Raw genomic sequence first — 57,405 nt, forward strand, 5'->3', positions numbered from 1 at the left:
CCCGAGGCCGGCTCGCACTGGGCATGCTCGCCGCAGCGGGGGTGCTGGTCGTGGTGGCACTGATGCTGACGCGCGGCCTGTCCGACCCGCGGCCGCCCGTGGGCGAGGCCTCGGTCGCGGTGATGCCCTTCCGCAGCCTCAGCGCCGATCGCGGCGACCGCTACTTCGCCGAGGGCCTTGCGGTCGAGATGCACGGCGCGCTGGCGGGCGTGCCGGGCCTGAAGGTGGCCGCGCTGGTCCCGGGCCGCGACGACGACACCCCCGGCGACCCCCGCGAGCTCGGCAAGCGACTCGGCGTCGCCCACGTGCTCGACGCCAGTGTCCGGCGCGAGGGGCCGCGCGTGCGCATCAGCGCCCGCCTCACCGACACGCGAAGCGGCTTCGTGCTCTGGAGCCAGACCTACGACCGCCAGAACAGCGACATCTTCAGCACCCAGGCCGAGATCGCCAGCAAGGTGGTCGAGGCGCTGATGGGCGTGCTGCCGCCCGATCCACCGGCACTGGCCCGGCGCCTGCACCCGACTTCGAGGCTTTCGGCCTACGAGCCCTACCTCAAGGGCCTGCAACTGCTGCAGGGCACGGCCTCCACCGAACAGCTGGCCGAGGCCGTCGGCCACTTCGAACAGGCCCTGCAGCAGGACCCCGCGTTCGCCCGCGCCCAGGCCGGCATCTGCCGGGCGCGGATCCGCGCATTCGAGCTGACCCGCGACGCCGGGATCTACGCGCGCGCCCAGGCCGCTTGCCTGCAGGCCGCGCGCCTGGACCCACGGCTGGGCGAAGTGCACCTGGCAATGGGCGACCTGCATCGCGCGCGCAATGAACTCGACGCGGCGCGCGAGTCGTATACCCAGGCGCTGCAGGACGTGTCCCTGCGGCCGGCGGCTTACATCGGGCTGGGCCGGATCGAGGGCGAGCAGGGCCACGACGCCCTGGCGCTGGACTACTTCGACCGCGCCCGCCAATTGCGGCCGGGCGATGCGGTGGTCCATCGCGAGATCGGCTACCAGCACTACCTGGACGACCGCGTCGCCGAGGCGATCGAGTCCTACCGCGTCGCCACGACCCTGGAGCCCGACGATGCCGGCCTGTGGAGCAGCCTCGGCGGCCTGTATCTCGCCGATGGGCAGCGGTCGGACGCGGAAGCGGCCTTCGAGCGCTCGCTGTCGATCAAGCCCGGCTTCGGCGCGCTCAGCAACCTGGGCACGCTGCGCTTCGAGCAGGGCGACTATCCGCGCGCAGCCGAGCTCTACGCGCGCGCCGCCGCGATGAGTCCCGGCGACTACCGGCCGGTGGGCAACACCGCCGACGCGCTGGCCGCGATCCCCGGGGCGGCGGGCAATGCGCGCAGTACCTACGCCCGCGCCGCGGACATGGCCGAGCGCTACGTCGCGATCAAGTCCGGCGATGCCGAAGCCATGGCCTGGCTGGCCTGGTACCGCGCCAACCTGGGCGAGGCGGCTGCCGCCCGTGATTGGCTGGACCGGGCGCGCGCCGCGGGCACCGCGCAGTCGGAGGTGGCCTTCCTGTCGGCCCAGGTCCACGCGCGCCTGGGCGAGGTCGACCTCGCGCGGGCGGCGCTGGCCGACGCGCGCGCGCTGGAGGTGGCCGAAAGCAGGATCCGGGCCTCGCCGGTGCTGAAGTCGTTGTCAGGGGGATCGGAAGTGGCATCGCAGGGAGGCTCCTGAGCCGTTCGACCCGCCCCGTCGTGGGCACAGATGAGGAGGTCCCATGCACATGTCGCCATCCGGGCTGCTGGTCGTGCCCGTCCTGCTGTCGTTCGCCGCGTGCCAACCGGTCTTTCGTGGTACCGGCACCGATCCCGACGGGCCTGCCTGCCAGGCCTCCCTCGCCCAGGGCGGCGTCGTCCATGTCGACGTCGCCTACGCGCCCGACGGCATGCCATCGGCCAGTCCCGACACCTGCAAGGTGGCGAGCGGCACGCGGATCGTGTTCAGGACGCCCCCGGGCGAGGCCCGGACCTTCTCGATCGAGTTCAGCGGCCCCCCGCCGGGCGCTCGTGCCGCCGGGCGGCTGCCCTCGGTCGCGCGCGGCAGCCAGCGGGTCGTCGAACTGCTCGCCGACGGTGCCCCGGGGAGCTACAAGTACGACATCCATGCCAACGGCCGGACCCTGGACCCGGTCATCATCATCGATCGCTGAGCCTCAGGCCGGGGCCAGGGCCTGAAGTGCGCGGTGTACCGGTGCGAAGCTGCGCCGGTGCGCCGCGCAGGGGCCGTGCAGCGCAAGCGCGGCCAGGTGGTCCGGGGTGGGATAGCCCTTGTGGGCATCGAAGCCGTACTGCGGGAAGCGCGCGTGCAGCTCCAGCATCCAGCGATCGCGCGCGACCTTGGCGAGGATGGACGCGGCCATGATCGCGGGGTCCAGGGCATCGCCGCCGACCAGGGCTTCCCCCGGGCAGGGCAGCCCCGGCGGTACCTTGTTGCCGTCGATCCGGGCGAGGCCCGCGCAAGGCCGCAGGGCCGCGACCGCCCGGGCCATCCCCTGCAAGGTGGCCTGCAGGATGTTGATGCGGTCGATCTCGCTGGCATCGACGAGCTCGACGTGCCAGGCCAGGGCACGCGACTGGATCAGCGGGAACAGGGCGACGCGGCGCTTCTCGCTCAGCTTCTTGGAATCGTCGAGCCCTTCGATCGGACGGGCTGGGTCGAGGATCACCGCCGCCACCGCGACCGGGCCAGCCAACGGCCCGCGGCCGGCCTCGTCGACGCCGGCGACATGGCGTGCGTCGCCGACCACCGCGAACAGGTCGCCGCCCTGCCTCATGGCCTGGCTGCGTCCGGCGCGGCATGCACCAGTTCGGCGATCGCGGCTGCCGCCTCGCGGGACGCGTCGCGGCGAAGCGTCTCGTGGATCTCGCGGAAGCGCTGCGAGAGCCCCTCGTTCGCGGCCCCTTCGCGCAAGGCGAGCACGGTCGCCGCCGAAAGCGCTTCGACGGTGCAGTCGTCCTGCATGAGCTCCGGCACGACCGCCTCGCCGGCAAGGACGTTCGGCAAGGCGTAGTGGTCGACCTTGAGCAGGCCCAGCCCCTTCACGATGCGATAGGTCAGTGGCGCCACCTTGTAGCCCACCACCATCGGCCGCTTCGCCAGGAGCGCCTCGAGGGTGGCGGTCCCGGACGCCAGCAGGACCGCATCACTGGCGATCATGGCCCGGCGCGCCTGGCCATCGATCAGGCGTGCCGCCGGAAAGCCGGCGAGCATGGGTTCGAGTGCGGCGCGGCAGGCCGCGTTCGCCGCCGGTACGATCACCTGCAGCCCGGCGACGGCGTCCGTCACCGCGCGTGCCGCTTCGATGAAGGTCGGGCCCAGCCTCGCGATCTCGCCCAGGCGCGAGCCCGGCAGGACGGCCAGCGCCGGACGATCGTTTGCCAGCCCGAGTCGCTCACGCGCGGCGTCGCGGTCGGGCTCCAGTGGCATCTCGTCGGCGAGCGGGTGGCCGACGAAGCGCGCGTCGACGCCATGGCGCGCGTAGATCGGCGGCTCCATCGGGAACAGGCACAGCACGCGGTCGGCGGATTGGCCGATCCTGGCGGCCCGTCCCTCGCGCCAGGCCCACACCGAAGGACTGACGTAGTGGACGGTGCGCAGCTTGCCGTCGCGGGCGCGCCGCTGTTTCAGCCAGCGCTCGACCGGGAGGTTGAAGTCCGGCGCGTCGATGCCGACGTACACGTCCGGGCGCCAGTCGAGCAGGCGCCGCCGCAACGCGCGCCGCAGGGCCAGCAAGCGTGGCAGGTGGCGCAGCACTTCGGCCAGGCCCATCACGGCCAGTTCGTCGGAGTCGTGCCAGGCATCCAGGCCCGCCGCGCGCATCCGCGGCCCCCCGATGCCTGCGAACTCGGCGTGCGGGAACCGTTCGCGAAGTGCGTCCACTAGGCCGGCACCGAGCAGGTCGCCGGAAGCCTCGCCGGCCACCAGGGCGAAGCGCACCGGTCGGTGGTCGGCGGATTGTCCAGTCGGTGCGTTCAAGGCAAGGCGGCCAACGAAGGAAGGTGCCAGTGTGCCCGATCGCGCCTGGCGTCGCAGGCGCCGGGGCGGGCGGGGGTCAGCGCAGCAGCGGCCGCTCGCCGCTGTCGATGAAGTCGAGCAGTGCCCGCACATCCTCGCTCTCGCCGGCCATCTCAAGCAGCTTCGCGCGTGCATCGTCCAGCGACCCGCCGGCGACGTACAGCGCCCGGTAGGCACGCTTGATCGCGCTGATGCGCCCGCTGTCGAAACCGCGGCGCTTCAGGCCCTCGCTGTTGATGCCGCGAGGCCGGCCGTACCCGTCCTGGGCGACCATCACGAACGGAGGCACGTCGCCGTTGACGAAGGCACCCATGCCGATGAACGCGTGCGCGCCGATCCGGCAGAACTGGTGGACGCCAGCGAAGCCGCTGAGGATCACGTGGTCGCCGACGCTGACGTGGCCGGCGAGGGTGGCATTGTTGGAGAACACACAGTGGTCGCCGACGGTGCAGTCGTGGGCGACGTGGGTATAGGCGAGCAGCCAGTTGTCGTTGCCCACGCGGGTGATGCCGCCACCGGTGCCCGTGCCGCGATTAATCGTGACGAACTCGCGGAACGTGTTGCGGTCGCCGATGACCAGCTCGACGCGCTCGCCGGCGAACTTCTTGTCCTGCGGCTCGCCGCCGATCGCGCAATGCCCGATGAAACGGTTGTCGGTGCCGATCGTCGTCGGACCCGCGACCGAGCAGTGCGGTCCGAACTCGCAGCCGTCGCCGACCACCACGTCGTCGCCGATGTGGCAGAACGCGCCGATCCGCACCCCCTTGCCCAGGCGGGCGCCGGCTTCGACGACGGCGGTGGGGTGGATCACGGCGTCCATGCTCAGGACTTGACCTCGGCGCAGAGGATGTCGGCGCAGGCGGCCTGCTCGCCGTCGACGCGTGCGACGCCACAGTACAGGGCCATGTTGCGGATGGTCCGCTTCAGCGTCACTTCCAGTTCCAGCCGGTCGCCCGGCACGACCATGCGGGAGAACTTCGCGTTGTCGATCTTGACCAGGTAGAACAGCTTGCCGTCGGTGTTGCCGTTGTTGGACAGCTGGGTCAGCAACCCGCCGGCCTGGGCCAGGGCCTCGATCACCAGCACGCCCGGCATGACCGGGTGGTTGGGGAAATGCCCGTTGAAGAAGTGCTCGTTGATGGTCACGTTCTTGTAGGCGAGCACGCGCTTGTGCGGATCCAGCTCCGTCACCCGGTCGACCAGCAGGAAGGGGTAGCGGTGCGGGATCAGCGCCTGGATGGCGGTGACGTCGATCGGCAGTTGTACGGTCGAACTCATCGATGTTTCCTTGCAGGGTGAGGCCCGCCATGCCGTCCCGGGGGACGGTGCATGCCGGTGGGTGCGTCAGGACTCCGCGCGCGGGACGCGGCGGGCGAGCGCATCGAGTTGCTTGAAGCGGGCGGCATTCTTGCGCCAGCTCCGATTGTCCATCAACGGGGTGCCGGATGAATACTCGCCCGGTTCGCGTATCGAGGCCGTGACCAGGCTCATGGCGGTCACCACGACGCGGTCGCAGATCTCGATGTGCCCCACGATCCCGGCCCCCCCGCCGATCAGGCAGTAGCGTCCGATCCGCGCGCTCCCCGCCACGGCCACGCAACCGGCCATCGCCGTATGGGCGCCGACCACGACGTTGTGGCCGACCTGTATCTGGTTGTCGAGGCGGACATCCTCGCCCAGGACAGTGTCCTCGATGGCGCCGCGGTCGATGCAGGTGTTGGCGCCGATCTCGCAGTCATCGCCGACCACGACCCCGCCCAGCTGCGGCACGTTGAGCCAGCGGCCCTCGTCCATCGCAAGGCCGAAGCCGTCGGCGCCGAGCACCGCGCCGGGGTGCACGCGCACGCGCTCGCCCAGGCGGACGCGGGTGACCAGGGTGACGCGCGCGACCAGCTCGCTGCCGGCGCCGACGACGCAGTCCTCGCCGATCACGCAGCCCGGGCCGATCGAGGCACCGGCTTCGACGCGGCTGCGCGCGCCAATGCTGACGAACGCGCCGACATGCGCATCGTCCGCCACCCATGCGCCGGGATCGATCGACGCGGAGGGATGGATGCCGGGCGCCCGCTCCGGGCGCGGGGCGAACAGCGCGGCGATCCGCGCGAACGCCGAATACGGGTCGCGGGCGACCAGCGCATCGCCCTCGAAGCCCTCGGCGTCGGACTCGCGCATGACCACCAGACCCGCGCGGGTCGTGGCCAGTTGGCCGCGATAGCGCGGGTTGGCGAGGAAGGCCAGCTGGTCCGGCCCGGCCGAGGCGAGGGTGCCGACCCCCGCGATGCGGGCGTCGGCACGACCATGGACCCGGAGCCCGAAGCGCTCGGCCAGCTCGTTCGCCGTATGCGAGGTCGCACTCATGCCCGCCAAGGCTCCGGTGTCGTGTCGGACGGCGTCAGAACGCGCCGCCGAAGGTGAACTGCAGGCGCTCGATCTCGTCGCCGTCTTCCTTCTTGAAGGGGTAGGCGTAGCTGATCGAGATCGGCCCCATCGGCGAACGCCACAACAGCGCGACGCCCGCCGACGCGCGCAACTCGCCGGCGTCGAAGGCGTCGACGTCGCGGAAGACGTTGCCGAAGTCGACGAAGGAGGAGACGCGCGCGCCCGGGCTGTCGAACAGCGTCGGGAAGATCATCTCGAACGAACCCACCGTCTTGAACGCACCACCCACCGGCTGGTCGTAGGAGCTGCCCTCGAACGGCGTCTCGCGCGGGCCCAGGGTGTTGTCGCGGAAGCCGCGGACCGAGCGCACGCCGCCGGCGTAGAAGTTCTCGAAGAACGGCAGGCCGTCGGCGGTGAGGGTTTCGACGTAGTCGGGCGAGTTGGTCTCGCAGGGCTCGGTCGGGTCCGGACCGGGCACGAAGGTGTCCAGCCTGCCGTCGCCATCGCTGTCGATGTACGTGCCTGCGGTGAAACAGACGTTGCGGACCACCGCGTCCTGGTAGCTGTCGCCGTAGCCCAGCTCGGCGCGGGTGTTGAGCACCAGCCAGCGCGAGACCGGCCAGTACTTGGAGATGTTGTAGTTGATCTTGAAGTACTCGACCGTCGAGCCGGGCAGGGTCGCTTCCAGCCACAGGCGCTGGGTGGTGCCGCGGGTCGGGGTGAGGGCATTGTTGAGCGTGTTGCGGGCCCAGCCGATCTCGCCGCGCCAGGCGTGGAAGGTGCGCTGGCCGATCGCGTCGATGTAGTCGACGATCGATTCGGGGGTCTGGCCGCGGAACGCGGTGATGGTGTTCTTGTCGATGCCGAACAGGCCGGTGATGGAGCCGGTCTCCGTGATCGGGATCCCGAAGACCGCCTGCGCCGCGCCGTTCTCGCTGTTGTACTGCGCGGTGTTGTACTCGCCGTAGTCGTAATCGCGGAACCACAGGTTGTAGCCCAGCGAGACGCCGCTGTCGGTGAAGTAGGGATTGACGTAGGAGAAGTCGTAGCGGTTGTAGTAGTCGCTGCGCTGCGCCTGCACGGTCATCCGGTTGCCGGTGCCCAGGAAGTTGTTCTGCGACAGCTGCACCTGCGCGCTCAGGCCGCCCAGCTGCGAGTAGCCCAGGCCGAACACGAAGCTGCCGGAGGTGGTTTCCTTGAGGTTGTAGACCACGTCGACCTGGTCGTCGCTGCCGGGCACGGGCTGCGTCTCGACGTCGACGGTCTCGAAGAAGCCCAGGCCCTGGAGGCGGATCTTGGAACGGTCGATCGCCGCCTGCGAGTACCAGGCGCCCTCGAACTGGCGCATCTCGCGGCGCAGGACCTCGTCGCCGGTCCGGGTGTTGCCCTTGAAGACCACGTGGCGCACGTTCACGCGCGGGCCCGGCACGACCTGGAGGTTGATGCCGACGGTCTTTTCTTCGCGATTGATGTCCGGGATGGTGTTGACCTGGGCGAAGGCGTAGCCGACGTTGCCCAGGGTGGCGGTGATCGAGTCGGAGCTGACCTCGAGCAGGCGGCGCGAGAAGGTCTGCTCGGGCTGCACCAGCACCATCCGCTCGATCTGCTCCTTCGGCAGGACGGTGTCGCCGGTGACCTCGACGCTGGACACCGTGTACTTCTCGCCCTCGGTGAGGCCGGCGGTGATGAACATGTCCTGGCGGTCGCCGCTGATCGCCACCTGCGGCGTGTCGATGCTGACGTCGACGTAACCGCGGTCCAGGTACCAGGAGTTGAGCTTCTCCAGGTCGCCGGAGAATTTCTCGCGCGAATACTGGTCGTCGCGGCGGTACCAGCTGAGCCAGTTGCTCTCGCGCGACTCCCACGACTCCAGGATGTCCTTCTGCTCGAAGCTGTCGTTGCCGATCAGGTTGACGTGGCGGATCTTCGCCGCCTTGCCTTCCTTGATGTCGATGGTCAGGTCGACGCGGTTGCGGTCGAGGGTGGCCACCGAGGGCGTGATCTCGACGTTGTACTTGCCGCGGTTGTTGTACTGGCGGGTCAGTTCCTGGGTGACGCGGTCCAGCGCCAGACGGTCGAAGGTATTGCCCTCCGACAGGCCGATGTCATTGAGGCCGGCCATCAACTGCTCGGTCTCGATGTCCTTGTTGCCCTTGAGTTCGAGCTTGTTGATCGCCGGGCGTTCGCGCACGGTGACCACGAGGATGTCGCCCTGGCGCGAGAGGCTGATGTCCTCGAAGAAGCCGGTCTTGTACAGCGCGCGGATCGCCTCGCCGGCCTTGGCCTGGTCGAGGGTGTCGCCGCGCTCGACCGGCAGGTAGGTGAACACCGTGCCGGCGGCGATGCGCTGCAGGCCATCGACGCGGATGTCGCTGACGCGGAAGGCGGTCGCGCCCGGCATTGCCGCGGGGGCGGGGGATGCTTCGGGCGTGGCGTAGTCCGGCGAGAACGGACTGGGCAGGGCCTGTCCGGCCGACTGCGCCATTGCGGGAAGCACCACGGCGGGATACAGGGCAGTGGTCAGGGCAAGGGCAAGCAGGCGGCGATTGGGTGTTCGCGTCATCATCACGTCCGGTTGGGATTCACTGCACGCCCGGCATTGCGGGCGCCACGGGGTCGAAGGCGGTGGCCGTCATCAGCGCACCAGGTTGTTCACGATGTCGTTGTAGAACGCCAGGCCCATCAGCCCGGCGATCAATGCAAGGCCGACGTATTGCCCGGCGGCCATGACGCGCTCGCTCACCGGGCTGCCCTTGACCAACTCGATAAGGTAATACAGCAGGTGCCCGCCGTCCAAGATCGGGATCGGCAGCAGGTTCAGGATGCCCAGGCTGAGCGACAGCAGCGCCAGGATCGACAGGTACCAGGCCGCGCCCTGGCCGGCGAAGGCGTTGGTGGCGCGGGCGATGGTGATCGGCCCGGCGACGGTGTTCTCGACCGAGACGCGGCCGGTGAAGGCGCGGCCGATCATCGCGAACAGCTCCCGGGCCTGGTGGGTGGCCTCGGTGAATGCCGCCGGCACGGCCTGCACGGGCCCGTAGCGCAGCAGGGCATCGTGTTGGGGGTCGCTGCGGCCGGTCGACTGCACGCCCAGTGCCCAGTAGGCCTCGCCTGTCTCCATCTCGGCTCGCCGGGGTTCGATCTCCAGGGCCAGGCGCTCGCCATCGCGTTCGACCTCGATCATCGCCGGTCCGCCGTGTTCGCCCAGGGCCTGCACGAGGGGGCCGATGTCTCGCCAGTCCCGCACCGGTTCGCCGTCGATCGCCGTGATCCGGTCACCCTCGGCCAGCACGCCCCAGGCCGCGGTGTCGGGGGCGACCCGGCCCACGATGGCGGGGACCCGCGCATGGCGCGGCATCAATCCGATCACCCCAATGGCGTTGCGCTCGTCGAAGTGTTCCGGAAGGCGGCTCAGGGGCAGGCGGACGGTACGGTCCGCACCGTCGGTCCCGGCGACCTGGAGGTCGATGTCGGCACGGTCCAGTGCGGCCGGAAGCAAGGCCATCTGCACCTCGCTCCAGGTCGGCGTGGCCCGGTCGCCCACCGCGCGCACGGTGTCGCCCTCGCGCAGGCCGGCCTGCTGGGCGATGCGCCCCACCTGGCCGACCACGGGCGCGAAGTCCGGGCGCCCGATCACGAACATGCCCCAGAACAGCGCCACGCACAGCAACAGGTTGGCAACCGGACCGGCGGCGACGATCGCGATGCGTTTCCAGACCGACTTGCGATTGAAGGCCTGGCCGACCTGCTCGGCGGCCACATCGCCTTCGCGCTCGTCGAGCATCTTCACGTACCCGCCCAGGGGCAATGCGGCGATGGCGTACTCGGTGCCGTCGCGTCCGCGCTTCATCCACAGCGGGCGTCCGAAGCCGATCGAGAAGCGCAGCACTTTCACGCCGCAGCGTCGGGCCACCCAGAAGTGCCCGTATTCATGGATCGTGACGAGTACGCCGAGGCTGACGATCAGCCACCAGATCGAGCCGATGAACTCACCCATGGCGGCTACCCGTGTCGTGCGGCGTCATCTGCGTGCTCAGGAGGGGGGCGGCGTGCTCCCAGTCTAACCGGGATCGCGGTCGCGTCCGGAACGGGACGTTCATGCGAAACGGGCCAGGGCGGCGGTGGCATGGCGCCGCGCGGCGGCGTCGGCCTCGGCCAGTGCATCGAGCGTGCGGGCTGGAGCCGGGGGCAGGGCCGTCATGGCATCTTCGATCAGGCGGGGGATGCTCAGGAAACCCACCTGCCCCTGAAGAAAGGCTGAAACCGCGATTTCGTTGGCCGCGTTGAGCACGGCCGGGGCGGTGCCGCCGGCGGCGAGGGCGTCGAAGGCCAGGCGCAGGCAGGGGAAGGCCTCCAGGTCGGGCGGCTCGAATTCCAGGCGGCCGCCCTCGGCCAGCAGGTCGAGCCCGGCCACGCCGGATGCAATCCGCTCAGGCCACGCCAGGCCAACGGCGAGCGCGGTGCGCATGTCGGGCAGGCCCAGTTGGGCGAGGGTGGAGCCGTCGACGAACTCGACCAGCGAGTGGACCAGGCTCTGCGGATGCACCAGCACGTCGATCCGCTCGCCGGGGACGGCGAACAGGTGGTGCGCCTCGATGACCTCCAGGCCCTTGTTCATCAGGGTCGCGGAGTCGACCGAGATCTTCGGGCCCATCGACCACTTGGGATGGGCGATCGCCTGGGCGGGCGTCACGTCGGCGAGCGAGGCGCGGCTGCGGCCGCGGAACGGCCCGCCGGACGCGGTCAGTACCAGGCGTCGCAGGCCGGCGTGCGCGTGCCGGTCCGGCAGGCACTGGAAGATCGCGTTGTGTTCGCTGTCGATCGGCACGATGGTCGCGCCGCCTTCGCGGGCGGCGGCCATGAGCAACGCGCCGGCGAGCACCAGGGATTCCTTGTTGGCCAGCAGCAGGCGCTTGCCGGCGCGGGCGGCGGCCAGGGTGGAGGGCAGTCCGGCGGCGCCGACGATCGCGGCGACCACGGTGTCGCAGGCATCGCCCGCGACCAGGGCGTCGAGCGCGTCGCCGGGGTGGGCGGTCGTCTCGAGCCCGGCCTCGCGCAGGCCATCGCGCAGCGCCGGGAACGCCGACGCGTCGGCGATCACCGCGTGACGGGGGCGGTGCCGCCGGCACAGGTCGAGCAGCGCTTCGACGTTGCTGCCGGCAGCCAGCAGGCCTACCTTCAACCGCCCGGGGTGGCGGGCGATGACATCGAGCGCCGAGGTGCCGATCGAGCCCGTCGCGCCAAGGACGGCGATGTCGCGTGCCGGGGCCATGCTCAGAATCCGAGGACGGCCTTGGCGACGGCGAAGGCCGGCAGCGCGGCGAGGACGCCGTCGAGGCGATCGAGGATGCCGCCGTGTCCGGGGATCAGGTGCCCGGAGTCCTTCACGCCGGCGTGGCGCTTGAGCAGGCTCTCGAACAGGTCGCCGACCACCGAGAACAGCACGGCGAACACGATCGCCAGCGCGATCCATGGCAGCTGTGCCAGGCTGGCGCCTGCGAACAGGCTCAGGCCGAGGCCGGCGACCAGGCCCGCGAGGACGCCGCCGACCAGCCCTTCGATGGTCTTGTTGGGGCTGATGCGGGGCGCCAGCTTGTGCTTGCCGAGCGTGCGGCCGGCGAAGTAGGCCCCGGAGTCGGCGGCCCAGACGATGCCCAGGGCCACGAACACCCAGCGAGGGCTGTTGGGGTCCGCGCCGCCGTGGATCCACGCCAGCGCGCACCAGGCTGGTACCAGGCTCATGGTGCCGGCGGCGAGCTTGATCGCCCGGGCATGGGAATCCGGGTCGCTGGCGAAGTCGTAGCGCCCAAGCCACAGCAGCGCGAGCAGCCACCAGGCCACGCCGAGCACCGAGACCAGTTGCAGGAGGACGAAGCTGAAACCCGCTGCCGAGCGCGAGGCCCAGACCAGCGCCACCATCAGCGCCAGGTTCGCGGCCAGCAGGACGGCACGGGCCAGGTTGTCGCTGACGTCCGCCAGGTCGAACCACTCCCAGAGCCCCCCCAGGAAGACCACCGCGGCCAGTGCCATGAACCATGGGGTCGGCAGCAGCAGGATGGCGGCGATGGCGAGCGGGGCCATCACCAGGGCGGCGATCAGGCGGGTACGGGTCATGCGGAGGTCTCGGTTCGGGGCGCGGCCACCTGGGCGCCGGTCAGGCCGAAACGGCGCTGGCGGCGGGCGTAGTCGTCCAGGGCGGACTGCAGGGTGGCGGTGTCGAGCTCGGGCCACAATGCCTCGGTGAACCACAACTCGGTGTAGGCCAGCTGCCAGAGCAGGAAATTGCTGATGCGCAGGTCGCCGCCGGTGCGGATGAACAGGTCCGGCGGCGGCAGTTCGGCCAGGCAGGTGCGCGCATGCAGGGCATGCTCGTCGATCGCGTCCGGCGACAATCGGCCGGCGGCCACGTCCTCGGCGAGCGCTCGCGCGGCCTGGGCGATGTCCCAGCGCCCGCCGTAGCTGGCGGCGATGCTCAGGTGCAGCCGGTCGTTGCCCGCGGTCACCGCCTCGGCCTCGTCCATGCGCTGGCGGATCGCCTCGCTGAAGCGGGTGCGCTCGCCGATGAAGCGTACGCGGACGCCGCGGCGGTCCAGTTCCTCGACTTCGCGCTCGAGCGCGTTCATGAACAGTTTCATGAGCGCGCCGACCTCGTCCTCCGGACGCCCCCAGTTCTCGCTGGAGAACGCGAACAGGGTCAGGGCCTGGATGCCGCGCTCCAGGCAGAAATCGATGCACACGTTGACCGCGCGCGCGCCGGCGCGGTGGCCGATCATGCGGGGCCGGCGCCGGCGCTCGGCCCAGCGGCCATTGCCGTCCATGATGACGGCCAGGTGGCGCGGGATGCCGGTGCCGGGGCCGTTGGCGGGCTCGGGGGACATGCTGTCGACGGACGTTGCCGTCAAACCGCCATCAGTTCCTGTTCCTTGGCCTTGACCACTTCATCGACGTCCTTGATGGCACTGTCGGTGAGCTTCTGGATGTCGTCCTCGGCGCGGCGCACGTCGTCCTCGGTGATCTCCTTTTCCTTGAGGAGCTCCTTGATCTGGTGGTTGGCGTCGCGGCGGATGTTGCGGATGGCGACCTTGGCGTCCTCGCCGGTGGCGTGGACCACCTTGGACAGCTCGCGGCGGCGCTCCTCGGTCAGCGCCGGCAGGTTGATGCGGATCACGGTGCCGGCGGTGTTGGGGGTCAGGCCCAGGTCGGAATTGATGATCGCCTTCTCCACCGCGGCCACCATGGGCTTCTCCCACGGGGTGATGGTCAGCGACCGGGCGTCGGTCACGGCGACGCTGGCCACCTGGGTCAGCGGCATGTCCGAGCCGTAATAGTTGACCTTGAGCCCGTCGACGAGCGCGGTCGAGGCCCGGCCGGTCCGCACCTTGGTGAGGTCCTGCCGGAGCGCTTCCACGCTCTTGTTCATGCGGGTCTTGGCGTCTTGGTTGATCTCGTTGAGCATCGCCGGCTCCGGTCCTGTGTCGGTAACCGCCGGATTATATGCGATGCGGGGCCGAAGGCCGCGAGCTCGCCCGCCCGACCTGCCGCCGGGTTCAGTCGGCCGGGTGCCCGTGCGGTGCCCGGACATGCTGGTCGTGTTCGCATTCGCGCCCATGCTCGACCTGCAGCGTCGGGTGGTTGATGCCGAAACGCGCGTCGAGCTCGCGGTTGAGGCGGTCGATGAAGCCATCGTGGTCGGCGTCCGGCGGTCGCACCAGGTGCGCGGTCATCGCGATCTCGCCCGCGCCCAGCGACCAGATGTGCAGGTGGTGGACCGCACCGACCCCGGGTTGCTGCTGCAGGAATCGCTGGACCTCGGCCTGGTCGATGCCGGCGGGCACCGCGTCCATCGCGGCGTTGAAGCTCTCCCGCAGCAGGCCGAAGGCGCTGAAGGCGACGACCGCGCCGATCAGCAGGGCAGTGGCGGGGTCCAGCCAGGCCCAGCCCTGCCATGCCATCCCCAGACCGGCCAGGACCGCGGCCACCGACACCGCGGCGTCCGCCAGCAGGTGCAGGAACGCGCCTCGCCGGTTGAGGTCGTGGTCGTGCCCGTCACGGACGAGCCACGCTCCGCCCAGGTTCACGACGATGCCGATCGCCGCGACCACGATCACGGTCGTCGCGGGGATCTCGGGCGGCTGGGTGAAGCGACGCACGGCTTCCCAGGCGAGTGCCCCGGAAAAGGCGACCAGCAACAGGGAGTTGGCGAGTGGCGACAGCAAGGTGGCGCGGCGCCACCCGTAGGTGTGGCGCTCGGTCGGTGCTCGCCGGGCCAGCACCGCCGCGCCCCAGGCCAGGCCCAGCCCCAGCACGTCGCCGAGGTTGTGCAGTGCGTCCGAGAGCAGCGCCAGCGAGTTGATCGCGAAGCCATAGCCGGCCTCGAGCGCGGTATAGGCCAGGTTGATCAGGGTGACCGCGGCGAAGGCGCGCGTGCCGTCATGGTGATGGTGGTGTCCGTGCATGGGGGGATCGTCCCATGCCCGCGACGGGGACACTATTACAGGCCACTACAGGTAGGGGCGAGCACAGGCGCCGCCGGTACCGACCCCGCCCGGGGCGCAGGCTCAGCCGCGGCCGCTGACCAGGGTGCCGATGTGCTCGCCCTGCAGGATCCGCAGCAGCATGCCGGGTTGGCTCATGTCGAAGATGCGCAGCGGCAGGCCGCTGTCGCGGCACAACGCGAAGGCCGCGGTGTCCATGACCTGGAGATCGCGCTGGATGACCTGGTCGTAGGTCAGGGTGTCGTAGCGGACCGCGTCGGGATGCTTCTTGGGGTCCTTGTCGTATACGCCGTCGACCTTGGTCGCCTTCAGCAGCAGGTCCGCGCCGATCTCGATCGCGCGCAGCGCCGCGCCCGAGTCGGTGGTGAAGAACGGGTTGCCGGTGCCGGCGGCGAAGATCACCAGGCGGCCCTTCTCCAGATGGCGGATCGCACGACGGCGGATGTAGTCCTCGCAGACGTCGTTGATCTTCAGCGCGCTCATCACCCGCGCCTTGCCGCCGAGCTTCTCCAGCGCGTCCTGCATGGCAAGCGCGTTGATGACCGTGGCCAGCATGCCCATGTGGTCGCCGGTGACGCGTTCCATGCCCGAGGCCGCCAGGCCCGCGCCGCGGAAGATGTTGCCGCCGCCAATCACCAGGGCGACCTCGGCCCCGGCCTGCTGCGCTTCGATCACTTCGCGCGCCAGGCGGCCGATCATCTTCGGATCGATGCCATAGTCCTCGTCTCCCATCAGGGCCTCGCCGGAGAGTTTCAACAGGACGCGGCGGTGGGCGAGTGCGGACATTGAGGTCTCGATGGTGGGTGAACGCGACGATTCTAGCCGAGGTAGGGGGGCGGGCACGAGATGCGTTGTCGTGGGTGTGCAGTGCGGTTCGCGCCGCTGCGGCCCGTTCCCGCCGGGGCGGCCCGTCGTGCGGGCGCCACCGCGCTGGACGGGCGGCCGCCGGCCGTGGCGACGGGCTATCCTGCGGGGGCCGGGCGCCGGCAAGGCGTTTCCAGGAGGCGGGACCACGCATGATCCACTTCGACAGGGCTTGCAGCGGGCGGTGGACCGGGCCGGCCGCGGGGCGATCGGCTTGAGCGATCGGCCCGTGGGCCAGGACGGGGCGGGCACGCCCGGGCCGGGACGCGAGTCCGACGGCTTCGACGCGTTCGTCCGCGACCAGCGCAAGGTGCTGGTGGGTTACCTGTGCCGCCGGCTGCCTGAGGAGGACGCCAAGGACGTGGCCCAGGAAGCCCTGGTCCGGCTGATGCGCTATCGCGGGCTGCCGGACGACCAGCTGCGCCGCCTGATGTACCGGATAGCGACCAATGCACTGCTCGACAGGGGGCGAAGGATGGCGACAAGCGTGGACGCCCAGGCGCAGGTGAGCCTGTCCGAACAACACGACTGGCTGCCCTCGGGCGAGCCCAGTCACGAACAACGCGTGGACACGCAACAGCAGTTGGCGCGCATGCGCGAACTGATCCTGCTACTGCCGGATCGCTGTCGCGAGGTCTACCTGCTGAACAGAATGGAAGGCATGAGCTACACCCAGATCGCGGAACGCTGCGGCATTTCCGTCAAAGCCGTCGAGAAGCACGTCAGCCGTGCCCTGAAGGGCCTGCGCGAAGGCATGCTGCCGGACGAGGCTGCCTTGTCGCAGGGAGGGAACCGATGAACGTCGTGGCGATGGCGCATCATGAAATGGCGGCCGACTGGCTCGCGCGCCTTGAATCCCCCGAATGCACGCCTGCCGAGCGGGCTGCGTTCGAGGACTGGCTTGCCGAGTCCGTGCAACACGTGGACGCCTTCCTGGAGGCCGAGCGGTTGCATGCGATGGCAGCGAGCCTGCGGGCGGATCCGGCGCTGCGCGCAGCATTGCCGGGGGCGCCGGTATCGGCCCTGCGTCCGCCTCGCCGCGGGCGCCCGGCTTCGCGACGCTGGCCGATGGCGCTGGCCGCCAGCCTGGTGATGGCGATCGGCGTGCTGGGCTGGATGCGCCTGCAGCCCGGCCCGGTCGCGACGGCGGAATACGCCACCGCGGTCGGCGAGATGCGACAGGTGGTGCTCGAGGACGGCACCCGCATGACGCTGGACACCGGCACCGTCGTCGCAACTGCCTTCGACCGTGACGCGCGCGAGGTCGAGCTGGTCCAGGGGCGCGTGCGCTTCGAAGTCGGCGAGGATCCCGAGCGCCCGTTCCGCGTGCGGGCGGCCGCCAGCACCATCCGCGACATCGGCACCACGTTCCAGGTCACCCGGCGCGGAGACGATGTCGACGTCGGTCTGGTGGAAGGGATCGTGGACGTGGGTCGCAAGGACGGTGCAGCCTCGGTGCGGCTGGCACCGGGTGAGCGCGTCCGGGTCGACGCGCAGGGCCGCTTTTCCAGCGTCGAGGCGCTCGACCTGCCGATGGCCGAAGGCTGGCCGCGGGGCGAGCTGGTGTTCCGCGATCGCCGCCTGGAGGACCTGGTCCTCGAAATGAACCGGTATTCGGCCAAGCCGCTGCGCCTGGGCGATCCCTCGCTGGCGGGTCTCTCGGTCAGTGGCGTGTTCCGCGCCAATGCCCAGGGCGAGCTGGTCGCCGCCCTGCAGGAAGGCTGGGGCCTGGGCGTCGAAGAGGAAGGCGACGCCATCGTGTTGAGAGCAGCGCCACGCTGAACAGCAGGGAGGGTCCGAGGTGGCGCGGGCCCCCGGGCGGAGGTCGTTCGTGGGGACCGGTGCGTTGCGCCGCAAGGGCTGCGCCGCTTAATGTTAACGGATGGTGACGGCTCCCTCCGCGTGGCGACGGTCAAGTCTGGTCCTCGCGATGAGCGGGCTGCTGGCGCTGCCGCCATGGGGTTGGGCCGCCGAGCCGCAGGCCGCGCGCATGCTGGACCTGCCTGCGGGCACCCTCGACGAGGCCTTGAAGCGACTCGCGCTGCAGGAGGGACTTCAGGTGCTGTACGCGCCGTCCGTGGTCCGTGGCCGCCAGGCGCGCGCGCTGCATGGCCGGATGGACGTCGAGCAGGCCCTGCGCCACCTGCTCGAGGGCAGCGGTTTGAGGGCGATCAGGAGCGCGCCCGGCACCTACGTCCTGCGTGAGGTCGCGCAGGCGCCTGCACCGGCGCCCGCCGCGGCCCGCGAGCCCGATCCGCCGCCGCGCCAGCGGACGGTCGACATGGCCCGTCTGGAAGTGATCGGCTCGCGCATCCCGAGGGTCGACATCGACGCGGTGACCACCTCGCCGATGACCTTGATCGGGCGCGACGAGATCGAAGCCAGCGGCTACCAGACGCTGTTCGAGCTGCTGCGTTTCCAGCCGGGCATGACCGGCCACCATCCCGTCGCCGTGGCCGCCGACGGCGGACCCAATTTCCAGCAACCCTTCAATATCGCCGCGACCACCAGCCTCAACGCACTGGGACCGCGCGCCACGTTGTTCCTCGTCGATGGCCGGCGCGTCGCCAACTATGGGCTCACATCCTCGGAGCTGGGCGGCCTGACCGACCTCGACGTGATTCCGCTGAGCATGGTCGAGCGGGTCGAGATCCTCCGCGGCGGCGCCTCGGCGATCTATGGCGCCGACGCGATGGCCGGGGTCGTCAACATCATCCTGCGCAAGCAGCAGGATGGCGGCGAACTGATCGTGCGCCACGGCCAGTCGGGCGAGGGCGACGCACAGGAGCAGCGGGTGTCGCTCAGCCACGGCTTCGCGACCCCGCGCGGCGGCAACGGCCTGGTGGCGCTGGACTGGTTCGACCGCGACGCCCTGGCCGGCGACAGCCGCGACTGGCACACCTACGACCACAGCCGCCATGGGCTCCCGGACTGGCGGATCCCGCTGGGGTATCGCGATGCCAACCTGCGCCTGGTGCGCCTGCAGTGCGGCAATGCGCCGCCCGCCATCGCCGCGACCTGCCTGTTCGATCCGGCACGCTACATCAGCCTGCAACCCGAAAGCCGGCGCACGTCGGTCTACGGCGCGCTTGCCGAACCCTTGTGGGAAGGCACCACGTTCGAGCTCGACCTGCGTTACAGCGAAGCCCGCCAGGCCCTGCAGAACCCGCCGTTCCGCGCCCGGGTGAACCTGCCGGCGGGCCATCCCGACAGCCTCCCGGGCGGCTCGCTCGACTATGCGTACTTCGAGGTGGGGCCCGTCCGAAACCGCAATCGCAACCACAGCTTCGACGGGACCGCGTCGGTGACGGGCTGGCTGGGCGACTGGACCTGGGAGGCCGCCCTGTCTCACCACGCCAATGTCGTCGAGAGCCGCATCGACGGACTGGTGAGCACCCGGGGCGTGGAACAGTCGGTGTTCGTCGACCGCTATCGCTTCGATGGCACGCCCAACCCGGCATCGCTGCTGGGCATGGTGTCGCCGACGTTTGCCTTGGACGGCCGCGCGCAGGTAGCCCAGGTTTCGCTGGGCTTCGAAGGGCCGCTGTTCTCGCTGCCGGGTGGCCCCGCGCGCCTGGCCACCGGCGTGGAAGGAACGCGCAACCGCCTGGTCCACGAACCCGACGCCCGCCTGCAGCAGGATGACCTCGCCCTGGGCACGCCCAAGCGCGCGCTCGACAGCCGGCGCGACGGTGGTGCGGTCTACGCCGAGATGGTGTTGCCGCTACGCAAGGGGCTGGAGGCCGAGCTGGCGGTCCGTTACGACCGCCAGCAGGGGTACGACAGCCGGTACTCGCCGAGGTTCGGCCTGAAATGGTCGCCCTGGCAGTCGCTGACACTGCGCGCGACGGCGGCGACGGGTTACCGCGCGCCCTCGCTGTTCGAGCTGCGGCGCCCGAACGTGTTCGAAAGCCAGACCTTCGTGCGCAAGGTGCCGGTGGTCGGCGACTGCGCCGTGGAGCTCGAGATTTCCCGAGACCTGGCCTATTGCCTGGTGGACGTGGGCGCCTTCGAGAATCCCGACCTCGAGCCGGAGACCTCGCGCAGCCACACGCTCGGCTTCGTGTGGGCACCGTCGGCCGACTTCAGCCTGAGCTTCGACCATTTCCGCATCCGCCGCGACAACGAGATCCTGGCCGGCAACGCATTCGACGACGTCGATGCCTTCCCCGATTCATTGCGCCGCGATGCTCTGGGGCGCCTGGTCGCGATCGACAGCTACTTCGAGAACACCGGCCGCACCGACGTGCGCGGGTGGGAAGCGGAGATGCGCACGCAGCTCGACGCCGGCGACGCGGGGCGCTTCTCGCTACTGGTGTCGGCCCACCACACCTCCAGCATCGAACGGCAGAGCTGGCCGAGCGCACCGCGGGTGGACAGCGCCGGTTACGACGCGCCCAACACCCAGTTGCTCGCATCGGTGCAGTGGCTGAAGGGCCACTGGACGAGCACGCTGGGCCTGCGTGCCCGCGGCCCCTTCCACGTCACCGGCGGCGACAGCGCACTCGCGTGCCCCGGGTACAACGGCAATCGCTGCGAGACGCCCGGGCGTGGCGTCGTCGACTTCGACCTGGCCTACACCGGCTTCCCGAACCTGCGCCTGAGCCTGAACGTGCGCGACCTCGCCGATCGCGACCCGGTCAACTACGACACGCGGCAGGATGGCTACAACGTCGCGTTCGATGATCCGCGTGGGCGATTCTTCCTGCTGAGCGCGCGTTACCGCTTCTGAAGTCGCGGCCGACATGGTCGCGCCCGGCGCATGCCTTGCCCCGCCCCGTGCCTGCGCCCGGTCCTGCCGCCAGGCGATCGGGGTAGGGGGCGCCACGCCAACTGCGTTGACACTCCTGCCGCCCACGACGGGCCGGTGCAGGTACACGGTCGCGGCACGGGTGCACGCGCGGCCGCGACGACCTGCCTTTCCATCTGAAGGGGAGTACGGGTTTGAAGCAGTACAGCAGGGATTTCGCGAGCACCGGGCGTGGCCAGGTGCGTTCGGTGCTTTCGTCGGCGATCGTCGTCGCGTTGTTGCTCGGCAGTGCGGGCAACGCGCTCGCGCAGGACGCCGCCGATTACCAGGAAGAAGGCCGCGTCGGCGACGCCGACAGCTGGCACAGCGACGAATTCAAGGCCGACTGGGGCCTTGCGGCGATCGGTGCCGACCACGCCTACGCACGAGGCCTCACCGGCCGAGGCATTCGCCTGGGCGTGTTCGACAGCGGCGCGGACCAGCGCCACGGCGACTTCGCCGGCAAGGACCACCGCTCGATCCGCATGGCCGACCCCGACTGCACCACCGAGGCAGTGCTCGCCGGCCCCGACGCCTGCTTCAGCAGCGACGGCGACCGTGCGCAGATCGAAGTCCTGTTGTACACCGAGGCCGATCGCGAGCTGGTCGACCTGCTGATCCAGTTCGGCTGGCTGGTGCCGGATGCGAACGAGATCCTCGAGGGCCTGGCCGGCGTGTCCTACAACACGCACGGGACCCACGTCGCCGGCACCATGCTGGCCAACCGCAACGGCAGCGGCACCCATGGCGTGGCCTTCGGTTCGGACCTGACCACGGCCCGCCTGTTCGGCAACAGCTACCAGGACGTGACCTCGCTGCTGTCGGACATCTTCGGCATCGATTTTGGCGGCACCCGCCTGGGCATCGGTCCGGGTGGCGACGCGGTCAATGCCATGTACGAGCAGATGGCCGCGCAGGGCGTGCGCGCGATCAACCACAGCTGGGGCCTGGCCACCGAGCCGACCACGGTCGAGGACATGGACGCGCTCTATGGCTCCGAGGGCGCGGCCGAGTACCTGTCCACCTACACCAATGCTTCGCTGCGTGACGGCATGCTGCAGGTCTGGGCGGCGGGCAACGGGTCGGGCGACATCGCCGGGCTCTATGCCAGCCTGCCGCGCTGGGTTCCCGAGGCGGAGAAATACTGGTTGAGCGTGGTCAACATCAACCAGGGCGGCGGCATCGACGGCAGTTCGAGCATCTGCGGCCAGACGATGGACTGGTGCGTCGCGGCGCCGGGTACCGACATCACTTCGACGGTCATCGGCGGCGATGTCGAGATCGAGCTGATGCATGACGCCGACGGCAACGTGATCGGCTTCCAGCCCAACGCGGAGAACCCGCAGTTCGGCTACGGCGACCTGACCGGCACCTCGATGGCGACCCCGCATGTCACCGGCGCACTGGCGCTGCTGATGGAGCGCTTCCCGTACCTGGACAACCCACAGGTCCGCGACGTGCTGCTGACCACCGCGACCGACCTGGGCGCGAAGGGCATCGACGAGATCTACGGCTGGGGCCTGATCGACCTCAAGAAGGCGATCGACGGCCCGGGCATGCTGCGCGTCGACACCCGAGTCGAGATGAACGTGTTCGCCGGCGGCCAGAAGGTCTGGGACGGCCCGGCATGGGACGACTGGCGCAACGACATCAGCGGTCCGGGTCGCCTGACCAAGTCCGGCATTGGCTGGCTGCGCCTCAGCGGCGACAACAGCTTCGCCGGGCTGAGCGTCGAGGAGGGCGTGCTCGAACTCGATGGCGACAATGCATTGGCTGGCGCGGCCGAGGTCAACGGCGGCTTCTTCGTCCTCAACGGCACCCTGCGCGACACCGACCTGACGGTCAACGACGGCCTGGCCAGCATCCAGGGCACGGTCAGCGGCGGCCTGACCACCGTCGGCGTCGATGGACGCCTGCATGGCACCGGCGTGCTCGGCGACACCCGCGTGGCCGGAACGATCGCCCCGGGCAACTCGGTCGGCACGCTGCGCGTGGATGGCGACTACACCCAGCTGGCCGGCTCGGTGTTCGAGGTGGAGTTCGAGGCGCCTGGCGCGGTCGATCTGATCGACGTCAGCGGCAGTGCCGACCTGCAGGGTGGCACGGTCAAGCTGCTGCGCGGCGCCGATGCCTACCTGCTCGGCCGCCAGTACAACATCCTCAGCGCCAGCGGCGGCGTCACCGGCGCCTTCGACGGGCTCGATGCCAGTGCGATCTCGCCGTTCCTCTCGTTCTCGTTCTCGTACCTGGACGACCGCGTGGCGCTCGACGTCCTGCGCGGCCAGTTGCTCGCCGACGCGGCCGGCACCCGCAACCAGCGGGCCGTGGGCGCGGCGGTCGACGGCCTGGCCTTCGACCAGGCGCTCGCGCAGCGCCTGACCCAGCTGTTCCCGGCGCAGGCGATGGATGCGTTGGACCAGTTGAGCGGTGAGCTGCACGCAAGCGCACGTTCGGTGATGGCCGAAGGCCAGCGCCAGCTTCGCGACAGCGCGCTCGCGCGTGCCGCCGCCGGACAGGGCGGGTTCGCGCACCAGGACGAGGCCGGGTCCTCGGCCTGGGTCCAGGCATCCCGCGACGGCGGCACGCTGGAGGGCGACGGCAACGCGGCCCGCGTCGAGTACAGCGGCAACACCACGCTGGTGGGCTACGACTACCGCTTCGACAATGGCCTGCGGCTGGGCGTGATGGGCGGCACCGGTCGCAGCGACCTCAATGCCCGCGACCGCGCAAGCAAGGGCGACCTGACCGGCTATCGGGTGGGCCTCTACGCAGGCAAGGCCTGGGGCGGCCTGGGCGTCCGCGGCGGCGTCACCCACGACAGCAGCGAGGTCGACGTGCGCCGCAACATCGCGTTCCCGGGCCTCATCGATGCCACCTGGGCGGAGTACGACGCGACCAGCACCCAGGCCTTCATCGAGGCCGGCTACCGGTTTGGCCGCGGTGCCTGGGAAATCGAGCCCTACCTGCAGTACGCCCATGTCACCGTCGATACGGACGGCTTCGAGGAGGCGGGAGGGATCACCGCGCTGCATGGCGATGCAGCCGATGGGGACGTCAACCTCGCGACCGCCGGCCTGCGCTTCAACGCCAACCTCAAGGCCGCGCACCAGGCCGAGAGCTGGCTGAGCCTGCGCGGTGGCATCGGCTATCGCGATGCCAGTGGCGACCTGCAGCCGACCACGCGCGTGGCCTGGGACAGTGGCGATGCGTTCGTGGTGGCCGGTGCGCCGCTGGCCGAGGACGCGACCGTCGCCGAGCTGGGCCTGGCCGCCCGCCTGGGCGAGAACAGCCTGCTGGAGTTCGGCTACAGCGGCCAGTTTGGCGACGCCGCCGATGCCCACGGGCTGAACGCGCGCTACTCGTTGCAGTTCTGACCGTCGAAGCCGACGGACGCCGGGCACATGCCCGTGCCCGGCGTCTTTCTGCACAGGGTCGGCGTTCGCCCTTCGTCGTGGCCACGAGCCGAGGTGGGTATCGACTTCGGCTCGACCCACCCTACGGCGCCGGACTCAAACCGGGACACCGGGTGCGCTTCGCTTGCGAGGGCTGCGCGGGTGGCCGGTCACTACGCCGTCATCCCAGCGAACGCTGGGATCCAGCCTTTGACAAGGCCCGGGAGTTCTCCCCGGCCCAGCGCAGCGCGCTGGGCGTTCGGCCAGACCGCGCGGCAGTGCCGCGCAACCGGTCCACCTCACCCCAGCGTTCGCTGGGATGACGAGGGGTGGTGGCGCAGGGTCGCATGGTGGGTCGAGCCGGAGGCGATACCCACCGCTTGCTTCGGACCACTCATCCTGCGGTGCTGGACCGGAAGTCACGACAAGGTCAAAGGCTTTCGCCCGCTGCGCGTGCGAGTCCCTTTTGTCTTGTCAAAAGGAACCAAAACCGCGGGCTCCATCGGCCGCCGGTCCGGCTTCGCCGCACCGGTGCCCTGTGCTCCTCGGCCATGGCGGCACGGCGCCCAAACTCGCTTTGCTCAGACAAGGGCGCCTCTTCGGCCGCCACGCCCTCCGGTGCTCGGCGGCCTCAAAGTCGCGAAGGTCAAGATCAAGATCAAGTTCAACGGCAACGGCAACGGCAACGGCAACACGACGCGTAGCCTCGTAGGGTGGGTCGAGCCGAAGGCGATACCCACCATCGCTGCCGGCTGCGACGCACGATCGGTCTTGCTTGGCGCAGCGCGCAGCCCCGGTAAGCGAAGCGCACCCGGGCCCCGGTTTGAGGGTTGCGGCTCGAAGCGAGCCCGTCGATTGACTGTCATCGCGCGCGGCGGCGGGACCTTGCGCGGTGCAATGCGCTGCGCTTATTGCACCCTGCGGATCTCGCCAAATGCCGCGGGGCGAGGGTTGGACGCAAAAGCTGGATCCCCGCTTGCGCGGGGATGACGATGCGAGCGAGCGGAGGGACAAGAGGCGATGAACCAAGCGCATCGCTCCAAGCCTCCTGCCGGCGCCGCCCCTGGTCGCCCCAGCGTGTCGCCCTGGGCATCCGCAGGCGGTCCGGGCCAGCCGTGCGCCTTTCTCCGGTCAGCTGGAAGAGGAGCCAAAGAAAAAGCCGCGGATCGCTCCGCGGCTTTTCGTGTCCGGCGAGGGACGGGCAGGGTCAGGCGAGGCCGGCCTGCTTCATCACTTCGGCGGCGTAGTCCTCGACCACCTTCTCGATGCCTTCGCCGACGGCCAGGCGCTCGAACTTCACCACCTCGGCGCCGGCGGCCTTCAGCACGGCCTCGACGTTCTGGTTGGTGTCCAGCACGTAGGGCTGGCCGTACAGGGTGACTTCGTTGACGATCTTGGCGATCTTGCCGCCGATGATCTTCTCCAGGATGTCGGCCGGCTTGGACTTGTCCTTCTCGGACATCTTGGCCAGCTCGATTTCCTTTTCCTTCTCGATGAAGTCGGCCGGCACGTCGGACGCCTTGACGTGCGGGGGGTTCATCGCGGCGATGTGCATCGCCAGGCCGCGCGCCAGGTCGGTGTCGCCGCCCTGCAGCTCGACCAGGACGCCGATGCGGCCGCCGTGCACGTAGGCCGCGACGGTGTTGTCGGTGTCGATGCGGACCATGCGGCGCAGCTGCACGTTCTCGCCGACCTTGGCGATCAGGGCGGCACGGATTTCCTCGACGGTCTTGCCGTCGATGCTGGTGCCCTTCAGCGCCTCGATGTCGCTGGCGCCCAGTGCGGCGTTGGCGACCAGGTCGGTGAAGGCGACGAAGTTCTCGTCCTTGGCGACGAAGTCGGTCTCGGAGTTGATCTCGACCAGCACGGCCTTGCCGTCGGCCTGGGCCATCGCGACGCGGCCTTCGGCGGCGACGCGGCCGGCCTTCTTGTCGGCCTTGGCCAGGCCCGACTTGCGCAGGTGCTCGGCGGCGGCGTCGATGTCGCCTTTGGTCTCGGTCAGCGCCTTCTTGCACTCCATCATGCCGGCGCCGGTGCGCTCGCGCAGTTCCTTGACGAGGGATGCGGTGATTTCAGCCATGGGGGTACCTCAAAAATGGGGTTGGGTCGCGGTGCGACTTGCGGGCGATGCCCGGCCGTTCAGGCGCGGGCATGCGCGGTGTATCCATCCCGCCGGTCGCGGCGGGAGCGCGCAGCCACGCAGTATCGCGTGGCTGCGTGACGGCAGCCTTACTCGGCGGCCGGCGCCTCGGAGGCGTCCTCGGCCTTGGCGGCGGCCTTCTTGGCCGGGGCCTTGCGGGCCGGCTTCTTGGCCTCGCCTTCGCCCTCGGCGGCGAAGTCTTCCTCGCGGACCGACGCCGGGGTCGGCGCGGCGGCCTTGCCTTCCAGCACGGCGTCGGCGGCGGCACGGGCGTACAGCTGCACGGCGCGGATGGCGTCGTCGTTGCCCGGGATGGCGTAGTCGACCAGCTCCGGGTTGTAGTTGGTGTCGACCACCGCGATCACCGGGATGCCGAGCTTCTTGGCTTCCTTGATCGCGATGTCCTCGTGGCCGATGTCGATCACGAAGATCGCGTCGGGCAGGCGGTTCATGTCCTTGATGCCGCCCAGCGATGCCTCGAGCTTGTCGCGCTCGCGGCGCAGGCCCAGCACTTCATGCTTGACCAGCTTCTCGAAGGTGCCGTCGGTCTCGGCGGACTCCAGCTCCTTCAGGCGGGAGACGGACTGCTTGACGGTGCGGAAGTTGGTCAGGGTGCCGCCCAGCCAGCGCTGGGTCATGTACGGCATGCCGCAACGCTCGGCCTCTTCCTTGATCGACTCGCGCGCGGAGCGCTTGGTGCCGAGGAACAGGATCATGCCGCGCTTCTGGGCGATGCCCGAGATGAAGTTCATCGCGTCGTTGAACAGCGGAACCGTCTTCTCGAGGTTGATGATGTGGATCTTGCCGCGGGCACCGAAGATGTACGGGCCCATCTTGGGGTTCCAGTAGCGGGTCTGGTGGCCGAAATGGACGCCGGCTTCCAGCATCTGGCGCATGGTGATCTGGGGCATTGCAGGTAACTCCAAGGCAGTGGAACCCGGCCGCCGGAAGGGTTGGGGCGGCTGCCGCGCCGGCTGGCGTGGCATGGGTTCCGGGGTTGGGCCTCCCCGCTGCTTCCGTGGCCGAACCCGTCCTGCCTGGCCGGGGCGCGAGGCTCCAGGCGGCGATCGGGGCACCCCGGCACGGTGCGTGGCAGCGGGTGTGTATTCGCCTGCGACCGGGCCTGGGGCCCCGTGCTTGCCGCCCGGCGTGGGCGCCTGTGCCGGGAAAGGGTCCCCGGACAGCCGACGGAGTATAGCCGCCGGCCGGCCTGTGGACAAGTTCCCGCCGCCCCGGGGCCCGAATGCGCAATAATGGGCCATGGCCATCACCCTCAAGACCCCAGAAGACATCGAGAAGATGCGCGTCGCCGGCCGCCTGGCCGCCGAAGTGCTCCAGGTCGTCGCCCCGCACGTGAAGCCGGGCGTCAGCACCGAGGAGCTGGACCGCATCTGCCACGACCACATCGTCAACGTACAGAAGGCGATCCCGGCCAACGTCGGCTACAAGGGCTTCCCCAAGACCGTGTGCACCTCGGTGAACAACGTGATCTGCCACGGGATCCCCAGCGAAGCCAAGATCCTGAAGGAAGGCGACATCGTCAACATCGACGTCACCGTCATCAAGGACGGCTGGCACGGCGACACCAGCCGCATGTACATCGCCGGCAAGCCCTCGGTGATGGCCCAGCGCCTGGTGGACGTCACCCGCGAAGCCATGTTCCGCGGCATCCGCGCGGTCAGGCCGGGGGCGACCCTGGGCGACATCGGGCATGCGATCCAGGCGTACGCGGAGTCCGAGCGCTTCTCGGTGGTGCGCGAGTACTGCGGCCACGGCATCGGCAAGGTCTACCACGACGAGCCGCAGGTCCTGCACTACGGCCGCCCCAGCACGGGGGTGGTCCTCCAGCCGGGTATGACCTTCACCATCGAGCCGATGATCAACGAGGGCGGGCGGCACACGCGCCTGCTGCCCGATGGCTGGACCGTGGTGACCAAGGACCGCAAGCTCTCGGCGCAGTGGGAGCATACGGTCGCGGTGACCGACGATGGCGTCGAGATCCTGACCCGCCTGCCGGGCGACGACAACGACCTATGAGCCCGCCGCATGCCGGCGAGGCGCCCGCGGCCGGCTCCGACGCGGAGTGGGCCGCGACCGCGCGCGAAGCCCTGGGCCGGCATGCCGAGGCACTGGCCGAGCGTTTCGACGCGGCGGTGGACGTCGACCGCCTGGTCGCCGAGCGCGCCCGGGTCGTCGACCGCCACGTGACGGAAGCCTGGCAGCGCTGCATCGCGGACGACGGTCCCCTGGCCCTGTTCGCGGTCGGCGGCTACGGCCGCGGCGAACTCTTCCCCCATTCCGACATCGACCTGCTGGTGCTGGCCGAGCCCGACGCCCAGCGCCAGCACGAGGACGCGCTGGCGCGCTTCTTCAGCCTGCTGTGGGACGCCGGCCTGCCGCTCGGGCACGCCGTGCGTTCGGCGAGCCAGTGCACCGAGGCGGCCGGGGCCGACATCACCGTGATGACGGCCATCCTCGAGTCGCGCCCGCTGGCGGCGCCGTTGCCGGTGCGACAGGCCCTGGAGGCGGCGATCGCGCCGTCCCTGGTGTGGCCGGCACGGGCGTTCTTCCAGGCCAAGCGCCAGGAACTGCGTGAGCGCCACGCCCGCCACGGCGACACCTCCGACAACCTCGAACCCAACCTCAAGGACGGCCCCGGCGGCCTGCGCGACGTCCAGACCCTGCACTGGATGGCCCTGCGCATCATCGGGACTTCCGACCTCGAATCGCTGATCGCGGTCGGCCAGCTCGGCGCCGACGAAGTAGCCTCGCTCGAGCGCGAGCGCCGCTTCCTGTCGCGCCTGCGTTTCGGCCTCCACCTGCTCGCCCGCAAGCACGAGGAGCGCCTGCGCTTCGACTACCAGAAGATCCTCGCCGAACGCCTGGGCTACACCGACAGCGATGGCGTGCTCGCGGTCGAGAAGATGATGCAGGGCTTCTATCGCAGCGCTTCGCTGGTGCAGCGCATCGGCGAGCGTCTGTTGCAGCGTTTCGAGGAGCAGATCGAGGGCGAGCCGGTCGCCGAGCCGATCGATGCCGATTTCGAGCTTCGCCGTGGCTACCTCGCCGCCCGCGACGAGCAGTGGCCCGAGAGCCCGGACGACGTGCTGGCGCTGTTCTCCACCTGGGCCTCGCGCAGCGACGTCCGTGGCCTGCACTCGCAGACAGCGCGTGCGCTGGCCGAAGCCTTGTCGGCGTTCCCCGACTATGCCTCGGCGCCGCCCGCGCTGCATGCACGCTTCATGCAGTTGCTGCGGGGACCGCAGCCTGTCGCCACGCTCACGCGGATGGCGCGGCTGGGCGTGCTCGGCCGCTGGATCCCCGCGTTCGCGCGGGTGTCGGGGCGGATGCAGTTCGACCTGTTCCACGTCTACACCGTCGACCAGCACACGCTGGCGGTGCTGAAGAACCTGGCCTCGTTCGCGTCCGAGGAGCACGACGAGCGCTTCACCCTGGCGCACGAGGTCTGGCCGCGCCTGCGCAAGCCGGAACTGCTGCTGCTCGCAGGCCTGTTCCACGACATCGGCAAGGGGCGGGGCGGCGACCACTCCGAACTCGGCGGCGACGACGCGCGCCTGTTCTGCGACACGATCGGCCTCAACCCCGCCGAGGGCTCGCTGGTCGAATGGCTGGTGCGCAAGCACCTGCTGATGTCGACCACCGCACAGAAGCAGGACATCACCGATCCGGAGGTGATCCACCGCTTCGCCACCCAGGTCGCCGACCGCGACCGCCTGGACCATCTCTACCTGCTGACCTGCGCCGACATCGCGGGCACTTCGCCCAAGCTGTGGAACGCGTGGAAGGACCGGCTGATGGCCGATCTCTACACCGCGACCCGGCTGGCCTTGCGCCGTGGCCTGGAACACCCGCTGGCGGCGACCGAGCGCGCGTCGGAGAACCGCGAGGCGGCGCGGGCGATGCTGGCCGCCTTCGGCACCGAGGACGATGAGATCGAAGCGCTGTTCGCGCGGATGCCCGACATCGGCTTCCAGCGCGGACGCCCGGACCACCTGGCTTGGCAGGCGGTGTCGCTGCGCGGCGTCCGTCCCGGCGACGTCCGCGTCCGCGTGCGACCGGTGGCCGCCCATGCCAGCGCGATGGAAGTGTTCGTGCATTCGCCCGACCGCGACGGCCTGTTCGATGCGATCGTCGCCACCCTCGACCGCCTGGGCCTGGCGATCCAGCAGGCCCGCGTCCACGACGGTCCCGACGGCACGATCTTCGACAGCTTCGAAGTGATCCCGGCCGACAGCCGGCACATCCCCGCCGGACAGGACGTCGAGCAGAAGCTCGAATCCACCCTGTCGGGCACGCTGGAGGACGTGCGGCCGCCGCGTCGCACGCAACCCCGCCACCTGCGCCACTTCCGCATCGCGCCGCAGATCGGCTTCGACGATACCCGCGGCGGCCGCACCCAGCTCAGCCTGGTCTGCACCGACCGGCCAGGACTGCTCGCCGACGTCACCCGCACGCTGCGCACCCAGTCGCTGCGCGTGCACGATGCCCGGATCGCGACCTTCGGCGCGCGCGCCGAGGACCTGTTCCAGGTCACCGCCGTCGATGCGGACGGCAACGACCAACCCCTTGATGAAACCCGGCGGCAGGCCCTGAGGGATGCACTGCTCGCCTGCCTGGAAGGAGATGCCCGATGACCCCCAAGTCCCTCAAGGACGCCCCCGGAACCGCCCGCCTGGACGGTGCCGATGAACTCAGGTTCGTGATCGAAAGTGCCTTCGAGCGCCGCGCCGCGCTGACCGGCGACGAGATCGACGGCTCCACGCGTCCGGCGGTGGAACGCGTGATCGACGGCCTGGAAAGCGGCGAGTTCCGCGTCGCCGAGCCCGACGGCGCGGGCGGCTGGAAGGTCAACGAATGGTTGAAGAAGGCGGTGCTGCTGTACTTCCGCACCCAGGAGATGGAAGTCGTCGACGCCGATCCGGCGCCGTTCTGGGACAAGATCCCGGCGCGGTTCGAAGGCTACGACGAGGCCGCGTTCCGCCAGCTCGGCGCGCGCGTGGTGCCGGGCGCGATCGCGCGCCGCGGCGCCCACATCGGCAAGGACGTGGTGCTGATGCCGAGCTTCGTCAATATCGGCGCCCATGTCGGCGAAGGGACCATGGTCGACACTTGGGCGACCGTCGGCTCCTGCGCACAGGTCGGCGCGCACTGCCACCTGTCCGGCGGCGCCGGCATCGGCGGCGTCCTCGAGCCCCTGCAGGCCACGCCGACCATCATCGAGGACCACTGCTTCATCGGCGCGCGCTCGGAGGTCGTCGAGGGCTTCGTCGTCGGCCACCACAGCGTGATCGGCATGGGCGTGTTCCTGGGCCAGAGCACCCGCGTGTACAACCGCGCCACCGGCGAGATCAGCTACGGCTCGGTACCGCCCTACAGCGTGGTCGTGTCCGGCCAGCTGCCCGCCGCCGACGGCAGCCACTCGCTCTACTGCGCGGTGATCGTCAAGCAGGTGGACGCCAAGACGCGCTCGAAGACCAGCATCAACGATCTCCTGCGCGGTCTGGCGGATTGAACATGGCCACGCTCTACGGACTGAAGAACTGCGATACCTGCCGCAAGGCGCGCAAGTGGCTCGATCGCTTCGGCATCGAGCATGCGTTCATCGACTACCGCGAGGCGCCACGCAGCCCCGAGACCCTGGTCGAGTGGAAGGATGCGCTCGGCGGCTGGGACGCAATGGTCAACAAGTCCTCGACCACCTGGCGCCAGCTGCCGGAGCAGCGCAAGTCGCCCGGCTCGGACGCGGAGTGGAAGCTGCTGTTGCGCGAGCATCCGCAACTGGTGCGGCGTCCGGTCGTGGTGACCGCCGACGGCGCGATCAGCCAGGGCTTCAGCGACAACGGCTTCAAGAAGCGCTTCGGCGCCTGAGTGGCATGGAAACGCGCATGAGCGAGGTTCTCGAACTGGCCTGCGAGCTGATCTCGCGGCCGTCGGTGACGCCGGACGATGCCGGTTGCCAGGCCCTGCTCGCCGCGCGCTTGCAGGCCGCCGGCTTCGCCTGCGAGCACCTGCGCCTGGGCGAGGTCGACAACCTGTGGGCGACGCATGGCGCGGGCGACGGCCCGACCCTGGTCCTGCTGGGCCACACCGACGTGGTGCCGCCGGGACCGCGCGAGGCCTGGCACAGCGATCCGTTCGTGCCGACGCTGCGCGACGGCCTGCTCCATGGTCGTGGCGCGGCCGACATGAAGGGCAGCGTCGCGGCGTTCGTCGTCGCGGCCGAGCGCTTCGTCGCCGCCCATCCGGCGCACCGGGGCCGGCTTGCGGTGCTGCTGACCTCGGACGAAGAGGGCGACGCGATCGATGGCGTGCGCCGCGTCGCCGACCTTTTCCGCGAGCGCGGCGAGCGCATTGACTGGTGCATCACCGGCGAGCCCTCCTCGAAGACGCGGCTGGGCGACCTGCTGCGCGTGGGCCGGCGCGGGAGCCTGTCGGCGCGCCTGGTCGTCCACGGCGTCCAGGGTCACGTGGCGTATCCGGACAAGGCGCGCAACCCGATCCACCTCGCGCTGGGCGCGCTCGACGGGTTGGCGTCGCGGCGCTGGGACGAGGGCTACGAAAGTTTCCCGCCGACCAGCCTGCAGATCAGCAACATCCATGCCGGCACCGGCGCGAACAACGTGATCCCGGGCGAGCTCGAGGTGCTGTTCAACCTGCGCTACAACCCGCACTGGAACGCGGACCGCCTCGTCGCCGAATGCGAGGACATGTTGCATGCCCAGGGCCTGTCCTTCGACATCCACTGGCATCGCAGCGGCGAACCCTTCTTCACGCCCGAGGGGCCGCTGCGAGTGGCGGCGCGTGAGGTGTTGGCGAAGTTCTCCGGTGCCGACCCGGAGGAAAGCACCGGCGGCGGCACCTCCGACGCGCGCTTCATCGCCCCCCTCGGTGCCCAGTGCATCGAGGTCGGGCCGGTCAACGCCAGCATCCACCAGGTCGACGAGCACGTGGCGCTGGCCGACCTCGAGGCATTGCCTGGCCTGTACGGCGCGCTGCTGGAACGCCTGCTCGCCTGAGACGCCGGCCCCGCCCTCAGCGGACGGGGGCCAGGGTCAGGGTGTAGCGCACCGGTCCCGGCAGGAAGGGCGTCGGCCTGCCCTGCACCCAGTCCTCGTGGCCCGCGCCCCAGAACGGGGAGAGCAGGTGGCCGCTCTGGCCGCCGGGCATGTGCGCGATGCCATCGTCCTCGTGCCCCGGTGAGACCACCATCCGTTCGGAGGCGCCCATGTCCGGTGCCTGCACGCGCGGCATGTGGCTGTCGCCGGGCAAGGGGTCGGCGGGCATGCACAGCCAGTGGCGGGCCAGCGCGGGCAGGGCGCGTTGCAGCGGATGGCAGATGCTTGCGGTGTTGCGCTCGCCCCAGCTGCGTCCGGCCAGCGGCCCCTGCGCGTTCAGCTCATCGCGCAACTGGATCGCCGCGTCCTCGAACAGGGCCTGCCAGGACTCGAACCGGGGCGGCAACAGGTGCGCGGGCTGCTGGCTCACCATCGGCCAGGCCACGCCTTCGAGCTGCGGGAGGTTGGGCATCAGGAAGGCGTCGCCCAGCGCGGCCCGTGCCGGGCCGGTCAGGCCGTCGGCGATGCGCTCGTGGACATGCTGGCGCCAGCCGCGGACCAGGCGGTAGCTGACCGAGTCGACGTCCGCGCGGCCCGACCAGTCGCTCGCGGCCGCGGCGACCTCGCGCAGGGCCGGCGCGTCGCCGCGCGCGGCCTCGGCCTGCAGCAGCCGCCACCAGCGTTCCAGGAATATGCTGCGGTCGTCGAGCTGGATGTCGAGCAGCGCGCGCTCATCGAAGTGCTCGCGGGCGCCCAGGCCATCGCGGATCTGCTTCGCGCGCGCGCCGAGCACGTAGCCGCCGTCGCCGATCTTCGCCAGCGCCTCGCCATCGGCGACGCGGTTGTTGGCCGTCCACAGGCGGCCATCGTCGGGCGCCACCCGCGCGACGCCGGCCGACGTGCCCAGTTCCCAGGGCGGGCAGCGGGCCGGGGGATCGAGTGGCGCATCGGCCGCGGCATGCACCGGTGTCGCCCGGCAGGCGTCCTCGCGCCGTGGCAACACGCCCAGCAGTCGCCAGGCGATCGTGCCGTCGCGATCGCCGACCAGCAGGTTCTGCGCCGGGATCGCCGAGCGGTCGGCGATCTCCAGCGCCGATGCCACGGACCCGGCACGAAGGAAGTCCATCAGGCCGACGGTCAGGGCGCCTGGCTGGTGCGCGACCCAGCGCAGCGCCAAGCGCCGGCCATCCACGCTGCGGTGGAGGATCGGGCCCCAGTCGGTTTCCTCGATATCGAGCTCGACCGGGTCGCCGCCGGCGACATCGATGCGTTCGCGGAACCGCTGCACCGGCGGACAGGCCGGGTCGTCGGCCGTCGCCTCCGTGCCGCTCGCGCAGGCGGGCAGTTCCTGCCAGTCCAGCCAGTCGCCATAGCTGTTGGTGAAGGCCCAGGCGACGTGTCCGTTGCTGCCCACCACGATGGCCGGCAGTCCGGGCAGGGTGAACCCGGTCGCGTCGACCCGACCGCCGGGTGCGTCGGCGTCCGGGTATCGGAGCCGCGCACGAAACCAGATGTTCGGCACCCGCAGGCCCAGGTGCATGTCGTCGGCGACGATCGCGCTGCCGGTGGCGCTCAGCGCGCCGGACACGGCGAAGTTGTTGCTGCCCAGCGCGGGGCGGTCGCCATGGCCGGCCGCGGCGATCGGCGTGGCCGGCCGCGCCAGCGTCCGCAGGTCCAGTTCGCCGGGTCCTGGGAGGGCGGCATCGCCGCGCGGGCCGCCCATGATCGCTGCGTCCCAGCTGCTGCCGTCATGGACGAGCAGGTTCCAAAGCGGTGCGGGCAGGTGGGGGCGCGCCTGCCACAGCGCGAGTTCGTTGGCGTTACCAGCGTCCTGCAGGTCGAAGTACATCGCGAAGCCGGTCAGGGCGACGTCCTCGACCGTCCACGGTTCGGGCGTCCTGCGCACCAGCAGGTAGGGCCAGGGACGGGCGTCGAGCGCGGCCAGTCCGCTGTTGACGCCGGCCACGTAGGCGTCGATGGCTTCGCGCTGGCCCTGGGTGAACGACGCCAGGTGCGTGCGCACGCGCTGGCGCATGCGGTGCACGCGGCGCCGCTTGTCCGTCTCGACCGCCGCCGGGCCGAACAAGGCCGCCAGTTCACCGGCGGCGGTACGCCGCATCAGGTCCATTTCGAAGAAGCGCTCCTGGCCATGCACGTAGCCCAGCGCGCGCACTGCATCGAGTTGGTTGGCCGCGTCGATGGTGACGGTGCCGTTGGCGTCGCGGTCGATCCGCACCGGCGCCGCGAGGCCCGCCAGCGGGTGCTCGCCTTCCAGCGAAGGCAGGCTGCCGCGCAGTGCGAGACAGGCGGCCGCCGCCAGCAGGACCAGCAACAGCGCGAGCATGCCCGCGCCCCACGCCAGGATGCGCCTCGATCGTTTCACCATCGGTCCCCCTTTTTCCTCCAGCTTAGCCCAACGGCGTGACGCCGCCTGGCGGCGGGGAACCGGTTTCACCTGCAAGCGTCGCTTGCGTCGTCCTGGAAGCTGGGGCAGGATCGGTCCATGCATCCGCGCCACGCCAGCTTCGATCCGACCCGCCGCCGCCCCCGGGCAACGGCGCGTGTCGTGGCGCGTATCCGCAATGCGAATACCAACACCAGCCTCCATGGGGCCGGTGATTAGCGCGTAGTCGAAAGAAAAGACGTCGCTCTCCCCGGCCCACACTGCGAAGTGTGGGCTTTTTTATTGCCTGCAGATCCCCGTCCCAGACAGCCCTCGCCACCATCGCAATGGACGCCGGCACCCGGGACCGGGTGCCCGCCCCGAACCACAAGGAACTCCACCCGCATGTGCTCGATCCTCGGAATCTTCGGCCTCCAACCCGGCGACGACATTCCCGCCCTGCGCCGCCAGGCCTTGGAGCAATCGCAACGCCAGCGGCATCGCGGCCCAGACTGGAGCGGTGTCTACATGGACGAGGGCGCGATCCTGGTGCATGAGCGCCTGGCCATCGTCGACCCGGCCGGCGGCGCCCAGCCGCTGCGCTCGGGGGACGGTGGCCTGGTGCTGGCGGTCAATGGCGAGATCTACAACCACCGCGAGCTCGAGCAGGCCCTGGCCAGGCCTTACGACTTCCAGACCGGCTCGGACTGCGAGGTGATCAACGCGCTGTATCGCGAGTCGGCGGCCGCGGACGACGACATCGCCGCCTGGCTGGACCGCCTCAACGGTATCTTCGCCTTCGCCCTGTGGGACGCCGGGCGCAAGCGCTACCTCATCGCCCGCGATCCGATCGGCGTCTGTCCGCTGTACTGGGGCCACGATGCCGATGGCCGGGTATGCGTGGCCTCCGAGATGAAGGCCCTGGCGAGCACCTGCGCCGATGTCGCGCAATTCCCGCCCGGGCACTATTACGACAGCGAAGTCGGCGCGCTGGTGCGCTACTACCACCGGTCGTGGCGCGACCACGACACCACCCGCGGGGTCGAAGTCTCCCGCCAGGCCCTGCGCGAGGCCTTCGAGGAAGCCGTGCACCGCCAGTTGATGTGCGACGTGCCCTATGGCGTCCTGCTCTCCGGCGGCCTGGATTCCTCGCTGGTCGCCGCCGTCGCCGCCCGTTTCGCACGGCGGCGGATCGAGGAGGACGACGCCTCCGAGGCCTGGTGGCCGCGCCTGCATTCCTTCGCGATCGGCCTGGAGGGCTCCCCGGACCTGGCCGCGGCCGAAGTGGCCGCCGCGGCGCTGGGCACGGTCCACCACGGCTTCACCTATACCTTCGAAGAGGGGCTGGACGCGCTGCCGGAGGTGATCCGCCACATCGAGACCTACGACGTCACCACCATCCGCGCGTCCACGCCGATGTTCCTGCTCGCCCGGCGGATCAAGGCGATGGGCGTGAAGATGGTGCTGTCGGGCGAGGGCAGCGACGAGGTCTTCGGCGGCTACCTGTACTTCCACAAGGCACCGGACGCACGCGAGTTCCACGACGAGACGATCCGCAAGCTCGACGCCCTGCACAATTACGACTGCCTGCGCGCGAACAAGTCGATGATGGCCTGGGGCGTGGAGGGCCGCGTGCCCTTCCTCGACGTCGACTTCCTGGACGTGGCGATGTCGATGGACGCCCGGCACAAGATGGCTGGCACCGGTCCGGACGGACGCAGGCGGATGGAGAAGGCGATCCTGCGCGAGGCCTTCGAAGGTTACCTGCCCGACTCGATCCTCTGGCGTCAGAAGGAGCAGTTCAGCGACGGGGTGGGATACGGCTGGATCGACGGTCTACGCGACCATGCCGCCGCGCAGGTCAGCGATCGGGTCTTCGCCGCGGCTGCCAGCCGCTTCCCTGTCAATCCGCCGCAGACCAAGGAGGCCTATCTCTACCGCCACATCTTCGAGCAGTACTTTCCCGGTCCCGCCTGCGCGGCAACGGTGCCCGGTGGCAAGTCGATCGCCTGCTCCTCGCCGGCGGCGATCGCGTGGGATGCCGCGTTCGCCGAGGCGGCCGACCCCTCCGGGCGTGCGGTCGCCGGCGTGCATGCGTCCGCGTTCGCGGCCTGAGCGGGATCGGGGACGGGCCGTCGCGGGGCGCGGCGGCCGGCTTCAGTGGCGCTGCAGCCGGTAGGCCGCGGTCCACAGCGTGGTGACGCCCTCGTCGATGAAGCGCGGCTGTTCGGCCAGGATGTCCTGCCGCTGCAGCGACTGGATCGACCAGTCTGCCGCGAACAGGGCGTCGATCTCGGCGGGCCCGACCGGGAAGGGCGGGCCTTGTTTCTCGTGCGGGGGGTATTCCAGGCTGACCAGCAGGCCGCGGCAACCGCGGGGCAGCCGGCCGTAGACTTCGCGGGCATAGCGCTGGCGAATCGCCGCGGGCAGGGCGATCAGGGCTGCGCGGTCGAACACCGCCTCGCAGTCCGCGAGCAGCGCGGGATCGAGGTCGAACACGTCGCCGCAGACCAGCTCGATGTCGCCTGCCCGGTAGTGCCGGGCGGCACCGACGGACTCGATCGCCGGTTCGAGGCCTTGCGCCTGGAAGAACTGCTCCACGGCGAGCGACGACAACTCCACGCCCAGCACGCGATGTCCACGCGCGGCCAGCCAGGCCATGTCCAGGGACTTGCCGGCCAGCGGCACGAACACCCGGCTGCGCGCCGGCAGCGCCAGCGCGGGCCAGTGTTCGACCAGCAGCGGCGTCGGCACGTCCTGGTGGAAGCCGATGCGTCCCTCCTGCCAGCGCTGGTGCCAGAAGTCGGCGTGCATGGTCGTCCCCGCCGCCCCGGCTACTCGACCGACAGGTCTTCGACCTTCTGCCAGCCACGCGGCAGCAGGCCGCCACGGGTGGCACGGCTGCCGACGTAGGCGTCGAGGTCCTTCCACGACAGGCTCATGGTGCGTGCGCCGGACTTCACGCTCAGCGTCGCGCCGGGCGCGACCACGGCGACGGCGACCACGCGCTCGGTGCCGAGCTTGGCCTTCGGGATGTCGATCAGCTTGTTGCCCTTGCCCTTGTCGAGCTCGGGCAGCTCCGCGACCGGGAACGCAAGCAGGTGGCCGGCCGTGGTGGCGACGACCACCCGGTCCTGCGCCACGTCGCCAACGGCCGCCGGTTGTATGACGCGCGCGCCGGGGGTCAGCGAGAGCATCGCCTTGCCCGCCTTGTTGCGGCTGGTGAGGTTCTCGAACCGGGTCACGAAGCCGTAGCCATGGCTGGACGCCAGCACGAAGCGAGTGTCGTTGTCGCCGCTGGCGACGGCCTGGAACGAGGCGCCGGCCGCCGGCGAAAAGCGCCCGGTCAATGGCTCACCGTTGCCGCGCGCCGATGGCAGCAAATGCACGATGGTCGAGTACGCGCGTCCCGTCGAGTCGAGGAACGCGACCTGCTGCGTGCTGCGGCTGCGCGCGGCGGCCAGCAGGGCATCGCCTTCGCGGTAGCTCAGCGCGGCCGCGTCGATATCGTGGCCCTTGGCCGCGCGCACCCAGCCCTTCTCGCTGACCACGACGGTCATCGGCTCACTGGGAACCAGGTCGGACTCCGACATGGCCTGGGCCGCGTCGCGCGCCACCAGCGGCGAACGGCGCGCGTCGCCGAACTTCTTCGCGTCGGCCAGCAGCTCGTCCTTGACGACCTTCTTCAGCCTGGCCTTGCTGCCCAGGGTGGCGATGAGCTTGTCGCGCTCGGCGTCGAGTTCGGCCTCTTCGCCGCGGATCTTCATTTCCTCCAGCCTCGCCAGCTGGCGCAGGCGGGTCTCGAGGATGTAGTCGGCCTGTTCCTCGCTCAGCTTGAAGCGCGCGATCAGCACCGGGCGCGGCTCGTCCTCGCTGCGGATGATCCGGATCACCTCGTCGAGGTTGAGGAAGGCCACCAGCAGGCCTTCGAGCAGGTGCAGGCGGCGCTCGACCTTGTCCAGGCGGTGCTTGAGCCGGCGGGTCACGGTGTCGGTGCGGAAGACCAGCCACTCCGACAGGAAGGCCTTCAGGCCCTTGACCTGCGGGCGGCCATCAAGCCCGATGACATTGAAGTTGACCCGGTAGCTCTTCTCCAGGTCGGTGGTGGCGAACAGGTGCCCCATCAGTTGTTCGACGTCCACGCGGTTGCTGCGCGGCACCAGCACGATGCGCGTCGGCGTGGCGTGGTCGGACTCATCGCGCAGGTCTTCCAGCCAGGGCAGCTTCTTGGCGCGCATCTGCGCGGCGATCTGTTCGATCACCTTGCCCGGCGAGGCCTGGTAGGGCAGCGCGGTGACGACGATGTTGCCGCCTTCCTTCTCGTAGACGGCGCGCGCACGCACGCTGCCCAGGCCGGTCTCGTACATGGCGAGGAGATCGGCCCGTGGCGTGATGATCTCCGCTTCGGTCGGGTAGTCCGGCCCGAGCACGTGCTCGCACAGGTCGCGGGTGCTGGCGTCGGGATCGTCGAGGAGGCGCACGGTGGCGCTGACCACTTCGTTGAGGTTGTGCGGTGGCACGTCGGTGGCCATGCCCACGGCGATGCCGGTGGTGCCGTTGAGCATCAGGTGCGGCAGGCGCGCCGGCATCCAGGTCGGCTCTTCCAGGGTGCCGTCGAAGTTGGGCGTCCAGTCCACCGTGCCCTGGCCGAGCTCGCCCAGCAGGACCTCGGCGATGGGCGTGAGCTTGGACTCGGTGTAGCGCATCGCGGCGAACGACTTGGGGTCGTCGCTGGAGCCGAAGTTGCCCTGGCCCTCCACCAGCGGATAGCGGTACGAGAAGGGCTGGGCCATGAGGACCATGGCCTCGTAGCAGGCGCTGTCGCCGTGCGGGTGGTACTTGCCGATGACGTCGCCGACGGTGCGCGCGGACTTCTTGGGCTTGGCGCCGGCATTGAGGCCCAGCTCGCTCATCGAGTAGATGATGCGGCGCTGCACCGGCTTGAGGCCATCGCCGAGGAAGGGCAGGGCGCGGTCGAGCACCACGTACATCGAGTAGTCGAGGTAGGCGCGCTCGGCGTATTCCTTCAGGGGAATCTGTTCGAAGCCATGGAATGCCGGACGTACGGTTTCGGTCATGTGCGGGACGGTCTGTGAGGCAAGGGGACATTCTATCGGGCCGCCACCGCCGGTGGAGGTGGCGGAGGGGTGGCCGCGACGGAGGGCTCAGCGGTGCAGGTCGCCGGCGGCTTCGGGCGGGTAGCGGATGGACAGCACGGCCAGCCGGACGTGGCGTCCCCCGGGCAGCGGCCAGTCAATCGATTCGCCCACGCGCATCCCCAGCAGGGCGCTCCCGATCGGTGCGAGGATCGACACCCGGTCCATGCTGCCGTCGGCGTCGCGCGGATAGACCAGGGTCATTTCGCGTTCCGCGCCACTGTCTTCGTCGCGGAAGCGCGCGGTCGAGTTCATGCTGATCACGTCGGCCGGCACTGCGTCGGGTTCGACGACCTCGGCGCGCGCGAGTTCGGCTTCCAGGGCCGATGTATCGACGCCGGCCGGCTGCGTTTCGAGCAGCGCTTCGATTCGCTGCACGTCCAGGCGGGAGAGGACCAGGGGCGGGGGGATGGGGCGGGTCATGGGGGGGCTCCAATACAGGACGGGCGGTGCCATGCCAGGCGCCGCCCGTGGAAGGTCGTTGAACCCCGACCATAGCCCCGGCCCACGCGTGCGGCAAGCGCGTGGCGAGGTGCGTGGACCAGTGGTTCATGACCGCACCGCGCATCCTTGCGGCGGGCCTCCAGGGGCGGCTGCGCGGAAGAAAAAAATTCTTCGCGGGGCATTGACAAGCCGGGCGACCCAACGCAACATACGCGGCTCGCACTGCTGCTGCAGCGCGATTTGCCCAGGTGGCGGAATTGGTAGACGCACTAGCTTCAGGTGCTAGCGGGGGCAACTCCGTGGAGGTTCGAGTCCTCTCCTGGGCACCATACATTTCGCACTGGCACTACCAGCCAGGCGACAGGAAACCCCGCCCCGCGCGGGGTTTTTTGTATCCCGACCCCGGCTCGGCCCGCGTGCCGGTCCGCCGGCTTCACCTCCGGTCCATGTGGCCGGGTCCACAGTGGCTCCAGCGGACAGGCGCTCGCGCCTGAGCCAAGGCGGTCACGACCCCTGGCATCCGCCCGGGCCGACGTGCCTTCCAACGCCTGCGCCGCGCCCGATCGCCGCCGCCGGCAGCGTGTCCCGCCTCATGCGGCGCGCGTCTCGACGCCCCACGATCCATGGCCCGCCCTCGCGTCCGGGCCGTCCTCGCCACGCGCCGTACCGGCCGACGTGGCCCATTCCTCCTGCTGACGCCGGCTTCAGGCCGGTGTGCGACTATTGCCCATATGACCAAGAAACCGACATCGCGCGGTAAATCCAAGGCCGCCTCCCAGGCGGACACACCCGGCGCCAAGCGTGGCGCCGCCAGTGGCCAGAAGGCCGGCAAGTCCCCGAAATCCAAGCGACCCGGGTGGATGCCCGAGCCACCGCCCAAGGGCTTCAAGCCGCGCGGCGCGTCCAGGCCGTCCGGCAGCGCCCTCAAGCCGGTCGAGGCCCCGGGCCGGCACGACCCACACGCCGCGCGCGAGGCCGCGCGCTATGAGAATCCGATCGCCAGCCGGGAAATGATCCTCGGCCTGCTGGTCGCCGCCGACGGCCCGATGTCGGGCGAGGCACTCGCCGCCCGCCTCTCGCTGGAGGAGGGCGACCGGCTCGACGCGCTCAACGCCCGCCTGCGGGCCATGGTGCGCGACGGCCAGTTGCTGCAGAACCGCAAGGGGGACTATGCGCCCGCCGAGCAGATGGACCTGGTCCCGGGCGTGGTGATCGCCAATCCGGACGGCTTCGGCTTCCTGCGCCCGGATGCCGGTGGCGACGACCTGTTCCTGCCGCCTTACGAGATGCGGAAGGCCATGCATGGCGACCGCGTGCTGGCCAGCGTCACCGGCATGGACCGCCGGGGCCGTCGCGAAGGCGCGATCGTCGAGGTGCTCGAGCGCCGCCTCAACCGCCTTATCGGCCGCTTCACCGAAGAGGCGGGCATCAGTTACGTGGTCCCCGACGATCCGCGCATCCAGCGCAACGTCATGATCCCCGCCGAGGCACGGGGCGAGGCCCGTGCCGGACAGCTGGTGGTCGCCGAGATCACCCAGCCGGCGGATGCCCGGCGACCGCCGATAGGACGCATCCTCACCGTGCTCGGCGAGCGCCTGACCGCCTCGCTGGCGGTGCAGGCCGCGCTGCATGCCCACGACATCCCGCACGAGTTCCCGCAGGAAGTGCTCGACCAGGCCGCCGCAGTCCCGCTGGAGGTCGACGCGACCACGGCGTCGGCGCGGGTCGACATCCGCGCGCTGCCGCTGGTGACCATCGACGGCGAGGACGCCAAGGACTTCGACGACGCGGTCTGGTGCGAACCCAACCGCGACGGCTTCCGCCTGGTGGTGGCGATCGCCGACGTCTCGCACTACGTCAGGCCGGGCAGTCCGCTCGACGACGAGGCGCAGCTGCGCGCCACCTCGGTCTATTTCCCCGGCTTCGTCGTGCCGATGCTGCCGGAGACCCTGTCGAACGGCATCTGCTCGCTCAAGCCGAAGGTCGACCGCCTGTGCTTCGTCTGCGACATGCAGGTGGACCGCGACGGCGAAGTGACCGACTCGCGCTTCTACGAAGCGGTGATGCATTCGCACGCCCGCCTGACCTATACCCAGGTGTGGAACGCGGTGGGCGAGGGCATCCCCGACGAGGACCACGCCGCGGCGCTGGCGACCGTCGGCGACCTGTTGCCCCAGGTGCAGCGCCTGCACCAGCTCTACGCCATCCTCGCCAAGGCGCGCGCGCGCCGCGGCGCGATCGAGTTCGAGAGCAGCGAAGTGCGCTTCGTGCTCGACAACACCGGCGACGTCGTCCAGGCCGGCATGCTCCAGCGCAACGATGCGCACAAGCTGATCGAGGAATGCATGATCGCGGCCAACGTGGAGGCGGCGCGCTTCCTGCTGTCGCGCGAGGTGCCCGCGCCGTACCGCATCCACGAGCGTCCGCCGGAACAGAAGTACGCCGACCTGCAGGAGTTCCTGAAGGAGTTCAAGCTGCGCATGCCGCCGTGGCCGAAAGTGCAGCCGCGCGACTTCACCAACCTGCTCAGGAAGATCCGCGAGCGGCCCGACGCGACCCTGCTGGAGTCGGTGCTGCTGCGCAGCCAGAGCCTGGCGGTGTACTCGCCCGACAACCAGGGCCATTTCGGCCTCGCGCTGGAGGCGTACGCCCACTTCACCTCGCCGATCCGACGCTATCCGGACCTCATGGTCCACCGCGCGATCAAGCACGCCCTGTCCGGCGCGGCGGCCGAGAAGTTCATCTATGCGCCCAGCCAGATGGCGGCCCTGTCGCTGCAGTGCTCGGAACGGTCTCGCCGCGCCGACGAGGCCCAGCGCGAAGTCGACGAGCGCTATCGCGCGGCCTGGATGGAAAAGCACGTGGGCGGCGAGTTCGCCGGCGTCATCAGCGGCGTGACCAGCTTCGGCCTGTTCGTGGAGCTGGACGAGTCCAAGGTCAACGGCCTGGTCCACGTCACCCAGCTGCCGAACGACTTCTACCACTTCGATCCGATCCGCAAGACCCTGACGGGCGAGCGCTCCGGCCGTGAGTTCCGCCTCGGCGACCGCGTCGAGATCGTGGTGATGAAGGCCAGCGTGGAGGATCGCAAGATCGACTTCCGCCTGGCCGAGGCGCGCGGCGTGCGCCCGCCGCCCCCCCGCGGCCAGCCCGCCAGGCGCGGCAAGCAGAAGTACTGACGCTGCGGGCAGGCGTCGGCGGCCGCGGCCGCCGGCGCTACAATGGGCGCCCCCCGGACACCTCGTTCCCATGAGCCAGAAACAATGGATCGCCGGCATCAACGCCGTCGCCGCCGCGATCGAACACGACGCCGACAATGTCCGTGAAGTGCTGATCGAAGCGGGCGCGAAGAACCCGCGCCTGGCCGAGATCGAAACCGCGGCCCGCCGCCGCGACATCGACGTGCGCCGCGTTGCCCAGCAGGCGCTCGACGGCGTCGCCGGTGGCCTGCGCCACCAGGGCGCGGTGGCGCGCTATGCCGCCGCGAAGACCTGGAACGAGAACGAACTGCAGGGCCTGGTGGAGGCCGCCGAAGGACGCGCCCTGCTGCTCGTGCTTGATGGCGTGCAGGACCCGCACAACCTCGGTGCCTGTCTGCGCAGCGCCGCCGCCGCCGGCGCCACCGCGGTGCTGATCCCCAAGGACAAGGCGGTGCAGGTCAACGCGACCGTGCGCAAGACCTCGGCGGGCGCGGCCGACCGCGTGCCCGTCGTCCCGGTGACCAACCTGGCCCGCGCCATGCGCGACCTGCAGAAGCTGGGCGTGTGGCTGTACGGGCTGGCCGGCGAGGCCAGTGCATCGCTGTACGACCTGGACCTGCGCGGCAACGTCGCCCTGGTGCTGGGCGGCGAGGGCGACGGCCTGCGCCGGCTGACGCGCGAGAACTGCGACCAGCTGGTCAACATCCCGATGCCCGGCGCGGACGCCGAGGGCGGCGTCGAGAGCCTGAACGTTTCGGTAGCCAGTGGCGTGAGCCTGTTCGAAGCGGTGCGCCAGCGCCATGCCCGCGTGAAATAATCGACTCACTCGAACGCGGCGGGGACGACCCCGCGACGCCATCGCACCCGGGGACGGCCCCACGAACGCCCGCCAAGGGCGCAAGGAGTCGCCACCATGTCCTGGATCATCCTCTTCGTCGCCGGTTTGCTCGAGATCGGCTGGGCCATCGGCCTGAAGTACACCGAAGGGTTCACCCGCTTCTGGCCATCGGTCGGCACCGCTGCCGCGATGCTGGCCAGCGTCGGCCTGCTCGGCCTGGCGATGAAGTCCCTGCCGGTCGGCACCGCCTACGCGGTCTGGGTTGGCGTGGGCGCGGTGGGTACGGTCATCCTGGGCGTGGTCCTGTTCGACGAACCGATGAACCTGCTGCGCGGCGCCAGCGTCCTGTTGATCGTCGCGGGCCTGGTCGGCCTGAAGCTGGCGACGCCCTGAGCGCGCCTGCGGGCCCCGCTCAGCCTCCCGCGCGGGGCCAGGCGTTGACGATGCGGCAGAACAGCTGCCCGGTGCGCTCGGTGTCGTAGACCGCCGAGTGCGCCTCGTCGCTGTTCCATTCCATGCCGGCCGCCTGCACCGCCCGCGCCAGCACCGTTTGCCCGTAGGCAACGCCCGCCAGCGACACCGTGTCGAACACGCTGAAGGGGTGGAAGGGATTGCGCTTGTGCCCGCAGCGGGCCACCGCGGCATTGAGGAAATTCAGGTCGAAGTGCGCGTTGTGGCCGACCAGGATCGCGCGCTGGCAGCCGTGCTTCTTGAGGGCGGCACGCACCGGCGCGAACACGCGCTCGAGCGCGGGCCGCTCGGGCAGGGCGTCGCGGAACGGGTGGCCGATGTCGATGCCGGTGACTTCCAGCGATTTGGGGTCGATCTCGGTGCCCTCAGCGGGCTCGACATGGCTTCCGATGACCTCGCCGACGACCAGTTGCCCATCGGCGTCGACATCGATGGGAGCGACCGCGATCTCCAGCAGGGCATGGCGATTCCAGTCGAAACCGCCGGTCTCGACATCGACGATGACCGGCAGGTAGCCGCGGAACCGCGTCGCGAGCGGGGAAATGGCGGCGGCCCGGGCGCCGGTGGGGCGGACCGCGGCGGCGATTTCACGGGGGATCTGCATCCGGAAAGCCTAGCAGACCCGCGTGGCCGGGCCCCACCCCGGTGGCGGGGCGTTCAGTCGGCGGTGCCCAGGACCACGCGGCTGGCGCGCATCTGCTCGAGCATGGCGCGACCCTGGGCGAGGAAGGCCGCGTCGCAGGCAATGCCGGCCTCATCGGCCAATTGCGTCAGGCATGCCCGGCCGCTGCGGCCGGGGGGCTCGCCCAGCAGCCCGGCCAGGCGGAAGGCGAGCGGGCTGAGTTCGGAGAAATGCACGCTGCCGTCCGCGCGCCGGCGCAGCAGCAGCAAGGTCGGCGTGTCGGGCGCCTGCGCGGGCTGCCAGTCCGGGCCGATCCGGTGCACCGGCCAGGCGTAGGCCAGCGGCCAGGCCAGCGGCGACAGGCAGGGGCGGCCCTCGAGGAGGTCGCCACCCGGATCGGCGGCGGCGTCCTCTTCGCGTGCCTCGGATATCTGCAGGGCCAGCTCGACCCATTCGTAGTGCGCCAGTTCGCCCAGCCATGGCCGTGCGGGGTCGGGATGCGTCTCCAGGTAACGCAGGAATTCCCGTGCGATCTCCGGGAACAGGGGCGTCTGGCAGCGGTGTTCGCGGAAGAAGTCGCGCACCAGCACGGGCCATTGCGCCCCGAAGATGCGCCGGATCACCGGGAAGTTCCCGGCCAACAGCGACTCGATGTTGTTGAACAGCAGTTCGCGATAGACCTGCAGCCGTCGCGCCTCGATGCCCTCGGGCGCGGGGGTGCCATCGGGGTCGCGCAGGTGGCGGGCGAGCGACCACTGCTGCTCGCGCAGGCGCGCCGGGGCGCCGATGTCAGGCGCGGGCGCGGTCATCGCGGGCGTGGCTGGCAACGGGTCCGGCATGGCGCTGCATGCGGGCGCGCACCTGCTCCAGTTCGTCCAGCAGTTCACCGAACGGCGGGAAGTTGAAATCGCGCTCGAGCAGGGTCGGGTGGAGGCCGAAGCGCTGGAAGGCGACGTCGAGCAGATGCCAGACATCGGGCTTGACGGGTGCGCCGTGCGTGTCGACCTTCAGGTCCTCGGCCTCGTCGAAATGGCCTGCGACGTGGATGCTGGCGATGCGCTCGCCCGGCATGGCCGCGAGGAAGTCGGCGGCATCGTAGCCATGGTTGATCGCGTTGACGTAGACGTTGTTGACGTCGAGCAGAAGCTCGCAGTCAGCCTCCGCCAGTACCGCGTTGATGAACGCCGCCTCGCCCATGCCGGCATGCGGGGCCGCGTAGTACGACACGTTCTCGACCGCGATGCGGCGGCCGACGATGTCCTGGGCCTGGCGGATCCGTGCGGCGACGTGGTGCACGGCCTCCTCGGTGAACGGGATCGGCAGCAGGTCGTAGAGCTGGCCGTCGTCGCTGCAGTAGCTCAGGTGTTCGCTGTACAGCGCGACGCGGTGGCGGTCGAGGAACTGCCGCGTGCGCTTGAGGAAGGTCTCGTCGAGCGGCAGGCAGCCTCCCAGCGAGAGCGAGAGGCCATGGCAGGTGATGGGGTGGCGGGCGCTGAGTGCATCCAGCGCCTCGCCGAGTCGACCGCCGACTCCGATCCAGTTCTCCGGCGCGCATTCGAGGAAGTCGAAGGCGCCGGCGTCCGCGCTGCGCAAGGGTTCGAGCAGGGCGCGCCGCAGGCCGAGGCCAACGGCATTGGACGGCAGGGATCGGAGGGCGGTCATCGCGCGGGCTCGATCAGGCCATGCCGCCGCACTTGCCCTCGCCGCACTTGCCTTCGGCACCCTTGTCGCCGCCGCAGGAGCCTTCGGCGCCCTTGTCGGCACCGCAGGAGCCTTCGTGGCCGGCCTTGAACTCGTCGGCGCTGATCTGGCCGTCGCTGTTGGCGTCGTAGCGCGCGAAGCGGCTGTCGTCGCCGTCGTGGGCAGCGGCGAACTCGGCCATCGACACCGAGCCGTTCTTGTCCGCGTCCATCTTCTCGACGCCGCACTTGCCTTCACCGCACTTGCCCTCGGCGGCCTTCTCGGCCTGGGCGCCGCCCTGCATGTAGCCGGCGGCAAGCTCGCTCATGGCGAAGGCGGAGGAGGACAGGGCGAGGCCGCCCAGCAGGGTGGCGCCGACGGCGAGGGCGATGGGCTTCTTGTTGCTGTTCATGACGGGATTCCTTCTGTGTTGGTGGGCGCACGTCGCGCCGATCCGTTGCGATTGAAGTCGTACAGCTGCATGTCGCGTGACCTGGCCGTCGGGGGAGGACGGCGGGCTTGCCCGACACAGTACTGCTTACGCAGGCCCGCGCCGGGCGGTTACACCCCGGGGACATGATTGCGCTTCCGGCGATGGATGCGCAGGGCCTCGTTCAGTATCCGTTCACTGCGATCGCCGCTTCGCGGCGTGCTGCAATGCGTCATCGCCGCCGGACCGCCACGACGCAAAGGGCCGCGATGTACGCGGCCCCGTGTCGTGGCCGGGCGCATCGCGCGCCCGGACCCGGTTCGTGCTCCGCCCGCAGGCGGACAGGCCCCCTCAGGGGCCCGTCGTCGTGCTCGATTCGTCGCGCTTCTCGCGCGGCGGCAGTTCGTCCTCGCCCTTCACCAGGAACCAGACGTTCTCGGCGATGTTGGTGGCGTGGTCGCCGATGCGTTCGATGTTCTTGGCCATGAACAGCAGGTGCGTGCACGCGGTGATGCTGCGCGGATCTTCCATCATGTACGTCAGCAGCTCCCGGAACAGCCCGGTGTAGGCGATGTCGATCTCGGCATCGCGGACGCGGATGTTCTTGGCCGCCTCGACGTCGTTGTCGCGGTAGGCCACGAGGACGTCGCGGACCTGCTTGACGGCCAGCGTGCCGATGGCGTGCAAGCCGGTCACGTGCGGGAGGGCCGGCATCAGGTTCAGCGCGGTGGAGCGCTTGGCCACGTTGGCGGCGTAGTCGCCGATGCGCTCGATGTCGGAGGCGATCCGGATGGCGGCGAGGATCTCGCGCAGGTCGCGTGCCATCGGCCCGCGCAGCGCGAGCTTCATCACGTCGTGGCTGACTTCCTGCTCCAGGGCGTCGATGGCTTCGTCGTTGGCGATGATCCGCTCGGCGGCCTTGTCGTCGCGCCGCTCGACGACGTCGAGCGCGGCCTCCAGCTGTGACGCGGCCATCTCGCCCATGCGCAGGGTTTCGTCGAGGAGGCGCTTCTGCTCGTCGTCGTAGCTCTTGACGATGTGCTCGTGCATGTCGGTACTCATGTGCGGCTCCAGTCTCGTGGCCCGGGATCGCGATGGGCAGGGCTTGGACGGGAAGGGTAGGGAGGCGCCGGAAGGCGGCGGGAGGGGCGTTTCAGCCGAAGCGCCCGGTGATGTAGTCCTCGGTCTGCTGCTTGGTTGGCGAGGAGAAGATGTCGTCGGTGCGGCCGTGCTCGATGAGGTCGCCCAGGTACATGAAGGCGGTGTAATCGGACACGCGCGCGGCCTGCTGCATGTTGTGGGTGACGATCGCGATGGTGTAGTCGACCTTCAGCTCCTCGACCAGCTGCTCGATGCGGCTGGTCGAGATCGGGTCGAGGGCGGAGGTCGGTTCGTCGAGCAGCAGCACGTCGGGGCGCAACGCGACGGCGCGGGCGATGCACAGGCGCTGCTGCTGGCCGCCGGACAGGCCGAGCGCGCTCTGCCCGAGCTTGTCCTTGACCTCGTCCCAGAGCGCGCCCTGGCGCAGCGCATGCTCGACGCGATCGTTCATGTCCGACTTCGACAGCTTCTCGTGGTGGCGGATCGCGTAGGCCACGTTCTCGAAGATGGTCATCGGGAACGGCACCGGCTTCTGGAACACCATGCCGACCTTGCTGCGCAGGCGGTTCATGGGGTACTTCGGGTCGAGGATGTTCTCGCCGTCCAGCAGCACCTGGCCCGTCGCCCGCAGTTTCGGATACAGCGCGTAGATGCGGTTGAAGATGCGCAGCAGGGTCGACTTGCCGCAACCGGACGGACCGATCAACGCGGTGACGCGCTTCTCGGGAATGTCCAGGTCGATGTTCTTGAGCGCGTGGAACGCGTCGTAGTGGAAGTCCAGCCCGCGCACGGACAGCTTGACCGGGGCATCGGCCTGGGCGGCGGCATCGCGCTGCGGCGTGGCCAGGGAAATACGGGCGTCGTTCATGGCCGGGGTCCGTGAAGCGAAAGGAGAAGAGAGGTCAGTCATGGGCGATCCTCTTGCGCACCAGCAGGGCACGGGCGAGCAGGCTCACGACCAGTACGAACAGGGCCAGTATGAGCGCTCCGGCCCAGGCGAGGGTCTGCCAGGACTCGTAGGGGCTGCCGGCGAACTGGTACATCACCACCGGCACGCTGGCCATGGGCTGCATCACGTCGCTGCTCCAGTACTGGTTGCCGAAGGCGGTGAACAGCAGCGGGGCGGTTTCGCCGGAGATGCGCGCCAGCGCCAGCAGCACGCCGGTGATGATGCCCGCCGAGGCGCTGCGGTACATCACCTGCACGATCACCTTCCACTGCGGCACGCCCAGCGACAGCGCGGCCTCGCGCATCTGTCCGGGCACCAGTCGCAGCATCTCGTCGGTGGTGCGCACCACGACCGGCAGCACAATGAAGGCCAGGGCCACCGAACCGGCGAGCGCCGAGAAGTTGCCGCCGCTCTGCGCGACGATCAGGGTGTAGACGAACAGGCCCAGGACGATGGATGGCGCCGACAGCAGGATGTCGTTGACGAAGCGCACCACGGTGCCGAGGCGGCGTCCGGCGCCGTACTCGGCCAGCCAGGTCCCCGCGGCGATGCCGAGCGGCGTGCCGATGAGGATGGCCATCAGGCACATCACCGCGCTGCCGAAGAAGGCGTTGCGCAGGCCGCCTTCCTGCATCGGCGGCGGCGTGTCCTGGGTGAACAGCGCCCAGTCGATGCCGCCGATGGCCTTGGCGAACAGGGTCCACAGGATCCAGCCCAGGAAGAACAGGCCGAAGGCCGCGGCGCTGCAGGCCAGGACCATGGCCAGCGCGTTCATCAGTCGCCGCCGGCGGTACAGGGTGTCGGCGGTGCGCATCCGCGCGTCGTGGGTGGCGGTGGCCATCAGTTGCCCTCCCGCTTGGACAGTTGGTGGAGCATGAGCCGCGCGATGGCAAGCACCACGAAGGTCACGATGAACAGCACGAAGCCCAGCAGGAGCAGCGCCGAACGATAGGTCTCGGTGGCCTCGCCGAAGTCGTTGGCGATCAGCGCGGCGATCGTGGTGCCCGGCTCGAGCAGCGACGGCGAGAAGCGGACGCTGTTGCCGACGACGAAGGCCACGGCCATGGTCTCGCCCAGCGCGCGGCCCAGGCCCAGGAAAATGCCGCCGATCACGGCCGATCGCGTGTAGGGCAGGACGATGTCCCAGCTGACTTCCCAGCGGGTGGCGCCGAGCGCGTACGCCGATTCCTTCAGCCGCGTGGGCACGGTCAGGAAGACCTCGCGCATCACTGAGGAGATGAAGGGGATGACCATGATCGAGAGCACGATGCCGGCGGTCAGCATGCCGATGCCCAGCGGCGGGCCCTGGAACACCGCGCCCAGCACGGGCAGCGTGCCCAGGTGGTCGTTGAGCCAGGGTGTGACGTACTCGGTCATCACCGGCACCAGCACGAACAGGCCCCACATGCCGTAGATGATCGAGGGAATGCCGGCCAGCAGCTCGATCGCGGTGCCGATCGGTCCCCGCGCCCAGCGCGGCGCGACCTCGGTCAGGAAGAAGGCGATCCCGAAGCTCACCGGCACCGCGATCAGCATCGCGATGAGGGCGGTGACGATGGTGCCGTAGATCGGCACGAGCGCGCCGTACTTGTCCTCGACCGGGTTCCACTCGGTGGTGGTGAAGAAGTCCAGGCCGGACGTGGCCAGCACCTGCCGGCCGCCCCAGAGCATGGACAGCGCGGCGCCGGCCAGCGCGACCAGCACCAGCACGACGGTGGCCACGAGCAGGTAGCGGAACCAGCGGTCGTGTCGCGCGTCCTTGATGTCGCGGACGCTGGGGGCTGAGGCGGACGCAGTCGTCGCATTCATCTGGGATACCGGCACTCGTCTTGTTCATGCCCGCGGGGGCGGGGTCCGCGCCCGCGGGGTCCTGGCGGGTTGGCGCTGGCCTCGTGCGCCATGCGCCGGCGGGAAAAGCAGGATCCCGGCTTGCGCCGGGACGTCGGTCGGACCGGACCCCGTGCCCGCGGTGCGGGCACGGGTCGGTGCATTACTTGAACTCGGCCGCCCAGTACGACTCGATCTGCTGCACCAGCTCGGCCGGCAGCGGCACGTAGTGCAGCTCCGAGGCCTGCGACTGGCCGTTCTCGAAGGCCCACTTGAAGAAAGCCATGGCATCGGCGCTGCGCTTGGCGTCCTTGGGCTGCTTGTACATCAGGATGAAGTTGGTGGCGGTGATCGGCCACGCATCGGCACCCGGGGCGTTGGTGATCACCAGGTGGAAGTCCTGGGTGTTGGCCCAGTCGGCGGTCGCGGCCGCGGCCTGGAAGCTCTCCGCGCTCGGGGTCACCCAGTTGCCCGCCGCGTTCTGCAGCGTGGTGTAGGCCATGTTGTTCTGGATCGCATAGGCCAGTTCGACGTAGCCGATCGAGCCCTTGATCTGCTGGACGTAGGAGGCGACGCCCTCGTTGCCCTTGCCGCCGACGCCGTCGACCCACTTGACCGACTTGCCTTCGCCGACGCTGTCCTTCCACGCCGGGCTGACCTTGGAGAGGTAGTTGGTGAAGTTGAAGGTCGTGCCCGAGCCGTCGGAGCGGTGCACGAGGGTGATCTTGACGTCGGGCAGGCTGACGCCGGGGTTGGCCGCGGCGATCGCCGGGTCGTTCCACTTGGTGATCTTGCCCAGGTAGATGTCGGCGAGCAGGGCGCCGGTCAGGCGCAGCTGGCCCGGGGCGATGCCCTCGACGTTCAGCACCGGCACGACGCCGCCGATGGCGGAGGGGAACTGGCCCAGGCCGGCCTCGGCCAGCTCTTCGGGGCTCAGCGGGGCGTCGGACGAACCGAAATCGACCGTGCCGCCCTTGATCTGGGCGATGCCGCCGCCCGAACCGATCGACTGGTAGTTCACCTTGGCGCCGGTCTGCGCGTTGTAGTCGCTGGACCACTTGGAGATCAGCGGGAAGATGAAGGTCGCGCCGGCACCGGTGATCTCGGCGGCGACCTTGTCGCCGGCAGTGGCGTCGCTGGTGGCCGGCGTGGTCGCGCCGTCGGCGGTGGCCGGGGCGTCGGTCGACGGCGTGCAGGCGGCCAGGGCCAGCGTGGTGGCGAGGGCGAGGACGGCGAAACGGGCCGGGGAGGATTTCATGGTGACTCCGTGACTGGGGTTCGAGCCGGACTGCCCGGCGGATGGTGCTATGAAATGATGTTTTTGTTACACACCTGTTACACGCCGGGGACTAATATTCATCTACTTGATTTAAAAGGGCTTTCCGGGTCAAACGGAAGGCTTCCGCGCGGGCGGGCAGGACCGCCGGACACAAATCCTCCATCCGGGAAGAGAGGCTCCCCGGGTCCGCGATGCAAGGCATACGGCAGCCGCAGCCGCGTAAACCGGGTAAGCGAAGCGCACCCGGGGGGCCGGCATCTGGCCAAGGTCAAAGGCTTTCGCCCGCTGCGCGTGCGAGTCCCCTTTGTCTTGTCAAAAGGAACCAAAACCGCGGGGTACATCGGCCGCCGGTCCGGCTTGGCCTCACCGGTCCCCTCTGCGCCTCGGTCATGGCGGCATGGCGCCCAGACTCGCTTCGCCCGGACAAGAGCGCCTCTGCGGCCGCCATGCCCTGCGGTAACCGGCGGCCTCAAAGTCGCGAAGGTCATGGTCAAGGTCAACTGCAACTGCAACGGCAGGACCGTAGGGTGGATAGAGCCGAAGGCGAAACCCACCGTCGCGGAGCCGCACGCATGACGGACGATGGGTTTTGCTTCGCGCTACCCATCCTACGAAGCCGCGAACGCCTGATCGCCCGCCGTAGCCCGGGTAAGCGGAGCGCACCCGGGGCAGCGACGTGGCGAATCCGGCCGCCGCGGCGCACTGGCATTCGCCGCATGGCCGCCGCTGGCGCGCCGGGCAAAAAAATGGGCGCGATGCAGGCACCGCGCCCATCAAAGCCTTCAGGGGGAGAGTAGAAGGATTACCAGTAGAACTGCGCGCGCGCCGCGACCAGGCTCGGGTCTTCGTCGATGCCGTTGCGTTCGGCGCTGACGTCGACATAGTCGAGGGCGAACTTGAAGTTGGAGCGCCAGTAGTAGTTGACCCCGAACGTCCACGCATCGAGCTTGCCCGGGCGGGTGTCGCCGTCGTTCAGGTCCAGCGTGTCGTAGCGGACGCCGAGCTGCCACATGCCGCGCGACGGGTTGGCGGGCTTGGCGGTGCCGGGGGTGCCGTCCTTGTTGCTCCAGGTCTCGCCGGTGACGTTCCACAGGCCGCTGAGGTAGCCGCCCTGGGTCTGGTAGTCGCCGCCGGGCTGGTCGGCGAAGCCGGTCTCGTAGCGGTCGACCGTATTGACCATGTACTCGGCCTGCAGCTTGAACGGACCGCGGACCCAGAAGCTCTCCAGGCCCAGCGTGGACGTGCCGTCGGCGTTGCGGATGTTGGTGTCGACGAGGCGGTTGGACAGCTCGGCTGCCGGGCGGCTGCGGACGCGGATGGTGTCGTTGTAGGTGTCGTTGCTGACGTAGGACAGGCCGACGTTGAAGATGTTGCCTTCCTCGTTGACCGGCGCCCAGCTGCCGCGCAGGCCGTAACCGGAACCGCGGCCACGACCCTCGGTGATCTCGCGGCCGAACCAGCCGCCGCTGACGTTCCAGTTGTCGGTGCGGTAGCCGTAGCTGGCGCCCATGCGGCGACCGACCGAGTAGAGGCCGGTCACGACGGCCTTGGAGATGAAGTCGTTGTTCTTGGTCGAGGACAGCTCTTCCATCGAATTGAACTGCTTGTACTGGCCGACCTGCACGTACTGGCGCTTGTCGTCGAAGCTGTACTTGATGTTGGCGTCGAGCCACTTGCCGTCGCCGGCGGCGTCGTAGCCCAGGACCCAGTCGACGTTGCCCGGTCCCTTGCCCTTGAGCACCAGTTCGGCGCGGCGCAGCTCGAAGTCGGTGTCGTCGCCGTCGTTCGGGTCGGCGTCGAGGTCGAAGCCATCGCTGTCGTACCAGGCACCGTCGGTCTGGACGAGGCCCTCGAAGCTCACCTTCGAGCCGCCGATCTCGTCGATATCGACGGCGGCGTGCGCGGCAGGTGCCATGCAGGCGAGCAGGGCGACGGAGAGGAGGGTGGGGGAAATCTTCATGGCGGTGCCGTTGGGGTGTTGGAAGAATGCGCGCAGCCTATGTAAAAAAAGTGACGGATGTATGACAGGACTGTCTTATTTCACTGGCTTGTCGGAAATGTGGCGGAATCGTGTAGAACGGGTCGGGCCCATTGAAATCAACGGTTTACCGGTCACCCCGGGTGCGGTTGCGCCGTGTGTCCGTTCGGCCATGGCGCGTGGGGCTCCGCCTCCGGAGCGCGATCGCGCATCCAGGACTGTCATGTGTCAATGCGTTGACAGCGATCAAGCGCCCGTCAGGGCAGCGCGTGCAGAAGGTCCCGGCGATGCATGCCCTCGGGCCCGGCTTCGAAGCCGGCCCGTTCCAGGGCGAGGCGGGCGGCGGGCACCTCGGTCGCGGCGACCGTGTCGATGGAGACGCCGCCGTCGGCATCGACGCGAAGCCGGCATTCGACGCGGTCGATGCCCGGGGGCAACGGGGAGACGGGCTGCAGCACCGCCGTGCCCTGCGCGCCATCGCACGCGATCGGCCCTTCCATGCGCAGGCCTGCCGCCGTTTGCGACGGCGCGTCGGCGCTTGCCTCGGCGCGGCCACGAGACGGATCGGGGAGTGGCAGTTCGACGCTGAGGCTGCCGCCCGCATCCTCGCAGCGGCCTGCGCGGAACAGCAGCCGCGCCTGCTCCAGGCCCAGCCGGGCCGGCGCCGCGAGCCCGGCCAGGTCGATCGCGATCTCGCCGGCGCCATCGCGCAGTCCCTGGCGGCGTCCCTGCACCCAGGTCGCCGAAAGTCCGGAGCTCTCGATCTCCCAACGGCGCTCGCCGATCACCAGCGGCAGTGGTTCGAGTGCGACATGCACGATGTCGAGGCGCAGCTTGCCCCACTGCAGCCCGCGCAGCGTGCCCCGCCACACGCTTCCGTCGACGGCCCGCGCCGACCCGCCCGTGGCCGGCATGCCCGGGATTGCGAGCAGCAGGCGCAACGGCACCAGCATCGCCATCGAGACCGCGAGCAGCAGCAGGAAGAGCACCAGCAGGCGTCGCGTGCTCATCGCGCGCCCGCCCGCGGATCGACGGATTGCAGCGGAAGCCGGAGCCGGGCCGTCACGCCGGCCGGACGCCGTTCGACGTGCAGCGTCGTGGGCGCCGCCGAGTGGGCCAGTCGCAGGCGCTCCAGCCATGCGAACAGCGCAGCGGCTTCCACGTCCTGGAGTTCGATCTCGACCTCGTCGCCGTCCAGACGGTGCGTTGCGTCAGCCAGCCCGGCATCGCCCAGGGTCTCGCGGACCGTCGCCAGGTCGAGGGGCCGCGTCGACGCGGACTGGCGCATCGCACGAAGCGCCCCCGCCTGCTCGCGTACCCGCAGGACGTCGGCCGCGGCCCGGTCGTACCGTGCACTGGCTTCGCGGCCCAGGGCGTTCAGGGGCAACAGCACGCCATAGGCGTAGGCGAAGGTCGCGAGCATCAGGCACATCGTGCCGACCAGCCACTGCTCGCGCCTGTCGCGGGCGGCCCACCAGCGGCGCAGGGAGGGGATCGGGTTCATCGTTCGGCTTCCGGAGAGAGTAGGACGGCACGGCCCGGGCAGTCGGCGGGCGCGGAGGCCTCCGGAGCGAGTGTCATCGGCAGCCCTTCGTGCGCCAGCCCTTCGCGCAGCGCCTCCAGGTCGGCCGGAGCGCCGGGCACGACGCAGACGACGACGGGCGCCCCGTCCCCCGCATCCAGTCGCTCGAGCCGAAGGCCGGGCACCTGGTCCACCGCGGCGAACAGCGGTGCGAGCGGGATCGTGCCGGGGGTGCCTGCATCGAGTGCGTCCTGTAACGCGGTGGCCGGCGGCAGGTCGGCTGCCGACGCCCCGAGCAGGTCCCGCGCAGTGTCCGTCGCCTCGCGTTCGAGCCGGCTGGCCGCGATCCCATGCCGGAGGGCGTC

Annotated in this window: 47 protein-coding genes and 1 tRNA gene (1 of these 48 only partly in view); 16 read left to right on the forward strand and 32 right to left on the reverse strand. The window is 69.9% G+C overall.

Features of this window, described 5'->3' with window-relative positions:
- Positions 1 to 1,685: tetratricopeptide repeat protein (locus FKV25_RS02180; RefSeq protein ID WP_211345344.1), on the forward strand; the 1,685-nt coding region annotated here is incomplete at its 5' end.
- A 43-nt stretch (positions 1,686 to 1,728) separates the two neighbouring features.
- Positions 1,729 to 2,160 (forward strand): hypothetical protein, encoded by a 432-nt coding sequence (locus FKV25_RS02185; RefSeq protein ID WP_141517158.1) that lies wholly within the window; start codon positions 1,729 to 1,731, stop codon positions 2,158 to 2,160.
- Positions 2,161 to 2,163: 3 nt separating this feature from the next.
- Here the strand turns inward: FKV25_RS02185 and rnhB are convergent, their stop codons facing one another.
- From rnhB to pyrH, 13 genes are all read right to left on the reverse strand, one after another.
- Positions 2,164 to 2,784, reverse strand: coding sequence for a ribonuclease HII (rnhB, locus tag FKV25_RS02190; RefSeq protein WP_141517159.1), 621 nt, complete (start codon positions 2,782 to 2,784; stop codon positions 2,164 to 2,166).
- On the reverse strand, positions 2,781 to 3,986 hold the full coding sequence (lpxB, locus tag FKV25_RS02195) for a lipid-A-disaccharide synthase (RefSeq protein ID WP_246071847.1): 1,206 nt from the start codon (positions 3,984 to 3,986) through the stop codon (positions 2,781 to 2,783). Before lpxB ends, rnhB begins: the two co-directional genes overlap by 4 nt.
- 76 nt (positions 3,987 to 4,062) lie before the next feature.
- Positions 4,063 to 4,845, reverse strand: coding sequence for an acyl-ACP--UDP-N-acetylglucosamine O-acyltransferase (lpxA, locus tag FKV25_RS02200; RefSeq protein WP_141517161.1), 783 nt, complete (start codon positions 4,843 to 4,845; stop codon positions 4,063 to 4,065).
- A gap of 2 nt (positions 4,846 to 4,847) precedes the next feature.
- Positions 4,848 to 5,303, reverse strand: a complete 456-nt coding sequence (fabZ, locus tag FKV25_RS02205; RefSeq protein WP_141517162.1) for a 3-hydroxyacyl-ACP dehydratase FabZ — start codon at positions 5,301 to 5,303, stop codon at positions 4,848 to 4,850.
- 66 nt (positions 5,304 to 5,369) lie between these two features.
- Positions 5,370 to 6,383, reverse strand: coding sequence for a UDP-3-O-(3-hydroxymyristoyl)glucosamine N-acyltransferase (gene lpxD / locus FKV25_RS02210; protein WP_141517163.1), 1,014 nt, complete (start codon positions 6,381 to 6,383; stop codon positions 5,370 to 5,372).
- Positions 6,384 to 6,417: 34 nt separating this feature from the next.
- On the reverse strand, positions 6,418 to 8,967 hold the full coding sequence (bamA, locus tag FKV25_RS02215; protein WP_141517164.1) for an outer membrane protein assembly factor BamA: 2,550 nt from the start codon (positions 8,965 to 8,967) through the stop codon (positions 6,418 to 6,420).
- 72 nt (positions 8,968 to 9,039) lie between these two features.
- Positions 9,040 to 10,401, reverse strand: a complete 1,362-nt coding sequence (rseP, locus tag FKV25_RS02220) for an RIP metalloprotease RseP (RefSeq protein ID WP_141517165.1) — start codon at positions 10,399 to 10,401, stop codon at positions 9,040 to 9,042.
- Between the two features lie 99 nt (positions 10,402 to 10,500).
- Positions 10,501 to 11,676 (reverse strand): 1-deoxy-D-xylulose-5-phosphate reductoisomerase, encoded by a 1,176-nt coding sequence (locus FKV25_RS02225; RefSeq protein ID WP_170218476.1) that lies wholly within the window; start codon positions 11,674 to 11,676, stop codon positions 10,501 to 10,503.
- Positions 11,677 to 11,678: 2 nt separating this feature from the next.
- Positions 11,679 to 12,518, reverse strand: coding sequence for a phosphatidate cytidylyltransferase (locus tag FKV25_RS02230; protein ID WP_141517166.1), 840 nt, complete (start codon positions 12,516 to 12,518; stop codon positions 11,679 to 11,681).
- Entirely contained in the window at positions 12,515 to 13,282 is a 768-nt protein-coding gene (uppS, locus tag FKV25_RS02235) for a polyprenyl diphosphate synthase (protein ID WP_141517167.1), read from the reverse strand. The genes FKV25_RS02230 and uppS overlap by 4 nt, the downstream gene beginning before the upstream one ends.
- 20 nt (positions 13,283 to 13,302) lie before the next feature.
- A complete protein-coding gene (frr, locus tag FKV25_RS02240) occupies positions 13,303 to 13,860 on the reverse strand; it encodes a ribosome recycling factor (protein WP_141517168.1) in 558 nt (185 codons plus the stop codon).
- Positions 13,861 to 13,951: 91 nt separating this feature from the next.
- Entirely contained in the window at positions 13,952 to 14,860 is a 909-nt protein-coding gene (locus FKV25_RS02245; protein ID WP_141517169.1) for a cation diffusion facilitator family transporter, read from the reverse strand.
- Between the two features lie 102 nt (positions 14,861 to 14,962).
- Positions 14,963 to 15,685: a UMP kinase gene (gene pyrH / locus FKV25_RS02250; RefSeq protein ID WP_141517170.1), complete on the reverse strand. Its 723-nt coding sequence runs from the start codon at positions 15,683 to 15,685 to the stop codon at positions 14,963 to 14,965.
- 292 nt (positions 15,686 to 15,977) lie between these two features.
- On the opposite strand from pyrH, the gene FKV25_RS02255 reads away from it, so the two are divergent.
- From FKV25_RS02255 to FKV25_RS02270, 4 genes are all read left to right on the forward strand, one after another.
- A complete protein-coding gene (locus FKV25_RS02255) occupies positions 15,978 to 16,562 on the forward strand; it encodes an RNA polymerase sigma factor (protein ID WP_246071849.1) in 585 nt (194 codons plus the stop codon).
- Entirely contained in the window at positions 16,559 to 17,545 is a 987-nt protein-coding gene (locus FKV25_RS02260) for a FecR family protein (protein ID WP_141517172.1), read from the forward strand. Before FKV25_RS02255 ends, FKV25_RS02260 begins: the two co-directional genes overlap by 4 nt.
- Positions 17,546 to 17,693: 148 nt before the next feature.
- Entirely contained in the window at positions 17,694 to 20,495 is a 2,802-nt protein-coding gene (locus FKV25_RS02265) for a TonB-dependent receptor (RefSeq protein WP_170218477.1), read from the forward strand.
- Between the two features lie 212 nt (positions 20,496 to 20,707).
- Complete coding sequence (locus tag FKV25_RS02270) at positions 20,708 to 23,926, forward strand: autotransporter domain-containing protein (protein ID WP_141517174.1); 3,219 nt, start codon at positions 20,708 to 20,710, stop codon at positions 23,924 to 23,926.
- 1,225 nt (positions 23,927 to 25,151) lie between these two features.
- On the opposite strand, the gene tsf is transcribed toward FKV25_RS02270, so the two are convergent.
- Together tsf and rpsB are read right to left on the reverse strand one after the other, a co-directional pair.
- Positions 25,152 to 26,024, reverse strand: a complete 873-nt coding sequence (tsf, locus tag FKV25_RS02280; RefSeq protein ID WP_141517176.1) for a translation elongation factor Ts — start codon at positions 26,022 to 26,024, stop codon at positions 25,152 to 25,154.
- A 149-nt stretch (positions 26,025 to 26,173) separates the two neighbouring features.
- Positions 26,174 to 26,995 (reverse strand): 30S ribosomal protein S2, encoded by an 822-nt coding sequence (gene rpsB / locus FKV25_RS02285; RefSeq protein WP_141517177.1) that lies wholly within the window; start codon positions 26,993 to 26,995, stop codon positions 26,174 to 26,176.
- 349 nt (positions 26,996 to 27,344) lie between these two features.
- Here rpsB and map point away from each other — a divergent pair, with 349 nt between their 5' ends.
- The 5 genes from map to dapE are packed head-to-tail and all read left to right on the forward strand — an operon-like array spanning position 27,345 to position 33,121.
- On the forward strand, positions 27,345 to 28,121 hold the full coding sequence (gene map / locus FKV25_RS02290; protein ID WP_141517178.1) for a type I methionyl aminopeptidase: 777 nt from the start codon (positions 27,345 to 27,347) through the stop codon (positions 28,119 to 28,121).
- Entirely contained in the window at positions 28,118 to 30,739 is a 2,622-nt protein-coding gene (gene glnD, locus FKV25_RS02295; protein ID WP_141517179.1) for a [protein-PII] uridylyltransferase, read from the forward strand. The genes map and glnD overlap by 4 nt, the downstream gene beginning before the upstream one ends.
- Entirely contained in the window at positions 30,736 to 31,617 is an 882-nt protein-coding gene (gene dapD / locus FKV25_RS02300) for a 2,3,4,5-tetrahydropyridine-2,6-dicarboxylate N-succinyltransferase (RefSeq protein WP_141517180.1), read from the forward strand. The genes glnD and dapD overlap by 4 nt, the downstream gene beginning before the upstream one ends.
- A gap of 2 nt (positions 31,618 to 31,619) precedes the next feature.
- Entirely contained in the window at positions 31,620 to 31,973 is a 354-nt protein-coding gene (locus tag FKV25_RS02305) for a Spx/MgsR family RNA polymerase-binding regulatory protein (RefSeq protein WP_141517181.1), read from the forward strand.
- Positions 31,974 to 31,990: 17 nt separating this feature from the next.
- Entirely contained in the window at positions 31,991 to 33,121 is a 1,131-nt protein-coding gene (gene dapE, locus FKV25_RS02310; protein ID WP_141517182.1) for a succinyl-diaminopimelate desuccinylase, read from the forward strand.
- Between the two features lie 16 nt (positions 33,122 to 33,137).
- Here dapE and FKV25_RS02315 read toward each other — a convergent pair whose 3' ends face one another.
- Positions 33,138 to 35,525, reverse strand: a complete 2,388-nt coding sequence (locus FKV25_RS02315; protein ID WP_425462598.1) for a penicillin acylase family protein — start codon at positions 35,523 to 35,525, stop codon at positions 33,138 to 33,140.
- Positions 35,526 to 35,948: 423 nt separating this feature from the next.
- Between FKV25_RS02315 and asnB the strand changes: the two genes are divergently transcribed.
- Positions 35,949 to 37,658 carry an asparagine synthase B gene (gene asnB / locus FKV25_RS02320; RefSeq protein WP_141517184.1) on the forward strand — a complete coding sequence of 570 codons (1,710 nt, stop codon included), beginning with the start codon at positions 35,949 to 35,951 and terminating at the stop codon, positions 37,656 to 37,658.
- 42 nt (positions 37,659 to 37,700) lie between these two features.
- Here the strand turns inward: asnB and FKV25_RS02325 are convergent, their stop codons facing one another.
- From FKV25_RS02325 to rnk, 3 genes are all read right to left on the reverse strand, one after another.
- On the reverse strand, positions 37,701 to 38,357 hold the full coding sequence (locus tag FKV25_RS02325; protein ID WP_141517185.1) for a thiopurine S-methyltransferase: 657 nt from the start codon (positions 38,355 to 38,357) through the stop codon (positions 37,701 to 37,703).
- A 20-nt stretch (positions 38,358 to 38,377) separates the two neighbouring features.
- Entirely contained in the window at positions 38,378 to 40,621 is a 2,244-nt protein-coding gene (gene parC / locus FKV25_RS02330; RefSeq protein WP_141517186.1) for a DNA topoisomerase IV subunit A, read from the reverse strand.
- Between the two features lie 87 nt (positions 40,622 to 40,708).
- A complete protein-coding gene (gene rnk, locus FKV25_RS02335) occupies positions 40,709 to 41,122 on the reverse strand; it encodes a nucleoside diphosphate kinase regulator (RefSeq protein ID WP_141517187.1) in 414 nt (137 codons plus the stop codon).
- Positions 41,123 to 41,385: 263 nt separating this feature from the next.
- Between rnk and FKV25_RS02340 the strand changes: the two genes are divergently transcribed.
- From FKV25_RS02340 to sugE, 4 genes are all read left to right on the forward strand, one after another.
- Positions 41,386 to 41,472, forward strand: a tRNA-Leu gene (locus FKV25_RS02340).
- 402 nt (positions 41,473 to 41,874) lie between these two features.
- Positions 41,875 to 44,322 carry a ribonuclease R gene (rnr, locus tag FKV25_RS02345; RefSeq protein ID WP_141517188.1) on the forward strand — a complete coding sequence of 816 codons (2,448 nt, stop codon included), beginning with the start codon at positions 41,875 to 41,877 and terminating at the stop codon, positions 44,320 to 44,322.
- A 70-nt stretch (positions 44,323 to 44,392) separates the two neighbouring features.
- The gene (gene rlmB / locus FKV25_RS02350) at positions 44,393 to 45,160 is read left to right on the forward strand and encodes a 23S rRNA (guanosine(2251)-2'-O)-methyltransferase RlmB (protein ID WP_141517189.1); all 768 of its coding nucleotides are present in this window, start codon (positions 44,393 to 44,395) and stop codon (positions 45,158 to 45,160) included.
- Between the two features lie 96 nt (positions 45,161 to 45,256).
- Positions 45,257 to 45,574, forward strand: coding sequence for a quaternary ammonium compound efflux SMR transporter SugE (gene sugE, locus FKV25_RS02355; RefSeq protein WP_141517190.1), 318 nt, complete (start codon positions 45,257 to 45,259; stop codon positions 45,572 to 45,574).
- A 19-nt stretch (positions 45,575 to 45,593) separates the two neighbouring features.
- Here the strand turns inward: sugE and rnt are convergent, their stop codons facing one another.
- The 13 genes from rnt to gspL form a co-directional block, all read right to left on the reverse strand.
- Entirely contained in the window at positions 45,594 to 46,256 is a 663-nt protein-coding gene (gene rnt, locus FKV25_RS02360; RefSeq protein WP_141517191.1) for a ribonuclease T, read from the reverse strand.
- 53 nt (positions 46,257 to 46,309) lie between these two features.
- Positions 46,310 to 47,083, reverse strand: coding sequence for an HvfC family RiPP maturation protein (locus FKV25_RS02365; RefSeq protein WP_141517192.1), 774 nt, complete (start codon positions 47,081 to 47,083; stop codon positions 46,310 to 46,312).
- A complete protein-coding gene (locus FKV25_RS02370) occupies positions 47,064 to 47,936 on the reverse strand; it encodes an HvfB family MNIO-type RiPP peptide maturase (protein WP_141517193.1) in 873 nt (290 codons plus the stop codon). Before FKV25_RS02370 ends, FKV25_RS02365 begins: the two co-directional genes overlap by 20 nt.
- Before the next feature lie 13 nt (positions 47,937 to 47,949).
- Positions 47,950 to 48,366 carry an HvfA family oxazolone/thioamide-modified RiPP metallophore gene (locus tag FKV25_RS02375; protein WP_141517194.1) on the reverse strand — a complete coding sequence of 139 codons (417 nt, stop codon included), beginning with the start codon at positions 48,364 to 48,366 and terminating at the stop codon, positions 47,950 to 47,952.
- A gap of 369 nt (positions 48,367 to 48,735) precedes the next feature.
- Positions 48,736 to 49,446: a phosphate signaling complex protein PhoU gene (gene phoU / locus FKV25_RS02380; protein ID WP_141517195.1), complete on the reverse strand. Its 711-nt coding sequence runs from the start codon at positions 49,444 to 49,446 to the stop codon at positions 48,736 to 48,738.
- A gap of 91 nt (positions 49,447 to 49,537) precedes the next feature.
- Positions 49,538 to 50,353 carry a phosphate ABC transporter ATP-binding protein PstB gene (pstB, locus tag FKV25_RS02385; RefSeq protein ID WP_141517196.1) on the reverse strand — a complete coding sequence of 272 codons (816 nt, stop codon included), beginning with the start codon at positions 50,351 to 50,353 and terminating at the stop codon, positions 49,538 to 49,540.
- Positions 50,354 to 50,387: 34 nt separating this feature from the next.
- The gene (pstA, locus tag FKV25_RS02390; protein ID WP_425462599.1) at positions 50,388 to 51,248 is read right to left on the reverse strand and encodes a phosphate ABC transporter permease PstA; all 861 of its coding nucleotides are present in this window, start codon (positions 51,246 to 51,248) and stop codon (positions 50,388 to 50,390) included.
- Positions 51,249 to 51,274: 26 nt separating this feature from the next.
- Positions 51,275 to 52,243, reverse strand: coding sequence for a phosphate ABC transporter permease subunit PstC (pstC, locus tag FKV25_RS02395; protein WP_141517198.1), 969 nt, complete (start codon positions 52,241 to 52,243; stop codon positions 51,275 to 51,277).
- Positions 52,244 to 52,424: 181 nt separating this feature from the next.
- Positions 52,425 to 53,519, reverse strand: coding sequence for a phosphate ABC transporter substrate-binding protein PstS (pstS, locus tag FKV25_RS02400; protein WP_141517199.1), 1,095 nt, complete (start codon positions 53,517 to 53,519; stop codon positions 52,425 to 52,427).
- Between the two features lie 823 nt (positions 53,520 to 54,342).
- Positions 54,343 to 55,500, reverse strand: a complete 1,158-nt coding sequence (locus tag FKV25_RS02405) for an OprO/OprP family phosphate-selective porin (protein ID WP_141517200.1) — start codon at positions 55,498 to 55,500, stop codon at positions 54,343 to 54,345.
- A 275-nt stretch (positions 55,501 to 55,775) separates the two neighbouring features.
- Positions 55,776 to 56,528, reverse strand: coding sequence for a type II secretion system protein N (gspN, locus tag FKV25_RS02410; RefSeq protein WP_170218478.1), 753 nt, complete (start codon positions 56,526 to 56,528; stop codon positions 55,776 to 55,778).
- A complete protein-coding gene (gene gspM / locus FKV25_RS02415; protein ID WP_141517202.1) occupies positions 56,525 to 57,022 on the reverse strand; it encodes a type II secretion system protein GspM in 498 nt (165 codons plus the stop codon). The genes gspN and gspM overlap by 4 nt, the downstream gene beginning before the upstream one ends.
- Positions 57,019 to 57,405, reverse strand: the end of a protein-coding gene (gene gspL / locus FKV25_RS02420; protein WP_170218479.1) for a type II secretion system protein GspL. 774 nt of this gene lie beyond the right edge of the window; 387 of the gene's 1,161 nt are visible here — the last part of the coding sequence; its start codon lies off the right edge, out of view; its stop codon occupies positions 57,019 to 57,021. Before gspL ends, gspM begins: the two co-directional genes overlap by 4 nt.

It is taken from the genome of Marilutibacter aestuarii (genome assembly GCF_006546775.1).
Classification (GTDB): domain Bacteria; phylum Pseudomonadota; class Gammaproteobacteria; order Xanthomonadales; family Xanthomonadaceae; genus Marilutibacter; species Marilutibacter aestuarii.

Bases quoted from the DNA above. Each gene is read 5' to 3' on its own strand.
- FKV25_RS02185 (WP_141517158.1), top strand. From the start codon at position 1,729: ATGCACATGTCGCCATCCGGGCTGCTGGTCGTGCCCGTCCTGCTGTCG.
- rnhB (WP_141517159.1), bottom strand. From the start codon at position 2,784: ATGAGGCAGGGCGGCGACCTGTTCGCGGTGGTCGGCGACGCACGCCAT.
- lpxA (WP_141517161.1), bottom strand. From the start codon at position 4,845: ATGGACGCCGTGATCCACCCCACCGCCGTCGTCGAAGCCGGCGCCCGC.
- fabZ (WP_141517162.1), bottom strand. From the start codon at position 5,303: ATGAGTTCGACCGTACAACTGCCGATCGACGTCACCGCCATCCAGGCG.
- lpxD (WP_141517163.1), bottom strand. From the start codon at position 6,383: ATGAGTGCGACCTCGCATACGGCGAACGAGCTGGCCGAGCGCTTCGGG.
- bamA (WP_141517164.1), bottom strand. From the start codon at position 8,967: ATGACGCGAACACCCAATCGCCGCCTGCTTGCCCTTGCCCTGACCACT.
- rseP (WP_141517165.1), bottom strand. From the start codon at position 10,401: ATGGGTGAGTTCATCGGCTCGATCTGGTGGCTGATCGTCAGCCTCGGC.
- FKV25_RS02225 (WP_170218476.1), bottom strand. From the start codon at position 11,676: ATGGCCCCGGCACGCGACATCGCCGTCCTTGGCGCGACGGGCTCGATC.
- FKV25_RS02230 (WP_141517166.1), bottom strand. From the start codon at position 12,518: ATGACCCGTACCCGCCTGATCGCCGCCCTGGTGATGGCCCCGCTCGCC.
- uppS (WP_141517167.1), bottom strand. From the start codon at position 13,282: ATGTCCCCCGAGCCCGCCAACGGCCCCGGCACCGGCATCCCGCGCCAC.
- frr (WP_141517168.1), bottom strand. From the start codon at position 13,860: ATGCTCAACGAGATCAACCAAGACGCCAAGACCCGCATGAACAAGAGC.
- FKV25_RS02245 (WP_141517169.1), bottom strand. From the start codon at position 14,860: ATGCACGGACACCACCATCACCATGACGGCACGCGCGCCTTCGCCGCG.
- pyrH (WP_141517170.1), bottom strand. From the start codon at position 15,685: ATGTCCGCACTCGCCCACCGCCGCGTCCTGTTGAAACTCTCCGGCGAG.
- FKV25_RS02260 (WP_141517172.1), top strand. From the start codon at position 16,559: ATGAACGTCGTGGCGATGGCGCATCATGAAATGGCGGCCGACTGGCTC.
- FKV25_RS02265 (WP_170218477.1), top strand. From the start codon at position 17,694: ATGAGCGGGCTGCTGGCGCTGCCGCCATGGGGTTGGGCCGCCGAGCCG.
- tsf (WP_141517176.1), bottom strand. From the start codon at position 26,024: ATGGCTGAAATCACCGCATCCCTCGTCAAGGAACTGCGCGAGCGCACC.
- rpsB (WP_141517177.1), bottom strand. From the start codon at position 26,995: ATGCCCCAGATCACCATGCGCCAGATGCTGGAAGCCGGCGTCCATTTC.
- map (WP_141517178.1), top strand. From the start codon at position 27,345: ATGGCCATCACCCTCAAGACCCCAGAAGACATCGAGAAGATGCGCGTC.
- glnD (WP_141517179.1), top strand. From the start codon at position 28,118: ATGAGCCCGCCGCATGCCGGCGAGGCGCCCGCGGCCGGCTCCGACGCG.
- dapD (WP_141517180.1), top strand. From the start codon at position 30,736: ATGACCCCCAAGTCCCTCAAGGACGCCCCCGGAACCGCCCGCCTGGAC.
- FKV25_RS02305 (WP_141517181.1), top strand. From the start codon at position 31,620: ATGGCCACGCTCTACGGACTGAAGAACTGCGATACCTGCCGCAAGGCG.
- dapE (WP_141517182.1), top strand. From the start codon at position 31,991: ATGAGCGAGGTTCTCGAACTGGCCTGCGAGCTGATCTCGCGGCCGTCG.
- asnB (WP_141517184.1), top strand. From the start codon at position 35,949: ATGTGCTCGATCCTCGGAATCTTCGGCCTCCAACCCGGCGACGACATT.
- FKV25_RS02325 (WP_141517185.1), bottom strand. From the start codon at position 38,357: ATGCACGCCGACTTCTGGCACCAGCGCTGGCAGGAGGGACGCATCGGC.
- parC (WP_141517186.1), bottom strand. From the start codon at position 40,621: ATGACCGAAACCGTACGTCCGGCATTCCATGGCTTCGAACAGATTCCC.
- rnk (WP_141517187.1), bottom strand. From the start codon at position 41,122: ATGACCCGCCCCATCCCCCCGCCCCTGGTCCTCTCCCGCCTGGACGTG.
- rnr (WP_141517188.1), top strand. From the start codon at position 41,875: ATGACCAAGAAACCGACATCGCGCGGTAAATCCAAGGCCGCCTCCCAG.
- rlmB (WP_141517189.1), top strand. From the start codon at position 44,393: ATGAGCCAGAAACAATGGATCGCCGGCATCAACGCCGTCGCCGCCGCG.
- sugE (WP_141517190.1), top strand. From the start codon at position 45,257: ATGTCCTGGATCATCCTCTTCGTCGCCGGTTTGCTCGAGATCGGCTGG.
- rnt (WP_141517191.1), bottom strand. From the start codon at position 46,256: ATGCAGATCCCCCGTGAAATCGCCGCCGCGGTCCGCCCCACCGGCGCC.
- FKV25_RS02365 (WP_141517192.1), bottom strand. From the start codon at position 47,083: ATGACCGCGCCCGCGCCTGACATCGGCGCCCCGGCGCGCCTGCGCGAG.
- FKV25_RS02370 (WP_141517193.1), bottom strand. From the start codon at position 47,936: ATGACCGCCCTCCGATCCCTGCCGTCCAATGCCGTTGGCCTCGGCCTG.
- FKV25_RS02375 (WP_141517194.1), bottom strand. From the start codon at position 48,366: ATGAACAGCAACAAGAAGCCCATCGCCCTCGCCGTCGGCGCCACCCTG.
- phoU (WP_141517195.1), bottom strand. From the start codon at position 49,446: ATGAGTACCGACATGCACGAGCACATCGTCAAGAGCTACGACGACGAG.
- pstB (WP_141517196.1), bottom strand. From the start codon at position 50,353: ATGAACGACGCCCGTATTTCCCTGGCCACGCCGCAGCGCGATGCCGCC.
- pstA (WP_425462599.1), bottom strand. From the start codon at position 51,248: ATGCGCACCGCCGACACCCTGTACCGCCGGCGGCGACTGATGAACGCG.
- pstC (WP_141517198.1), bottom strand. From the start codon at position 52,243: ATGAATGCGACGACTGCGTCCGCCTCAGCCCCCAGCGTCCGCGACATC.
- pstS (WP_141517199.1), bottom strand. From the start codon at position 53,519: ATGAAATCCTCCCCGGCCCGTTTCGCCGTCCTCGCCCTCGCCACCACG.
- FKV25_RS02405 (WP_141517200.1), bottom strand. From the start codon at position 55,500: ATGAAGATTTCCCCCACCCTCCTCTCCGTCGCCCTGCTCGCCTGCATG.
- gspN (WP_170218478.1), bottom strand. From the start codon at position 56,528: ATGAGCACGCGACGCCTGCTGGTGCTCTTCCTGCTGCTGCTCGCGGTC.
- gspM (WP_141517202.1), bottom strand. From the start codon at position 57,022: ATGAACCCGATCCCCTCCCTGCGCCGCTGGTGGGCCGCCCGCGACAGG.